Source organism: Sphingomonas sp. BK235, from assembly GCF_004345855.1.
In the GTDB taxonomy this organism is placed as follows: Bacteria; Pseudomonadota; Alphaproteobacteria; order Sphingomonadales; family Sphingomonadaceae; genus Sphingomonas.
The window spans coordinates 1-57,671 of the sequence record NZ_SLXN01000010.1 but is presented as its reverse complement, the minus strand read 5'-3'; the positions used below and the strand labels follow the sequence as shown (position 1 = coordinate 57,671).

The window sequence follows — 57,671 nt, the reverse complement described above, 5'->3', positions numbered from 1 at the left end:
CGTCGTCGAACTTGTACGCGAAGTCGCCCTTGATCTGATATTCCGAGCCGACGCTGTGCTCGATATGGTCCATCGCCGCGCGCCAGAACTGGAAGTCGCGGTTCTGAAAATAGTCGGAGTCGCTCGCCGCCGCCATCGTCGGATTGGGGCTGGCCCAATTGGCCGCGAGCGTCAGCGGCTTGTGCGGGATCACCACCGGGATCTTGCCGGTGAGGTCGAGCTCCGAGTCGGCGAAGGTCGAGCCGAACACGCTCAGGTCGGTGACGTCGTGCTTGGCGTAGGTATAGTCCGCGTCGAGGTTGATCGACCAACGGTCGTCGGGGTTGATCTTCAGGTTGAAACCCGCGTCCTTGACCAGGTTCTCGTCGTACACTTGGCGGCGCGACAACGACTGCTGCATGCCGCCCGACGGGACGGTGGTGGTCGCCGATCCGCTCGAGGCGGTGCGCCAGCCGTTGCCCGGCAGCGTGATGAAGCCGCTCTGGAACAGCCCGCTGTCGTCGTAGACGAAGTTCGGATACGGCCCGCCGCCGGGATTGTAGCCGTTGCCGCGCTGGTTCGCGCCGAACTGGAACTGGCCCGCGCCGTTGAGCTGGCACTCCGCGCGCGTGGTGCTGTTGCCCGCGCCGTTGAGCGGACCGTTGCCGTTCTGCTGACAGCCGGCCGGATAGGTGTTGTACTCGGAAAGATCGGGCGCGGTCTCGAACGTGTGCTCGCCCCAGGCGCTGCTGGAGTGGGTGCGCAGGAACTGCGCGGTGAAGGTGGTGCGCTCGTCGGTGCTCTGCCACTGCACCGCCAGCGCCTGGCCGTCGCGCTTGCGATCGTAATCCTGGCTGCGGAACTGGCCGCCGATCGGCGCATAGGTCAGCGCGGTCGGATCGGCATAGCCGTCCGCGCCTGCGGTGCCCTGCGCGCCGCAGACATTGGCCGGGTTGGGGAAGGACGCGCCGCCGACGCCGTTGACGGTACCGGGCAGCAGCGTGAAGCCGTCGGTGGTGCCGGGCAGCTGATTGCGGCACGTCACCGTGGTGTTGGTGCCGGTGCCGGTGGCGGCCTGGACGCCGTCGCGCGTCTGGAAATTGGTGACCTGGATGCCGTCGGCGCGGCTCTTCAGCCGCGAGTAAGAGGCGTTGGCCAGGATGCCGAAGCGACCGATCGGCGTCTCCCAGGTGTTCGACACCAGCAGCGAGCCCGTCGGCGCCCATTTCTTGGCAAAGTCGCCGTAATTGGCCTCGATCCCGCCGCCGATATGGAAGCCCTTGTTGTCGAACGGCTTGCGCGTGTTGAGGTTGACCGTGCCGGCGAGCCCGCCCTCGATCAGGTCGGCGGTGGCGTTCTTGTACACCTCGACCGAGCCGAGCAGCTCGGACGGCACGTCGGCGAAGTTGATCGCCTGCCCGCCGATACCGGCCGAGAAGGTGTCGCGCCCGTTGAATTCGGAGCGGACGAAATTGAGCCCGCGAACGTTCACACCCGAGCCCTCGACCGAGAAATGGTCCGGGTCGTTGTTACCGGCGAAGCGATTGATCGACACGCCCGGCACGCGCTGCAGCGCCTCGGTGACCGAGCGGTCGGGCAGCGCGCCGATGTCCTGCGCGGTGATCGCGTCCACGACGGTGTCGGAGTTGCGCTTGATGTTCTGCGCGTTGGCGAGGCTCTGCCGGATGCCGGTGACGACGATGTCGTCCGCACCCGCCGCGTCGGTGGCCGGTGTGTCGCCGCTGCTCTGGGCCGCGGGATCGGATCCCGGCGTGTTCGGCGAGGTCGCCGCGCCAGCGGTGTTCTGCCCCGTCGCGGGACCGGTCTGCGCGAAGGCGGGCGCGGCCAGCGCGACGACGCACATCGCGGTCATCGAGACCCCGGCCAGAACGCCACCGCTACGAAGTCGGGTATGGCCGCCACGGGCAGGCCGGTCCTCGATGATCATCACACCCCCTCCTAATAATCATATCAAGATGTCTCTCCGCGGCGGGCGCGTGGCATCTTCCATCAATCGGTACGACCGCACCGGCCGCACCGCAATCGAAATGTCGGCGCTATCATTTTTCATGTCGGCCTGTGGCTTTCCGGCATTCCCGTGACGGCCGCTTGCGCTATGACTCGGTCGATCGCGACGCCGTCTCGGACGCTCGCGGCGCGGAGTGGAGGCCGATGGAGCGATCGGAGCGGCAGCGCGTGGTGGTGGTCGGCGGGGGAACGTCCGGCTGGATGACCGCGGCCGCGCTCGCCAAGCTGCTGCCGGCGCGCTGCACGGTCGATCTGGTCGAATCGGAGGCGATCGGGATCATCGGCGTCGGCGAGGCGACGCTGCCGCACATCCGTGCCTTCAACGAGCGGCTGGGCGTCGCCGAGGCCGAGTTCATGGCGGCGACCCGCGCCACCTTCAAACTGGGGATCGAGTTCCGCGACTGGGCGCGGATCGGCGACAGCTACATTCACCCGTTCGGCACCTTCGGCCGCGGCACCGGCGAGGTGCAGTTCCATCATTATTACACCCGGCTGCTGCACGCGGGCGTGGCATTGCCGCCGATCGAAGCCTTCTCGATGGCCTGCTCGCTCGCCCGCGCGAACCGGTTCGGCGCGCCCTCGGTCGACCCCCGCCAGATCGCCTCCACCTTCGGCTACGCCTATCAGTTCGACGCGGTGGCCTTCGCGCCCTATCTGCGCCGGCTCGCGGAGGGCCTCGGCGCACGTCGCACCGAGGGCCGCATCGTCGACGTCGCACGCGACCCGCTCAGCGGCGACGTCACCGCGGTGGTGCTGGAGGACGGCCGCCGCGTCGAGGGTGACCTGTTCGTCGACTGCTCGGGCTTCGTCGCGCTACTGATCGGCAAGACGATGGGTGAGCCGTTCGACGATTGGTCGCGCTGGCTTCCCGCCGACCGCGCGGTGGCGCTGCCGTGCCGCACCGCCACCGCGGTGACGCCTTACACCAGCGCGATCGCCATGCCCTCGGGGTGGCGCTGGCGCATCCCGCTCCAGCACCGCACCGGCAACGGCTATGTCTTCGCCAGCGACTTCCTCGACGAGGGTGCCGCCGCCGACGCTTTGGTGGCCGCGGTGGAGGGCACGCCGCTCGCCGAGCCGCGCGTGCTGCGCTTCAAGGCGGGACGGCGCGCGCGCAGCTGGGTCAACAATGTCGTCGCGATCGGGCTCGCCTCGGGCTTCCTCGAGCCGCTCGAGTCGACCAGCCTGTATCTCGTCCAGCAGGCGATCACCGCGCTGGTCGAGCTGTTCCCGGAACGCCGGATCGCCGCGGCCGACCGCGACGAGTTCAACCGCCTCGTCAACATGGAATATGATCGCGTCCGCGACTTCCTGATCCTGCACTATCACGCGACCCAGCGCGACGACTCGCCCTTCTGGGCCTACGTCCGCAATATGGAGATCCCGGCCAGCCTCGCCGAGAAGATGGCACTGTTCCGCCGCCGCGGTCGCGTGGTGAAGTATCGCGAGGGCGCCTTCCTCGATGCCAGCTGGGTGTCGGTGTATCTCGGCCAGCGCGTCCTGCCCGACGGTCACGACCCGCGCGCCGACGGGCCGCCCCTCGACAGCCTTGCCGCAGGCATGGAGCGGCTGCGCGGCGAGATCGCGACGGCGATCGGCGGGATGGCGGATCACCGCGACTTCCTCGCGGGTTACTGCCCGATGCCGGCGGCGGCGTGACGATGCTGGACGACCCGATCCGCAGCGTCGCGGTGGTGGGCGGTGGCATCGTCGGCTGGTCCGCGGCGCTGGCGCTGCGGCGGCGCGTGCCGGGACTGACGGTGACGATCCTCGCCAGCCCCCCCGCCCCCGACGCGCTCGCCGATCGTATGCCGCAGACCTTGCCCTCGACGATCGGCTTCCACGACGACCTCGGCCTGCGCGAGGAGGATGCGGTGGTGCGCGCGGGAGGCACGTGGCGGCTCGGCACGCTGTTCGAGGGCTGGGTCGAGGGCCTGCCGCCCTATGTTCATGCGTACGGCAGCTACGGTCGCCCGTTCGGCACCGCTTCCTTCCACCAGCACTGGGTCCGCGCCGCGCGCGCCGGCGCCGCCGCGCCGTTCGACTCGCACGCCCCGGCCGCGGCGCTGGCGCGCGCGGGCCGGGTGGGGACGGGCGCGACCGATCCGCTGCTCGGCGACGTCCAGCCCGGGCTGGTGCTCGACGTCGAGGACTATCGCGCCATGCTCGCCGCCTTCGCGCGCCATCTCGGCGTGGGCGTGCGCGAGGGATCGGTCGCCGCGGTCCGGCTGCGCGGCGACGACGGCTTCGTCGAGCGGCTCGTGCTCGACGACGGCGCGTCGCTCGAGGCCGATCTCTACGTCGACGCCAGCGGGCCGGGCGCCATCGTCCGCGGTGCGATCGATCAAGAGCGCGAGGACTGGTCGGCGTGGCTACGGTGCGACCGGCTCGTCACCGGCGAGGGCACGCCCGCGCCGCTCTCGCCGCTCGACCGTGTCACCGCGACGGACGGCGGCTGGCGCTGGCGCAGCGCGGCGCCGGGGCGGACGCTGCACGGCCTATGCTACGCCGGAGCCGCGCTGAGCGACGCGGCGGCCGGCAAGGCGCTCGCCGCGGCGGGCGCCACCACCATCGCCGCCCCGGTATCGTTCCGCCAGGGCACGCGGCCGGCGCCCTGGGCGCGCAACTGCGTCGCGGTGGGGGACGCCGCGACGGTGATCGAGCCGCTCGACTTCACCAACCTCCACCTCGCGCAGAGCGCGATCGACCGGATCGTCGCGATGCTGCCCGGCCGCGCCTGCCACCCGCTCGAGCTCGCCGACTATAACCGCCAGACGAGCGCCGAGGTGGCGCGCGTGCGCGACTTCGTGCTGTGCCACTATGCCACGGCGCGGCGGCCCGGCGCCTTCTGGCAGCCGCCGGCGGCGCTGCCGGAGAGCCTCGAGCGCACGCTGCGGCTGTTCGCCGAGCGCGGTCGCCTTTCCTTCTTCGAGGAGGAGACGTTCGCGCGCGACGACTGGCTCGCGCTGCTGCTCGGCCAGGGCGTCCTGCCGCGCCGCGTCGACCCGCTGATCGACGTCACCGCCGCGGCCGACAGCGACCGCGCGATGGCGGCCTATCGCGCCGCGATCGCGCAGGCGGTGGCGCGCTGCCCCACCGCCGACGATTATCTCGCCACCGCACGGGGACGGCTCGCCCGATGAACGAACATACCATCCGCCACGTCGTCATCCTGGGCGGGGGCACCGCGGGCTGGATGGCCGCCGCGGCGCTGTCGCGCTTCCTCAACAACGGCGTGACGCGGATCACTTTGGTCGAATCGGAGGAGATCGGCACCGTCGGCGTCGGCGAGGCGACGATCCCGCCGCTGCTCACCTTCAACCGCATGCTCGGCATCGACGAGCAGGACTTCATCCGCGCCACCGGCGGCACCTTCAAGCTGGGCATCGAGTTCGTCGACTGGGGCGGGCTGGGCGAACGCTACTTCCACCCGTTCGGCGCGCACGGCCACGATCTCGGCGGGGTCCACTTCCACCAGCTCTACCTGCGCGAGCGCCAGCGCCGGGTGATGCACGACATCTCGGCCTGGTCGATGAGCGCGGTCGCGGCGCAGGCGGGCAAGTTCGCCCCGCCCTCGCCCAGCGCACAGTCGGCGGTGAAGGAGTTGCTCTACGCCTATCACTTCGACGCCGCCCGCTACGCCGACTTCCTGCGCGGCTATGCCGAGCGCAACGGCGTGCGCCGGGTCGAGGGCAAGGTGACCGCGGTCGCGCAGCGCCCCGAGGACGGCTACGTCACCGCGCTGCGGCTGGAGGACGGCCAGGTCATCGCGGGCGAGCTGTTCGTCGACTGTTCGGGCTTTCGCGGGCTGCTGATCGAGGAGACGCTCGCCACCGGCTACGAGGACTGGCGCCGCTGGCTGCCGTGCGACCGCGCGGTGGCGGTGCCCAGCGCGCTCGCCGGCGACCCCGACCCCTATACCCGCGCCACCGCGCGCGGCGCCGGCTGGCAATGGCGCATCCCGCTGCAGGAGCGGATGGGCAACGGCCTGGTCTATTGCAGCGACTATCAGTCGCGCGAGTCGGCGGAGCGCGAGCTGCTCCACCACCTCGAAGGCGCGCCGCTCGCCCAACCGCGCCACCTCGCCTTCACCACCGGACGGCGCGTCTTGGCGTGGAACCGCAACGTGGTCGCGCTGGGGCTCGCCTCGGGCTTCGTCGAGCCGCTCGAGTCGACCTCGATCCACCTTGTCCAGTCGGGCATCGCCAAGCTGATCGCGCTGTTCCCCGACCGTCGCTTCGCCGCGGTCGAGCGCGACGAATATAACGCGCAGATGCACGAGCTGTACGAGGACGTGCGCGACTTCGTCATCCTGCACTACAAGGCGACACGGCGCGACGACACGCCCTTCTGGGAACGCTGCCGCACGATGGACGTGCCCGCGAGCCTCCAGCGCAAGATCGACCTGTTCCGCGCCAAGGGCCGCGTCTTCCGCGAGGGGCGCGAGCTGTTCGCCACGACGAGCTGGGTCGCGGTCTGCCTCGGCCAGCATATCGTGCCCGACGAGCACGAGCCCGCCGCCGACGCGCTCGACGAGGAGCGCGTCGCCGAGGCGATCGAGCAGATGCGGCGCGATTATCTCGCCGTGGCGGACAAGCTGCCGCGGCACGGCGATTTCCTTCGCCATATCGGCGCCGCCACGGCACCGGCCGCCGCGCCCCCGCCCGCCGCGCCGGATCCGGGGCCGACCTTCTCCTTCGCCTCCGAGACGCCGTTCAACTTCTCGGCCGACCCGCTGTGAGGGCGGACTCGATCCGCCGCGTCGTGATCGTCGGGGGCGGCACCGCGGGATGGATGGCGGCCGCCGCGATCGCGCGCGTGCTCGGCGAGATCCCCGGCCTGTCGATCGAGCTGGTCGAGTCCGAGGCGATCGGCACCGTCGGCGTCGGCGAGGCGACGATCCCGCAGATCGTGCTGTTCAACAAGATGCTCGGCATCGACGAGGCCGAGTTCCTGCGCGAGACCCGCGCCACCTACAAGCTGGGGATCGAGTTCGTCGACTGGCTCCGGCCCGGCCATCGCTACGTCCACCCCTTCGGCTTCTACGGGCTCGACATGAAGGGGATCGAGTTCCACCACTTCTGGCTCAAGGGCCGCGCGCTGGGCGACGACACCCCGCTCGACGCTTACTCGCTCGCGGTGGTGGCGGGTTTGCAGGGCCGCTTCGCGCACCCGCGTCCCGACCAGCCCGGCTCGCCGCTGTCCAAGCTGGGCTATGCCTTCCAGTTCGACGCCGGCCTGTACGCGCGCTTCCTGCGCCGACTGGCGGAGGCGAACGGCGCGCGCCGCACCGAGGGGCGGATCGTCGCGGTCGAGCGCGACGGCGAGAGCGGCCATGTCGCCGCGGTGGTACTCGAATCGGGCGCGCGGGTCGAGGGCGACCTGTTCCTCGACTGTTCGGGGTTCCGCGGGCTGCTGATCGAGGAGACGCTGGGCACCGGCTTCGAGGATTGGCGCCACTGGTTGCCGTGCGACCGCGCGGTCGCGGTTCCCTGCGCCAACGGCGGCGACCGCCAGCCGCTGACCCGCTCCACCGCGCGCGCGGCGGGCTGGCAGTGGCGTATCCCGCTCCAGCACCGCATCGGCAACGGCTATGTCTACGCCTCGCAGCACCTCTCCGACGATGAGGCGGCGGCGACCTTGCTCGCCAACCTCGACGGCGCGCCGCTGGGCGATCCGCGCCCGCTCCGCTTCACCGCCGGGCACCGCCGCCGCGCCTGGGTCGGCAACACGGTCGCGCTCGGCCTCGCCGGCGGGTTCCTCGAGCCGCTCGAGTCGACCAGCATCCACCTCGTCCAGTCCGCCATCGCGCGGCTGCTCACCTATTGGCCGACGCGCCGCTTCGACCAGCGCGAGATCGATCGCTTCAACGCCGCCCACGTCGCCGACTATCGCGACATCCGCGACTTCCTCGTGCTCCACTACAAGGCGACCGAGCGGCGCGACTCACCCTTCTGGGACTATTGCCGCACGCTCGAGCCGCCGCCCGGGCTCGCCGACAAGCTCGCGATCTTCGCCGCCAACGGCCGCATTTTCCGCGAGGGCGACGAACTGTTCACCGAGACGAGCTGGCTCTCGGTGATGGTGGGCCAGGGTATCGCCGCCGGCGGCTATCACCCCGCCGCTGACCTGCTGAGCGATGCCGAGACGCTGGCGCGGCTCGATCATATCCGCCGCGTCGTGGCGGAGACGGCGGCGCTGCTGCCGCGGCAGGATGATCACCTGCGCGGGCTCGGCTGCGAGCTGGTCGGGCTGGCGGCGTGACCGCGCCGCTGCCCGAGCTGACCGGCGTCGACCGGCGCCGCTTCGAGGCGGAAGTGCGCCCCGCCGCGCGCCCGGTGGTGCTGCGCGGCATCGCGCGCGACTGGCCGGCGGTGGTCGCCGCGGGCGAGTCCGCCGAGGCGGGCGTGGGCTATCTCAAGCGCTTCAGCCGGCCTGCGCCGGTGCCCGCGATCCTCGGCGAGCCCGGGATCGCGGGGCGCTTCTTCTACACGCCCGATCTCAAGGCGCTCAACTTCGTGCGCGGGCAGACCCCGCTCGATCCCTTCCTCGATCGCCTGCTGCGCGACCGCGCCCACGCCGAACCCTATGCGATGGCGATCCAGTCGGTGCCGCTGCCCGAGCTGCTCCCCGGCTTCGCCGAGGCCAATCGCTGCGCGCTCGTGCCCGACGGCGTCGTCCCGCGCATGTGGCTGGGCAACGCGATCCGCGTCGCCACGCACTATGACCTGATGGAGAATGTCGGCGTGGTGGTGCTGGGGCGGCGGCGCTTCACCCTGTTCCCGCCCGAGCAGATCGCCAACCTCTACATGGGGCCGCTCGAGCTGACTCCCGCGGGCACGCCGGTGAGCCTGGTCGACCCCGACGCACCCGACCTCGAGCGTTTCCCGCGCTTCGCCGACGCCCTGCGGACGGCGCAGAGCGCCACGCTGGAACCGGGCGACGGCATCTACATCCCGTTCCACTGGTGGCACGCGGTGGAGTCGCTCGATCCGGTCAACGCCTTCGTCAATTACTGGTGGAACCCGGCGCCGGTCGGGCTGGGCAACCCCTATGACGTGCTGCTGCACGCGCTGGTGGCGATCGCCGCGCTGCCGGCGGACCAGCGCGCGGCCTATCGCGCGGTGTTCGACCATCTCGTCTTCCGCCCCGATGGCGCGCCGGCGGCGCACCTGCCGGACGACGTCAAGGGCGTGCTCGGCCCACTCGACCCCGGCACTGCCGCGCGCATCCGCGCGACCTTGGTGGACAGCCTGGGACGATAGTCTCCTCACGGATCCTCCCCGTGCCGGGAAGGATCCTCACGCCCGCCCGCCGAGCAGCCGGATCAGAAAGCCGCGCAGCCGCTCGGTCCTTGCCGCACTTCCCGGGCCGAGGATGCCGCGCGCGGCGGGCGGCAGGTGCGCCGCGGCCTGGTCCGCGTCGGGCGAGAAGACATAATGGTCGAACCAGCCGCGCCACGCCGCTTTCTGCGCGGGCGGCAGGTCGCGCACGCTCATCAACGCGTGGATCAGCGCGCCGAAAGGCGAGGCGGTCGCTTCCTGCTCCCACCAGTAATTGACGAGGACGTTGAGCGGATCGAGCGCGCGCACGTGATGCCACCAGATCGCCGGGATGAAGAGCGCGTCCCCTGGCCCGAGCTCGGCGACCAGGGCGTGGCGTCTCGCCTCGGCGAAGCGCGGGTAGCGCGCCAGATCGGGCGAGTCCGGGTCGACCATGCTCGACGGCGGTCCGGCCATCGTGTGATCGAGCGGGCCGACGTACAGGTTCGCGATCTGATCGGGCGGGAAGAGCGTGAACCGCCGCCGGCCGTGCACCACGCAGGCGATGTTGTTCGACTGGTCGTAGTGGGTCGCGACCTGGGTGGCATTGCCGATCCACAGCCGCGCGGGCGCGTCGCCCGTCGGCAAGCCGAGCGCATTCTCCTCCTGCCAGCCGGGCAGATGGTCGGGCGCGGTGGCCGCATTGGCGTAGAGCGCGTGGGGCGCCGCTATCCCCTCCTCCGCGAACCGGACCAGCTCGCCGAGCAGCTGCCCCAGCGCCACGGTCTGGCGCGTGAAATTGAAGCCGCTCAGCGTCTCATCGTAGAAGAAGCGGCCCTCGATCGCGGGCGCGCCGATCATCACGTCCAGCGGCCGCCCGCCGCCGAAGCGCGCGAGATAGGACGCCATCGCACGATCTCCCTGCGCGCCGGCACGTACCGCGGCCCAATGGCTCACCTGCCCGCGCAGCACGATCGGGGCATAGCCTGCCGCGATCTCGCGCGCGAACGTGGCGGCGTCGACCGCCGGCGACTCGGTGACGAAGCTGATCGGAGCGGCGACGCTGGCCATGTTCGCGCACTACCTCCGAAACACGCAAAAGACGAATCGATGTGGCGCAGGTTTGCCCTTGGACCAGCTTCTCGCAGCAAGGTGAGGAACGCGAGTACCTTGTCGTTCTGGAGGCTCTTCCTTAGAGTGGCGCGAACGCACCCTCCTTCAATACCGCCCGCGCTCGTCCGAAAGGTGCAGCCTTTTGACAGACTTATCAGTGAAGCCGGCAGTGCGTCATCGATGAAGCCGTCACCAGAGTCATGTTGACGAAGTCGGTCGCAACGCCTTCCGGGCACGCGCAAAGGACTCTCGGCATGAGCGGACGACAACGCAGGTCAGCGTTCGTGGCGGTTCAGTGCTGATGACCTCCACCCACAACGGCATGTGGCAACAATTGTCGGACCTACAGCCTAACCAAGCACCAAGCTCAAGTTTTCTGCCACTTTTAACTTGGCCTTAACGACTGCCGCTACGGCCCTGATCGCGGCGGCATCGGCCGTTGCTGCGTGAAAATAAGCGGACGCGGCGCCTGTCCGCTAAAGGCGAGGACCATTCCCGGTCATCCAGGCCAACCTGACGCCCTCTCGATGTCGGACGCTTGTTTATCCCGCCGCTCTGACCATCCAAGAGCGGCTGGCAGATCGGGAAAGTCGGCTTTGAACGCAAGGATCGAGATGCAATCCGCGTGCTCCCGGCGCTATATGGCAGCGCATAGGAGAAAGCGCTGATGTCCTTTCGTGTTCTGGGCCTTGATCCCGACCAGTTCAGCCACCTCTACGGTCTATCGGACGCCGACCTCACTGCTGCCGGAGCAACGCGATATGTCGTTGACGCGATGCCGGGCTACCCCGACCGCGTCGAAGTTCGCGATCTCGACGTGGGTGAGCGGGCAATCCTTCTCAACTACGAACATCAGCCAGCGAGTACGCCTTATCGCTCCCGCCATGCGATCTTCGTTCGCGAAGGTGCCAGCCGAGCGTTGGATGTCGCGGATGTCGTACCGAAGGCGATGCGCATGCGCACCATCTCGCTCAGGGCCTTCAGCGATGATGGCGAGATGGTCGACGCCGACCTCGTCGACGGCGACGCACTCGTACCCCTAATCGAGCAATTCTTCAGCAATCCCGCGGTTGCCTATCTGCACGCACATTACGCGAAGCGCGGATGCTACGCCGCGCGGATCGTCCGCGCCTAGCGTCTCGCGCGTTGAGGCTTTCCGCCTCTGAAGGCGAGACCCATCACCGGTCACTCTGACGCCCCTCCGCGCTTCCCAACTCCGGCCGCTCGTTCATCACGCCGCTCGAGCCCTTCGGGCGTTCCGCGCAGCTGTCGGGCTGGCCTGATTTGACAGGTTAGCGGACGCGTAAGGTCTTCTCGGGAACGACTTGAGACACTTTAAGGATAGGTCCGCTTGTATAGTGGCAGTAACCGAGAACCATCATCGCGTTCGGCCATTCAGTCTCGCACTGACCGACTACGCCGATTATCGTGTGGCGTTTGGCGCGTTTCGGAGCGTGCTCAAGAACCTCATCTCGAGCATAGATGCCGATGCGATGACCTTCGAGCGAGCGAGTCGAGTTTGATCCTCTCGCATTGCCGTGAGATGCCCTACCAAAAAGGGCGCGGCTCACCCAGAAGCCCTCTACTGCGATACAGGCGCCGGTCAGCTTATCATTCTCCGCCAGCACGGCATCGAAAGACACGCTTTGCGCGCTTTCTCGGTTGCACTTCGCTGGATCAGACCACGCTCCAAGTACCACATCGTCGAAGCCAGGAGCGTCTGCGACAGATTGCGCGGAAGCGGCCGTTCCGAGAACCGCAGCGGTCATTACCATGAGAAGATGAGCGAGCATGGCTCAACGTAGCATGCGCCTGAGCGCCCGCTAGTGGGCGCTTATGGAGTGGCCGCTTCTGGCGGGGCCGAGTCAGCGAAAGAGATCAAGCACACCAACGCTGTTCATAAAGTGAAGTGCGACCGGAAGTAAGAAAAAGGCGGAAGCTATCTTCAAAACTACGCTCGGGCGCCTGGTCTTTCCTAAGCGATAAGCAACCGCAAGAGCACCTAGGCCATACAAAATTGGCAAAGCCGCTAATGCACGACTGCTGGATGACTCGGCCCGGTACACGCCCACCGCTATGATCAGGCTTAAAATGGCCGAGAAGCATAACAAAAGGCGCGTGAGGCTTGTTCTATCAAGCCACTTATCAAATTTATCCTCTGCGGATACTGGCTTCGCAATCCAACCCATAGCTGGAATATGGCTTGGTGGACGTGAGGTCACAACGTTCGAGTTTGGGCGCTAGCTGCCGCTCGTATCCGCCTCGTTGCCGACAAAACCGAAGCGCAGATCCGTCATCGCCTTCATGCCGCTGAGGACACAGTCGACGCGCCGCTGCTGCTCCACGCTGGCTTCACCTGGTTGAACCAACGGCCGTATCGCCACCGCCCGGGCGGTCTCGGCAACAAGGCCGATCACGCCCCGCGCCTCACATCTTGCGAGAAGCTCGTCGAGCCGCTGCTGTGTGGCCGCGCGATCGCTGGCCGTGGCGGCGAGGAGCATGAGTGACGCGATGCTCATCGTAAGACGGTAGCTCGGCTAGTTGCCGTGGCAAAGTCCGTTTCTGGGGCAAGAAACAGACGTGCGCGTTCGCATTTCAAACGCGCCCGCTCCTCCCCTCGTGGCGAGGACACATTTCACGATAGTCAGGCGCCGTCCCTCGACTTTCCCGTTTCGGTCAGTCGTTCAGTAACCCAACTCGTCCGGACTTCGAGTTCGGCGCCCTCATGCTGATGGCGGACCTCTCCTGATCGGTGTGCCGGTGTGAGCCAGCCCCGGTAATGAACGATAAGCCCGACCAGTGGCAGTTCGATCGGCACATCGAAGCTGAACCTGCCCTGCGCGTCCTCTGTCTCGCGCGCGGCGGAGCGGGGCGCGAGCGCCAAGGGCAAACCGACGCCCAGACACGACCAACCACTCATGGCCATGCGGAGCCCAACCCCTTCGCGGATCAGCGCGAAGTGAAAGCGCAGTGGGCCGAACCGCTCGACCAGCTCCTCGCCGCACTGGGTCATCCGGCTGCGGAAGCGCCGTCCGTTGAAGTCGCGTGTCCAGAGCTCCTCCCCGTCCCGCTCGGAGAAGGAGACGTGCAACGGGTGCTCGCCCGCGGGCGGAAAGCCGATGACGGCGGCGATCAGCCCCGCGAGCGGGTTGCCGCCACGCGTTACCGTCGCGTGACCGGACGCGCCTCCGTCGCGCAATACCGCGTGCAGCTCGCGAACGGCAGGCGAGAGCCGGTCGAACTCGGCACCCATCAAGCGCCGATAGAGCGGGTCGGGCTGGGCGATCTCGCGGGTCTCATGCCGTACCGCCAACCGCGCGAACTCGGGCGCGAACTCGGCCAGCGACAGCTCCTCGCCCGCGTCGCGAGCACCGGGGCGGCAGGCGCCCTTCAGAATGCGCTCGGCCAGGATCACGGCCGCGAGCGTCGGGATCTCCGGCCCATCCCCCTTGTCGGCGATCAGCGTCCAGCGCCGCTCCACCCGACGACCCGCCGTGACGCCGAACGCGCGCACCACCATGCCGGAGCGATCACCGCCGAGCCTCGCGGTGAGGTGCTGTAGCGGCAGCAGCCATCGCGCCAGCGGCCGAAGCGATCCCCCAAACCAGCGAACGGGCCAGCTCGCCAGCCATAGCGCGAGGTTCTGGAAGCCGAGCTCGGTGCCGGCGCGGAACACGACCATGGGCTGACCCGCCAGGCGCGCGGGCAGCAGGACCAGATCAGGGACATCGGCGAGCCCAGTCCAGCGTCTGTCGAGGGAGGTACCGTCAGCAAGCTCGAACCCCTCGGGGCGCATGTCCTGCCAGCCATGGCCGATACCCGAACGGCCGCCTCGCCACAGCGGGACCGGCTGTCCCACCGACGACAGGATCGCCGTCGCGACCGATGGTCCGGCCGCCGCCTGATTCGACGCGCTGATCGCGGCTTCGACGGCGCTGACGCGCTCCATGCCGTCGACCAGATGGCGCGCGACGGCGCCGGAAAGGGCGGGCACGCTCGAGGCGCCCGAGATGATCGGGACGTCCGCTCGGACCGCGTCGATACCGGTGACAAAGGCGCGGTCGTCCGCCAAGTCGAGATACGGTATGCCCAGCGCCGCGCAGGCGATCGGCACACGATAGTCGCTGCCCTGGAACGGCCCCGCGGCATCGATGACCAGGTTCGGTCGCTCGGCCGCGAACAGCGCGGTCAGATCGCCGTTGCGATCGGCGGCCAGCGGGCGGCAGCCGGGAACGCCATCGCAGAACCGCCTCGCTTCGGATAAGCGGCGCCCAGCCACGACGACCTCGTGCCCGGCACCGGCGAGCCGACGCGAGAGCCGGCCGCCGAAGCCGCCATAGCCGCCAAGCACCAATATCCCGCTCACAACACCCGGTCACGGTCCGCTGGGGACGGGAGCCAACATGTCTGCCGACGTCCGAACAGGCGGTAGCGGTTTCGCGCCACCAGCCGATAAGGCGGATCGCGCAGTGCCTTGGGCACCAGCCGCAAGAGACCGGCCGCCCGCCAGGGCCAGCCCAGGCCGGCATAGATCGCCAGCACCGCGTCGGAGTCGCGCAGCACCCGGTCGCCGTCGACGACCAGGATGGTGTCGGGGTCGGCGGGATCGACGCCATGCCGCTCAAACAGCGCGCGGCCTACCTCGCCCTGCATCGAAGCCAGCATGAAGCGGCGCTGCCGATCGTGGCGCAGCACGAACTGCGCGTTGGCGCTGCACAACACGCACATGGCATCAAACAGGATGATCGCCGGCCGCCGGTCCACGCGCAGCAGCAAGCCGATCACGGGCGAGTTGTCCAGCCGGACCGCGACCGCGCGCTCGATGGACCCAGGATGAGGCGTCTCGGACCCGCTGGCCCCTCGCAACTCCCGTCGCTCGTTCATCGGCGCGGAACGCGTCAAGGGTAACGCTAAGTTCTTGATTTGAATCCTAGCTAGGAGAGGAGAAATCATTGCACGACGCCGATTGATCGATAGGGTGCGTGCATGTTTGGAAACGCTCATTTGGATCGGGTGCGGGAAACCTTTTCCGATCAGTTCTCGCGTGATGGGCACGACTTTATATACCGCAGGTCACAGAAGGGTCCGGCCATTCGCGTCAGCAAGTTGGAACGGGACGAGTTCCTGGCGGCGTTCAACAGGCGCATCCGCATCGCGATGTGGTCCACGATGTCGTCGACAATAATCTTCACACTGCTGCTTGTGTGGCTGGTTCCGGATACAGCAGGTCCCGACGCGCAGAGGGCAACATGGGTCGGGGTCGCGGCAATTGTCTCGTTATTTACGGGATTATTCTACCGGGCGTGGAGCGCCCCATCACGCGAGCTAGAGCGCAGAAATCCGGAAGGTCCGCCTTTAAGCAAAAAGGAAGCGCGCGAACTCACCTATGCCAAAATGACCTACGGGCAACTTGCGCTAGCGGCCCTTGTGGGCGCGGGTTTCGTCCTGAAAATGTCGATGAGGGAGGATGTCCTTCATGGATCAGGGTTATTTTGGGTACCGTTCGGAGGTGCGTTGATGCTCCTCTCCGTAGTTCAGGCCGTTCGGAAGTGGCGCTTTAATCACCATTGAGCACCTGCGTCCGGCAAGTCAGCTGACTGACGCATTCGGCCAAATTCGTTCAAAAGCGATGACCCGAGAGCGGTCACTCAAGCCCTCCCGTCTGCCTCCCACCTTCGGCCACTCATTCATAGCCGTGCTTGAGCCCTCAGGGCGTGCCGAGGAGTGATCGATTCGGCTTGCCTTAAGGGTGATAGCTATCAAGGCATGCACGCGCTGGTCGTCACTCGCCATAACTCTTCTGGCGAGAAGCAGAGGCCGAACGATCAGGCAATTCGCTGAATCTGGCGCCTTCGCCTTCGACAGGCGCGACTTGGATGCGACCGTATCAGGGGCGAGTTCGTCGACCTTCTGGTCCGGCTTGCGCCGCGGGCCGTCGAACTAACTTCAGGCCGCGTGCGCCGGTCGGCGTAGGAATTGGTAGCCGATCCAGACCTGGACCTCGGTTACGTTCTCGAAGCTGACCTCCGGATGAGCCAGCTCCTCGCGCGGGAACGCAATCGCATAGTCGCCCCCCGCACCTCGCCCCCAGAAGGCCAGCTGAGCAGGTTTGGTGTCCGCGAAGTCCGTGTCCAGATCGATCGCGGTTTCCAGCGGAGCCGACCGTCCCAAGCTCGTCGTCGTGCGCGGCTGCAGCACCGCGACGTGGGCGGGCTGATCGGACGCGACCGTCTGCTCGTAGCGCGACCCGTGCGTGATATCGCAGGAGATGACGTCGTTGCGGAGCGAGGCGCCGATGAACGCCACCGCGATGTTGCGGGCCTTCGTCTCCACCCGGTCGTCGGGGAAGTCCGAAGTTTCTACTCGGAACGCGAAGCGACGATCTTCCTTCAGAGCGGCTATCGAGGCGGCGTCGGTGAACGAGAGCCGCAGCACGTCCCTGCCGCGGTTCGGATCGGAGATGAAGTCGAGGTACCGTCGCTCCATTTCGATCGGCTCCATCAGCTTGCTCCAAGACCGGACCATGCGATCCGCAAGCTCGGCCCCGGACATCTGACCCTCAAGGTAACGGACCGCCACGTCGGGTCCCAGCGAGCCTGCGTCCAGCAGCACGCTCCGGGTCTCGTCGCGAAGCGTGATGATCTCGGCCGCGCGCTGGGCCTTGAAGGCCAACGTAAGCAGGACGTCCATCTTCGCGCCGGCGATCTGGACCGCGGTGTAGGCCAGAGAACGCACGGCGGCCTCCCTGCGATCGACGCTGTCGCGCAACGACGCCGCGGTGCCCGCCAGAGCAGTAGCCTGATCTCGCTGCACAGTGACCGCCTCGACGCGCTGCTGGGTGATGCCAGCCCTGCGCTGCGCGAGGAGAAGTTCATGCGCTGCCTCCGCGCCCTCCTTGACCAGCGCCACCTGTTTGGCGTTGTCCGGAGTTGAGACCGCCGATATCTTTCGAATGACGTCTACGAGGTTCACGACCGCCTGACCGGCCTTCACGATCTCGCCAATCTCCTTGCCCACCTCCTTGCCGGCCTTGGTCACCGCTTCCAGATCCGGCTTCTCGCCGGCGAACAGCGCCTGTCCGATTGGCTCGGCATTGTCGATCACGGTCTTCGTTAGGGCGATCATCGAAGGCACTAGGCCGACCAGACTCGTTCCTGCGGTCGGAATGGCGGCAACAACGCTCACGACCGCCCCAGCGATGCCCGCCAGCGTACCCCAGATCGATCCACCGGCCGTCTGCAGCTCTATGCGCTGGCGCTCGAGCTCCTCCATGGCCGCCTTGATCTCCGCCGTGGCGCGGTCGGCCTGCTGCTGACGGTACTCTACCTCCTTGGTCGCATCCGCGGCCTCGCTCGTCGCGATGCCCAGCTCCCGCGAGGCGTTGGTCGCTGCCGCCTCGGCGGCACGAGCCTGCTCGTCGGCAAAGCCGCCGAAGATCGACACCGCCTCGCCCATCAGAGCGGCGTCCGTGCTGATCGAGACGAAATGCAGGTCGAGGGCGGCGAAGCTAGTGAAGGCGCGCTGATACTCCTCGAAAAGCGGTATCAGGTCGTAGTCGCGAGACATGCCTAACACGTTCAGACCCCCGACCTTGCGCCGGTTGCGGTCGGCAGCGGCCGCAGCCTCGGGAGCGCCGGCGAGCTGGTCGAGCAGCCGCGCACCTTCGACGTTGTCGGGTTGGAACTCGAGGCAGGCGAGAAGTTCGCTAGCGGCAAGGACGCCTTTGCCCGTGTCGGCGCCAGGCTGGAATTGACGGTAGAACTGACGTCCCATCTCCAGGCGGAAGGGCGCCCAGAAGTTCGCGTAAACGTCGTAGACGTTGAGCACGGAGCGCATGCCCTCAACGAAGTCGGCGTGCGACAGCAGCGTCGACGTTGCGTTCGGCCCGGCGCCGTCCACGCCAGCCTTGCCAAAGCCCGAGTCCTCGGGAAGCTCGATCGGCACCTCGGGTTGAGGCGTATTGACGCCGTCCATACCGGCGTTGCCGGGAGAGCCTCCGGGCCCTCCCGCTCCGCCGCCGGCCGCGAGGCTCAGCCCGATCGGCTCCTCGAGGCCGAAGTAGCTCACCTGTCCGCCAGCGCCGCCAGCCCCGCCGTCGCCGCCCCGTCCGCCGCCCCCTCCAGCCGACCCGAGTTGGCTGGCGTTCTCCGGATCGGACGGGCTGATGTACCCGTTCACGCCTCGACCGCCGTTCCCGCCGGGGCCACCCGCCGCTCCCCTGCCACCGGCGACGGTGACGCTGAGGTTGTTCGAACGCCGGCAGTAGAGCGTGACAGCGCCACCTGCCCCCCCGGGCTGGCCGGCTCCGCCCTTCTTCCCGGGACTACCCGCCTTCGGCCGCCACGGGCGTCCCGGCAAAGGTGGTTCCGCGGCGGGGCCGTCGTCCCCCCTAGCGCCCACAGCCGTACCGTTCTCTCCTGAGGCATCGAGGATGCCGCCGGTCCCGTCGAACTCGTCGGCCATGACCACGAGCGTACGCCCGCCTGCCTTTATCCTCGCCTGACCACTCGCGAAGGTGATGCGACGGGCGAGAAGATAAACGGGTCGATCGACCGGCTGCGACAGGATGAACTCCTGCATGCCGGCGTCCAAAACGATCTCGTCGCGGATGTATGGATTTTGCGGCATCGGCACCCCCACCCAGTCTCGAACGCTTTCGGGAATAGCATAAAGCTGCCGTCATCATCGTTGAAGCCGATGCTGAAGACGAGCGTGGAGATTTCCAACTACGCGACATCCAACACGTTTTCAGCAAACAGCGGGAGCGCTAGACCGAACACGTTCCTCTAACAGCGACGGTCCGAAGCCAACATGTTGTCCGCTGCCGAATGACCGTCCGTTTCGACTCGAGCCGAATCTCGTCGGCGCCAGAGCAACGCTCAATCCCTTCGAAGGTGCTGTCAGTCTAACGCGAACCCGTCTCTACACGATGCACTTCGGGCTCCGTAGGCGACGGATCAGCTGGCGAGCGCCTGCCACTCGACCAGCGCGGCCGAGCGGCGCTGCTTGTAGCTCTGGCGACCAACGAGGTGGCGTTCGGGTTGAAGTGGTTGTGGACGTTGGCGTGGACCGAGGCGAACTTCTGTAGCGTTCGCATCTGCCGGAACCGCAGCATCGCCCGTTCTCGTCGCCTGAACAGCAGGTCCTCCACGTTCCGCGGCGACAGCGGAAAGCGCCCGTACACCAGCACCACCAGCCGGATCACCTCGGGCGACGAGTTGAATTAGCGGAACGGACTGGCGGGCCTGCGCGGCCGGGGCTTGCCCCTCCCTACCTCGATCACCTGCGCAGGGGCACTAGCGTTGACAAAGCCGCTCTCCGAGATGGTCGTAAGTGGCTTCTTACCGCTTATACGTCCGATGACGTATCACGTTCGCCGCGCTTTCCTCTCACAATCGCAGGAGCTTGATGTCGCGAGGGCGAGATGGACGGGGTTCGAGTCGGCAAGAGGGTGATCGGTGCGCAGTCGCCCGTGACGGTGGGGTGGGAGAACATTCCCAAGGTCGAGGGCGGGCCGCTTCGCCGCTCCTTCTTCACCTGGTTTCAGCCGACGATGCTGTTCGCGCTGATCGCCTTTTGGTATTACGCTCCTAACTCGATCGCCAAGGCGTCCACCGCGGTCGCTATCGGGATCGGGTTCAAGATCCTGCTACTTGGGCTCGAATGGCTCGCCCCGCGGCACGAGAGTTGGCGGCTGACGTGGAAGGAGCTGTCCGTCGACCTCTTCTACGTCAGCCTCGGCTACACCGTGCTGGGGCTGATCGAAGGTTTTATCGGCAGCGACGCGGTGATCGAGGCGGTGCAGACCTCGTTCGACTGGCACAAGCTCGCTTGGTTCATCGGCCTTCCCCTGCTGCTACAGGCCTTTATCATCTCATTCGTTTTTGACTTCGGTCAATATTGGATGCATCGCGGCATGCACAATTGGTACCCTTTGTGGGTGACGCACGCGCCACATCACTATATCACGCAGCTCAACGTCAACAAAGGTTCGGTCGGCAACCCGGTCGAGCTCTTTCTCATCGGCCTGGGGATCGGCGGCCTGTTTGACTTCCTCCCGCGTGCCGCGCTGCTCGCCGGCAGCCTGGGTCTCGCGGTCGGCACGTACCAGCATATCAACGTGCGCTTCAACTCGCCGCGCTGGTGGCGTTTCCTCTTCAACACCACGGAGCATCACAGCGTCCACCACTCGCGCGACTTCGAGGCGAGCCGCAGCAACTATGCCAGCACCTGGGTGGTCATCGACCGGATGTTCGGCACCTGCGTCGACGGCGAGGCCGAGCTGCTCGGCATGGAGGGTGGTCGCCCGATGTCGATCCGCGAGACCATGGTCTATCCGTTCGCGGAGGGCTGGCGGACGCTGAAGGAGCGGCTCGGGCGGCGTTCGGTGATGCCGGCGGAATGACGCCGCCACCGCGATTGCGATAAGAGGAACAGCGATGAACCACCGCCTGGTACAATGGATCTGGCACGTGAAGGGAAGCCTGGCGCTGCCCCCCGGGCAGACAGGCGACGAGGTCTTCGCCCGCCTCGACCCGCTGTTCCGCGAGACGGGCACGACGCGACAGCACGACGGCAGCCGGCTCCGCTTCCGCAAGCGCGACCAGGCCGCACAGGACCGCATGGCGGTGTTCGACGGCGGCGAGCTGCGGGTCGAGCGCGGTGCCGACGCGTCGGTGCTGCGCTACCATCTGACCAGCCGGGCGCTGCTGTTCTGCTTCCTCGCGCCGCTGTTGTTCCTCGCCGTCGCGCGGCTCACGGTGATCGTCGGCGAGTATAACAAGCCCACCCCGGCCGAGATCGCGGCCAAGGAGAAGCGGGAAGAAGCGAAGGCGGCGCTGCCGATGAGCCCAATCGACACCTTCCTCGGCGCGCCCGCGCCCGAGAAACCGAAGAAGAAGGATCCGAAGAGCAAGGACGACGACGACAAGCCCCGGCCGACGGCGGCCTATATCTTCGCCGGCATCTTCTCGGTGCTCTACCTGGTCGGCCGGATCGGACAGGCGCGCCTCGTCAGGCGGCTGTTCACGACGCGGCTGTCCGCGCTCTAGGGTCTGCGCCACCGCGATTGGACTGGCCGCCTGCTCCAGCGACGGCGGAACCGCTACAAAACCAACGCGTCATCGCGGGTCCATGGTTATCCGTACGGTCGGGCCGGTGTCGCACAGGTATCACGAACGCGGCGCCGGAGGCGACCAACGTCAGCGCCTGCCGCTCTGCGCCCCCCGCGTGCGCGGGCATACGGTTCCGCTCGGATAAGACAGTCGCTCGCGCGCGCCGGGCGCAGACCTCGCTCGCCGCGACCGCGTTGCGCCTAAGTCGCTCGCCCGTAAGATAAAGCCGCGGACGAACGGGAGCAGGATGTTGGTGGATCGTGGAGCGGGGCTGGACAAGCATTTCGCCAGCCGTGTCGATTGGAATCTGCTGCGCACCTTCGTCGAGATCGTCCGTGCCGGCGGCATCGGTGCCGCGGCACGCAAGCTGCACAAGCAGCAGCCCAGCATCAGCGCGGCGCTGAAGCGACTGGAGGAGCAGGTCGGCGTCCAGCTGCTCGAGCGTTCGCCCACGGGGATCAAGACCACCGCGGCGGGCAGCGCGCTGCTTGGCCTGTGCGAGGAGATGCTGGAGACCGCGCGCATGGTGCCGCACCAGGTCGCGCAGGCGACGCGGCGGGTCGAGGGCGCGGTGCGGATCCAGTTGATCTCGGCGGTCACCTCGCCCGAGTTCGACGAGTCGATCGCGAGCTTCCATCGTCGCAACCCGCACATCCACATCGAGCTGCGCGTGTCGCCGTGGCGCGCGGTGCTCGACGCGCTCGAGCAGGGCGAGGCCGAGATCGGCGTCGGCTATGACAGCAACGTGCGCGGCGGCCTGCTCTACGAGCCGCTCTTCGTTGAGCGCCAGCAGCTCTATTGCGCGCGCAGCCATCCGCTGTTCGGCCACCGCGTCGAGCGGCTCGGCGAGCTCAAGGACGAGGGCTTCGTGCTCACGGGCGAGGACGAGCTCGACACCGTCACGCGGCTGCGCCGCCGCTACCGGCTCGGCGCGCGCGCGACCGGTCGCGCCGAGGACATCAACGAGGCCAAGCGCCTGATCACGCTGGGCGTGGGCATCGGCTTCCTGCCAGTGATGGCGGCGCGGCAGGCAGTCGAGCAGCGCCAGCTCTGGCCGCTGCTCCATCCCGACATGGAGCCGTTCTACGACATCTTCCTGCTCGCCCGCGCCGAGGGAACGCGCGACACCCCGACCCAGCTGTTCCTCGACGAGGTGCTGCGGCGCCGTCGCGCGCAACACAGGTCATAGATGAGATTGATGGCTTTCATCACCATTTTCGATCTTCATCAATGAGCAGACGGCCGGCAACGTGCACCTGACCATGCCGCCGCGGGATCGCCGCCGCTCCCTTGTTCTACGGGATCGGCGGACGGGCGACAGCGGCGAGGCGATGATGGGGGTTCCTGGATGGCAGCACGACGATGGTTCAGCGGCGCAGCGGCGGTCGCGCTCTCCCTCGCGCTGACCGGCTGCGGTAGCGGGCCGGCAGGGTCGGGCGGTGAGACCGCGGGGGTGGCGAAAAAGGACTTCACCGTCGGCTGGTCGATCTACACTGGCTGGATGCCGTGGCCCTACGCGCAACAGGCCGGCATCGTGAAGAAATGGGCCGACAAATACGGCATTTCTATTCGCCTGGTGCAGGTCAACGACTATGTCGAGTCGGTGAATCAATATGCCGCGGGCAAGCTCGACGGCGTGGTCTCGACCACGATGGACGCGCTGACCATCCCCGCCGCCGGCGGCCGCGATACCACCGTACTGCTGATCGGTGATTATTCGGACGGCAACGACGGCGTCGTACTGAAGAACGCGCGCTCGATGGCCGACATCAAGGGCCGCTCGGTCAAGCTGGTCGAACTGTCGGTGTCGCACTTCCTGCTCGCGCGCGGGCTGGAGTTGAGCGGGATGAAGCTGTCGGACGTGAAGACGGTGAACACCGGCGACGCCGACATCGTCGGCGCCTTCGCCTCACCCAGCGTCGACGCGGTCGCCACCTGGAACCCGCAGCTCGCCACGATCCGCACTGCCAAGGGCGCCACCGAGGTGTTCGACAGCTCGAAGATCCCGAACGAGATCCTCGACACGCTCAACGTCAGCACCGAGACGCTGCGCGCCAACCCGAACCTGGGCAAGGCACTGGCCGGCATCTGGTACGAGACGATGGCGATCATGACGCGCGACGACGCGGCGGGCCGCGCCGCGCGCGCCGCGATGGCCAAGGCCGCCGGGACCACGCCGCAGAGCTTCGACGATCAGCTCAAGACGACGCACCTCTACGCGCGCGCGCAGGACGCCGCGGCCTATGCCGCCGACCCCGACCTCGTCACCGTGACCGACCGCGTGCGCCAGTTCAGCTTCGCGCACGGATTGTTCGGTCCGAGCGCGAAGTCCGTGGACGCGATCGGCATCAGCTTCGCCGGCGGCAAGTCGCTGGGTGATCCGAAGAACGTGAAGCTGCGGTTCGATCCCAGCTACATGAAGATGGCGGCGGACGGGAAGCTGTAGCCGCGCAGCCGGACGACCGAGCGACGGACGCCGGACCGAAGGGTCGCGGCGATCGAGGAACCATGCCCGCGATCGACGTGGGTGACGACGGGAACGAGATGGGCGAGCGACGCGACCTTAGCGACGGATCAGGCAACGGGCGGCGGACCACCGCGCCCATGGCGGGTCGCGCGTGACACGTCTGGTCGACCTGCGCCCGCGACGCGGCGCGCGGCTGCTGCTCGGCGCGGTGCCGATCGTGGCGCTGCTGCTCGTCTACCTCGTCGCCTCGCAGGCCCGCCACGCCGCCAACCCGGCGGACAAGCTGCTGCCCACCTTCTCCGCGATGGCGGAGGCGATCCACGGCTTCAGCACCGACCGCGATCCCGCCAGCGACCGCATCGTCATCGTCGCCGACACGCTGGCGAGCCTGTATCGGCTCGGCCTCGGTCTCGCCATCGCCACGGGCAGCGCGCTGGTGCTGGGGCTGCTGCTCGGCGTCGTGCCGCTCGCCCGCGCGCTGCTCGGCCCGGTGATCGCGATCATCGCGGTGATCCCGCCGGTGGCGGTGCTGCCGATCCTGTTCATCGTGCTCGGGCTCGATGAGGCGTCCAAGATCGCGCTGATCGCGATCGGCGTCGCGCCCTTCATGACGCGCGACCTCACCGGCTTCGTCACCGGGCTGCCGGCCGAGCAGATCGCCAAGGCGCAGACGCTCGGTGCCAACAGCTGGCAGCTCGCGCTGCGCGTGGCGCTGCCGCAGCTGATGCCGCGGCTGATCGAGGCGCTGCGGCTGTCGCTCGGGCCCGCCTGGGTATTCCTGATCGCGGCCGAGGCGGTCGCCGCCGATGTCGGGCTCGGCTACCGCATCTTCCTGGTCCGGCGCTACTTCGCGATGGACATCATCCTCCCCTATGTCGCCTGGATCTCGCTGCTCGCGATCGCCGCGGACGCGCTGCTGCTGCTGGTGAGCCGCCGCGCCTTCCCCTGGGCGCACAGGGGTGGCCGGTGAGCGCGCTGGTCGAGCTCCGCAACGTCTGGGTCGAATATGGCGAGAAGATCGTGCTCGAGCGCGTCTCGCTCCAGCTCGACCAGGGCGGCTTCGTCGCGGTCGTCGGCCCGTCGGGCGCGGGCAAGAGCACCTTCCTCCGACTGATCCTCGGCCAGGAAGCGCCGACGCGCGGGCAGGTGCTGCTCGGCGGCACCGCGATGCGCGCCGAGTGCGGGCCGGACCGCGGCGTCGTGTTCCAGCGCTACTCGGTGTTCCCGCACCTCACCGCGCTGCAGAACGTGCTGTTCGGGATCGAGTGCGCCGGCGCGCCGCTGACCGCGCGGCTGTTCGGCGCGCGCCGCCGAGAAGCGCGCGACACTGCCGCCGCGATGCTCGCCGCGGTCGGGCTCGAGCACAGCCTGCACGTCTATCCCGCGCAGATGTCGGGCGGCATGCAGCAGCGGCTGGCGATCGCGCAGGCGTTGGTCAAGCACCCGCGCGTGCTGCTGCTCGACGAGCCGTTCGGCGCGCTCGATCCCGGCATCCGGCTCGACATGCACGCGCTGATCACGCGGCTGTGGCAGGAGCACGGGCTGACCATCCTGATGGTCACGCACGACATCGGCGAGGCGTTCAAGCTCGGCACGCGCGTGCTCGCCTTCGACAAGCGCCGCCACGACCCGCACGCGCCGCACCGCTACGGCGCCACCGTCACCTACGACCTGTCGCTCGACCGCAAGACCCTGCCGCCGCCGGCGCTGGTCGAGGCGCTCGGCGGCGACGACCTTCCGCAGAGAGACCTCGCATGACGACTAATACCGCCGATCCCGCCGGCGCCCGCGACCACGCCCGCGCCATGGCGGGCACCCGCGTCGAGGCCATGCCGACACTCCCCGCCGCCGCCGCCGACGCGCCCGAGGGCGTGGTGTGGGAGGAGACGATCGCGTCGGGCGGCTATGCGGCGCGGCGGCTGGCGCGCGGCACGCGGCTGCGGCTGGTCGACGTCGCGGGCGACGCCTGCGCCGCGATGCTGCTGTTCAACGCCGACATGCCGACCGAGCGGCTCAACGTCGCCGACACGCTCAAGGTGCAGTGGAACGGCTATCTCGGCGCGGGGCGGCTGCTGCTCTCCGACCTCGGCCGCGTGATGATGACGATCCTGGAGGACGACGCCGGCACGCACGACGCCTTCTGCGGCGCCTCCACCGCGGCCTCGAACGCGCGCGCCTATGGCGACGGCGCCAATTACGGCCCCCACCCCAACGCGCGCGACCGCTTCCTGCTCGCGGTCGCCAAGCACGGGCTGGGGCGCAAGGACGTCCACCCCTGCGTCACCTGGTTCAAGGGCGTCCGCGTCGCCGAGGACGGCACCACCGAGCCGCAGGTCGGGCCGTTCGCGCCCGGGCGCACGCTGCTGCTGCGCGCCGAGATGGAGCTGATCGTCGTGCTCGCCAACTGCCCGCACGTGCTCGACCCGCGCGCCGACTATACCGTCACGCCGCTGCGCGCGACCGCGTGGCGCGGCGCGCCCGCCGCCGCGGACGACCCGATGCGCCACGCCACGCCCGAGGGCGAGCGCGCCTTTCTCAACACCGACGACCTCTACGCGCGCTGAAGGGAGCGACATGAGCCTTGACCTTCCCCGCCCCGGCACGCTCCGCCACGACGAGGTGGTGCCCGCGCGCGCGCCGTGGATGCACCGAGTCGACGCCGGCGAGACGCTGCGCATCATCGATCTCGAGGGCAACCAGGCGGTCGACTTCCTGATGTACGCCGCCGACGACGACGCCGAGCGCTACAGCGCGCAGGACACGATCGCGGCGCAGCGCAACATCTTCCTGCGCGAGGGCGCGGTGCTGCTGTCCAACGAGGCGCGCGCGATGATGACGATCACCGCCACCAGCGTCGCCTATCACGACACGATCGGCGGCGCCTGCTCGTGCGAGTCGAACACCCTGCGCTACGGCCACCACACCAAGGCGCAGCACAGCTGCGTCGACAATTTCCTCGACGCCAACACTCGCGCCGGCCGCGGCAAGCGCGACATGGTGTCGAACATCAACTTCTTCATGAACGTGCCGGTTGAGGCCGACGGGACGCTCGGGATCGTCGACGGCATCTCCGCGCCGGGGCTCACGGTGGAGCTGCGCGCCGAGATGGACGTGATCGTCGTCGTCTCCAACTGCCCGCAGATCAACAATCCCTGCAACGGCTTCAATCCCACGCCCGTACGCATGCAGGTGATCGGCTGATGTTCACCAAGGTCCTGATCGCCAACCGCGGCGCGATCGCCTGTCGCATCATTCGGACGCTCAAGCAGATGGGCGTCGGCTCGGTCGCGGTGTTCAGCGACGCCGACGCAGGCTCGGCGCATGTCGCGCAGGCCGACGAGGCGGTCCGCATCGGCCCCGCGCCCGCGGCCGAGAGCTATCTCGACGTTGCCGCCATCCTCGCCGCGGCGGAGGCGACCGGGGCGGAGGCGATCCACCCCGGCTACGGCTTCCTCTCGGAGAACACCGCCTTCGCCGAGGCCTGCGCGGCGCGCGGGATCGTCTTCATCGGCCCGACGCCCGACAATATCCGCGCCTTCGGGCTCAAGCACACCGCGCGCGACCTCGCCGCCGCGCAGGGCGTGCCGCTCGCCCCCGGCACCGACCTGCTGCGCGACGAGGCGGCGGCGATCGCGGCGGCGGAGCGGATCGGCTATCCGGTGATCCTCAAGGCGACCGCGGGGGGCGGCGGCATCGGCATGAAGGTCTGCGCCGATGCCGCCGACGTGCGCGACGGCTTCGCCACCGTGGCGCGGCTCGGCGCGGGCAATTTCGGCGACGGCGGCGTCTTCCTCGAACGCTATGTCGCGCGCGCGCGACACATCGAGGTGCAGGTGTTCGGCGACGGCGCGGGCCATGTCGTCGCGCTCGGCGAGCGCGACTGCTCGCTCCAGCGGCGCAACCAGAAGGTGGTCGAGGAGACTCCCGCCCCGCTGCTCCCGCCCGCGACGCGGCAGGCGCTGATCGACGCCGCGGTGCGGCTCACGGCGGCCGCGTCCTACCGCTCGGCCGGCACGGTCGAGTTCCTCTACGACGCCGAGCGCGACGACTTCTTCTTCCTCGAGGTCAACACCCGGCTCCAGGTCGAGCACGGCGTCACCGAGCAGGTGACCGGCGTCGATCTGGTCGAGTGGATGGTGCGCGGCGCGGCGGGCGACTTCGGCTTTCTGGGCGGGTTCGTCGCGGCGCCGCGGGGCGCCTCGATCCAGGTGCGCCTCTATGCCGAGGACCCGGCACAGGACTACCGCCCCAGTTCGGGCCGGCTCGTCGGCGTCACCTTCCCGGAGGGGCCGCGCGTCGACACCTGGGTCGCGGCGGGGACCGAGGTGTCGGCCTGGTACGACCCGATGCTGGCCAAGCTGATCGTCACCGCGCCGACGCGCGACGCCGCGGTCGCCGCGATCCAGGACGCGCTCGACCGCACCAGCATCGCCGGGATCGAGACCAACCTCGACTGGCTGCGCAATGTGGTGCGTTCCGACGTCTTCACCGGCGGCGCGGTGTCAACGCGCGCGCTCGCCGACATCGCCTATACGCCGCGGACGATCCGCGTGCTCGCGGGCGGCGCCTCGACCACGGTGCAGGACTATCCCGGCCGGCTGCACCTTTGGCACGTCGGCGTGCCGCCCTCGGGGCCGATGGACTCGCTCGCCTTTCGGCTCGGCAACCGGCTGGTCGGCAATGCCGAGGATGCGGCCGGGCTGGAGATCACCGCGGCCGGGCCGACCTTGCTGTTCAACGCGGCGGCGCGGATCTGCCTGACCGGCGCCGACTTCGGCGCGACGCTCGATGGCGTGCCGCTCGGCTGCTACGCGCCCGTCGACGTCGCCGCGGGTCAGACGCTCAAGATCGGCCGCGTCACCGGCGCGGGGATGCGCGGCTACATCCTCGTCGCGGGCGGGCTCGACGTGCCGCTGTATCTCGGCAGCCGTAGCGCCTTCACGCTGGGGGAGTTCGGCGGCCACGCCGGCCGCGCGGTGATGACCGGCGACACGCTCCACCTGTCGCGCACCCCGGCCGATCTGCCGGACGCGGGCGCGCTTGCCCCCGCCGACCGCCCCGCGATCACGCGCGACTGGACGCTGCGCGTGCTCTACGGCCCGCACGGCGCACCGGATTTCTTCACGCCCGGCGACATCGCGATGCTGCGCGAGACGGCGTGGAAGGTGCATTACAACTCCAACCGCACCGGCGTCCGCCTGCTCGGCCCCAAGCCCGAATGGGCGCGCCAGGACGGCGGCGAGGCGGGGCTCCACCCGTCGAATATCCACGACAACGCCTATGCGATCGGCGCGGTGGACTTCACCGGCGACATGCCGATCATCCTCGGGCCGGACGGGCCGTCGCTCGGCGGGTTCGTCTGCCCCTTCGTCGTCGCGCAGGCGGACCTGTGGAAGGTCGGCCAGCTCGCCCCCGGCGACAGCGTGCGCTTCGCACCGATCGACGAGGCCAGCGCCGCCGCCGCCGAGCGCGCGCAGGACGCGCTGGTCGCCACGCTCGCCGGCGCGGCGAGTGAGCCTGCCCCCCTAGGCGCGCTCGGCTCGCCGGTGCTGCACCGGATCACGGCGGAGGGCGTGCGCCCGGCGGTGACCTATCGCCAGCAGGGCGACCGCAACCTCCTGGTCGAGTACGGCCCGATCACGCTCGACCTCGAGCTGCGTCTGCGCGTCCATGCGTTGATGCTCGAGGTCGAGCGCGTCGGCCTGCCCGGCATCATCGACGTGACGCCGGGGATCCGCTCGCTCCAGCTCCACTATGACAGCCGGCTTCTGTCGCAGGCGGCGCTGCTCGACGCCTTGGTCGCGGCCGAGGAGCGGCTGGGCGGGCTCGACGATTTCGAGATCCCCTCGCGCGTCGTCCACCTGCCGCTGTCGTGGCAGGACCCGGCGATCTACCAGACGATCGACAAATATATGGAGTCGGTGCGCGACGACGCGCCCTGGTGCCCCGACAACATCGAGTTCATCCGCCGCGTCAACGGGCTGGGCAGCATCGACGAGGTCAAGCGGATCGTCTTCGATGCCGACTATCTCGTGATGGGGCTGGGCGACGTCTATCTCGGCGCGCCGGTGGCGACCCCGATCGACCCGCGCCACCGCCTCGTCACCACCAAATACAATCCGGCGCGGACCTGGACCCCGCCCAACGTGGTCGGGATCGGCGGCGCGTACATGTGCATCTACGGCATGGAGGGACCGGGGGGCTATCAGCTGTTCGGCCGCACCATCCAGGTGTGGAACGCGTGGCGGCAGACCGACGCCTTCCGCGACGGCAAGCCCTGGCTGCTGCGCTTCTTCGACCGGGTCCGCTTCTTCCCGGTCAGCCACGACGAGCTGACCGAGTGGCGGCGCGACTTCCCGCTGGGCCGGCGCGCGATCCGGATCGAGGAGGAGGTGTTCCGCCTCGCCGACTATCGCGCCTTCCTCGCCGAGAACGCCGACACGATCGACGCCTTTCAGGCGCGGCGCCAGGCCGCCTTCGACGCGGAGCGCGCCGCCTGGGAGCGCGACGGCGAGTTCGATCGCGTCGCCGCGCTGACCGAGGAGGCGGACTCTGCCGCGAGCGACGCCGAGATCGTGCTGCCCGACGGCTGCGAGATGGTAGAGGCGCCGTTCGGCGGCAGCCTGTGGAAGCTGCTCGTCGCCGACGGCGCGCGCGTGAGCGCGGGCGACACGATCGCGATCATCGAGGCGATGAAGATGGAATCGGCGGTGATCAGCCCGGTCAGCGGGGTCGTGCGCGGCATCTACGTGCAGGAGAAACAGGCGCTCTCGCCCGGCCGCGCGATGCTGGCGGTGGAGGTGGCATGAGCGACCTGCGCTTCGAGGTCGGCCCCATCGCCGCCGCGGTCAACGCCAGCGCGACCAGCGCGGTCGCGGTCGCGCGCGACGCACTGGCGCGGATCGCCGCTTATGCCGAGGTGCAGCCCGCGGTCTGGATCACGCGGCTGGGCGAGGAGGCGGTGCTGCGCGCCGCCGCCGCGGTCGACGCGCGCGTGGCGGCGGGCGAGACGCTGCCGCTCGCGGGCGTGCCCTTCGCGATCAAGGACAATATCGACCTCGCCGGCGTGCCGACCACCGCCGCCTGCCCCGACTTCGCCTATACGCCCGGTGCGTCCGCGGAAGTCGTCGAGCGCCTGATCGCCGCGGGGGCGGTGCCGCTGGGCAAGGCCAACCTCGACCAGTTCGCCACTGGGCTCAACGGCACGCGCAGCCCCTATGGCGCGCCCGCCTGCGTGTTCAACCGCGCCTATGTCAGCGGCGGGTCGAGCTCGGGCTCGGCGGTGGCGGTCGCGGCGGGGCTGGTCGCCTTCGCGCTCGGCACCGACACCGCGGGGTCGGGTCGCGTCCCCGCCGCCTTCAACGGGCTGGTCGGATTGAAGCCGACCAAGGGGCGGTGGAGCACGACGGGGCTGGTGCCCGCCTGCCGCACACTCGACTGTATCACCGTGCTCACCCACACGATCGCGGACGCGCGGATCGTCGACGCGGTGGTCGCCGGCTTCGATCCGGTCGACCCGTATTCGCGCAGCGGCGAGGAGCGCGCGCTCGCGCCGCGCCGCGTCGGCGTGCCGCGGCGCGACCAGCGGCTCTTCCTCGGCGACGCCGCGGCGGAGCGGCTGTACGAGCGCGCGCTGGCGACGCTCGCCGCGCGGGGGGCCGAGCTGGTCGAGCTCGACATGACCCCGCTGCGCGAGGCGGCGCTGCTGCTCTACGGCGGTCCATGGGTGGCCGAGCGGGTCGCCGCGGCGCTGCCGCTGCTCGACGAGCGCCCCGCGGCGTTCGACCCGACCGTCCGCGCCATCCTCGACGAGGGGCGCGCGACCAGCGGCGTGGACGTGTTCCGCGGCCAGTACCGCCTCGCCGAGCTGCAGCGCGCGGCGGACGAGATGTGGCAGCGCGTCGACCTGCTCGCGCTGCCCACCGCGCCGACGATCTATCGCATCGCCGAGATGCGCGCGGCGCCGGTCGCGCTCAACAGCAACCTCGGGCTCTACACCAATTTCGTGAACCTGCTCGACATGGCCGCGCTGGCGGTGCCGGCGGGCTGGCGCGACAATGGCACCGGCTTCGGCGTCACGCTGATCGCGCCGGCGTGGAGCGACACGGGCCTGCTCGACGCCGGGCAGGCCTATCTCGACGCCGCCGCGCTCCCCCCTCCCCCTCCCCTCCACATCGAGGATCGCATGGACACAGTGAAACTCGCCGTCGTCGGCGCCCATCTCGAGGGCATGCCGCTGCACTGGCAACTCACCTCGCGCGACGCGCGGCTGGTCGCCGCCACCACCACCGCGCCCAGCTACCGGCTGTACGCGATCGCGAACAGCACCCCGCCCAAGCCCGCGCTGATCCACGCCGCCGACGGCGCCGCGATCGCGGTCGAGGTGTATGAGCTCGACGTCGCCGCGTTCGGCAGCTTCGTGGTCGAGGTGCCCGCGCCGCTCGCGATCGGCTCGGTGACGCTCGCGGACGGGTCGGTCGTCAAGGGCTTCGTCGCCGAGCCGCGCGCGATCGAGGGCGCGCGCGACATCACCGCGCTGGGCGGCTGGCGCGCGTACATCGACGGTCTCTCCCGCCCGGCCGGGGCGTGACCGCCGCGGCCGACCCCTTCGACGGCGCGCCGCTCGGCGCCGAGCCCGCCGCGCACGCGCGCGCGCTGGCCGAGCTGCGGCGCGCGCGGGAGTCGGCCGAGGCGGCCAACGAGGCCAAGACGCGCTACCTCGTCGCGGTCAGCCACGAGATCCGCTCGCCGCTCAACGTCATCTACGGCTATGCCCAGCTGCTCGAGCGCGACGAGAGCCTCTCGGGCGCGGAGGCGGGCACGATCATCCGCCGCTCGGCCGAGCATGTCACCAACCTGGTCGAGGGGCTGCTCGAGATCTCGCGGATCGAGAGCGGCGTGCTGACGATCCGGCAGGACCTCGTCGACCTGCGCGCCTTGCTCCAGCACGTCGTCGACATGTTCCGCATGCAGGCGAGCGCCAAGGGGCTGACGCTGACGCTCGACGTGCGCGACCGGCTGCCCGAGCAGGTCAAGGCGGACGAGAAGAGGCTGCGGCAGATCCTCATCAACCTCGTCTCCAACGCGATCAAATACACGCCCGCGGGTCAGGTCACGCTGGCGGTGGGATACCGCAGCCAGGTCGCCGACATCGCGGTGATCGACACCGGCATCGGCATCCCGCCCGAGGACCTCGAGCGCGTGTTCGAGCCGTTCGACCGCGGCAGCCTCGCGGCGGCGCAGCGCCAGCCCGGCATCGGGCTGGGCCTCGCCATCACCCGCGTGCTCGCCCGCGTGCTGGGCGGCGACGTCGCGGTGACCAGCACGCCGGGGGCCGGCAGCACGTTCCGCTTCCGCGCCATGCTGCCATCGCCCGCAACGCCGGCGCGCGCGAGCGGGCGGCGCGGGCGGATCATCGGCTATGAGGGGCCGCGTCGCACCGTGCTGGTGATCGACGACGACCCCGCGCAGCGCCACATCCTGCGCGCGCTGCTCGGCGGGCTCGGCTTCGTCGTCCACGCCGCCGCGGACGGGACGGACGGCATCGCGCGCGCCGCCGAGGTCGCCCCCGACATCGTCCTGCTCGACATCCAGATGCCAGGGCTCAACGGCTGGCAGGTCGCCGAGCGGCTGCGCGCGGCGCACGGCGCGGCGCTGCGCATCGTCATGGTCTCGGCCGACGCGCACGCCTTCCGCGCCGGCGGGGACGGGCGCAGCAGCCACGACGCCTTCGTCACCAAGCCGGTCGAGCTGGACAGGCTCGTCGCGCTGGTCGGCACGCAGCTTGGCCTTTGCTGGGAGGAGGCCGAGCCGGTCACGCCCGCCGCTCCGCCCGCCCCCGCCCCGCCCGGGGCCGGCCTCCCACCCGAGGCCGCACCGCTGCTCGCCTGCGTGCGCGAATTCGCCGAGGTCGGGCATGTGCGCGGCGTCGAGCGCGCGATCGAGGATCTCGCGGGTGCGATCCCCGCCGCCGGTGCGCTGGCGGCGGTGCTGCGGCGGCAGCTCGGCGACTTCGACCTGCGCGCGCTGCTCGGTACCCTCGACGATGCGACGCGCTGACCCGACCGACCCGCCGCGACCTGTCGTCCTGGTGGTGGACGACACGCCCGAGGCGCTGCGTTTTCTCACCGGCACGCTGGAGGACGCGGGCATGAGCGTGCTGATCGCGATCGACGGGCGCGCCGCGCTCGATCTGCTCAAGCGGGTCACGCCCGACCTGATCCTGATGGACGCGGTGATGCCGCAGCCCGACGGCTTCGAGACGACGCGGCAGATCAAGGCCAATCCCGCCTTCCAGCACCTGCCGATCATCTTCATGACCGGTCTGACCGAGACCGAGCATGTCGTGCGCGCGCTCGACGCCGGCGGCATCGACTTCGTCAGCAAGCCGATCGAGCTCGACGAGCTGCTCGCGCGTATCCGCGTCCATCTCGCCACGGCGCGAGTCGCGCATGGCAGCCAGCTTGCGCTCGACACCAGCGGGCGGCCCGCGCTGGCAGTCGATCGCGCGGGCGAGCCGCAGTGGCTGACCCCCGTGGCGGGCGCGATGCTCGAGCGGCTGTTCCCCGGCTGGTCGGCGGCGTCGGGCACCCTGCCCGCGCCCTTCGCCGCCGCGCTGCGCCAGCTCCAGGCGAGCGCCCCGGCGCCGGGCGCGCGGATCAGCGTGTCCGCGGGCGAGCGCACGCTGGAGGCCGGGCTGCTGCGCTGCACGCCCGCGGCGCAGTGGGTGTTCCGCCTGTCCGAGCGCCACGAGGGCGAGGAGAAGACGATCCTCGCCGCGCAGCACGGCCTGACCTCGCGCGAGGCCGAGGTGCTGCTGTGGATCAGCCGCGGCAAGCCCAACCGCGAGGTCAGCGAGATCCTCCAGATCAGCCCGCGCACGGTGAACAAGCATCTCGAGCAGATCTTCGAGAAGATGGGGGTGGAGAATCGCGCGTCGGCGACCGCGATCGCGGTCACCACACTGACACGATAGACCGACGATGGCCCGACCGCCCGATGCTACCGCCACCGCGATCCGCGGCGCCCTGGCGCGCGGCGAGATCGCGGCGGCGCTCGCCGCGGCCGACCGCTGGCGCCACGCCGCGCCCGACGCCGCCGAGGCCTTCTTTCTCGCCGGTCTGGCGACCGCGATGCTCGGCAAGGTGAGCGGCGGTATCGCGCTGATCGAGCAGGCGGCCGCGCGCGATGGCCGCGGCGAGTATCACGCCCAGCTCGCGCGGCTGTACACGCTGGTGCGGCGTGACGATGCCGCCGCGCACGCGCTCGCCAAGGCCGAGACTGCGCGGCCGCCGGATGCGCTGGGGCGCGACACGATGGGCTGCGTCTACGCGCGGCTGGGCGACCATGCCGCCTCGCTGCCGCACTTCGCCGCGGCGGTCCGGCTCGAGCCGACGAATGCCGCCTTCCGCTACAATCTCGCCGCCGCGCTGAGCTTCGTCGGGCGACAGGCAGAGGCCGAGGACGCGCTGGAGGCGCTGATCGCGCGCGCGCCGGGGGATGCGCGCGCGCATCACCTGCTCGCCGGACTGCGGCGGCAGACCCCCGAGCGCCACCACGTCGACCGCCTCACCGCCGCGCACGCCGCCGCCACCGCGCCGCGCGACCGGCTGCTGCTCGGCTACGCGCTGGCCAAGGAGCTGGACGACCTCGCCGACCCGCACGCCGCCTTCGCGATGCTGGCACAGGCCAACGCCGAGCATCGCGCCACGCTGCCCTATCGCTTCGCCGACGACGAAGCGGTCTTCGATGCGATCGAGGCGTGCTGGGCGGCTCCCGCCGCGCGAGCGACATCCGACCCGCCCGGCGCGGCGCCGATCTTCGTCGTCGGCATGCCGCGCACCGGCACCACTTTGGTCGATCGCATCCTGTCCTCGCACCCCGACGTGGAGAGCGCCGGGGAGCTGCAGGCACTGCCGCTCGCGGTCAAGACGGCCGCGGGTACGCGCGGCCGGCGAGTGCTCGACCCCGATACGATCCGCGCCGCGGCGCACGCCGACGCCGGCGCGATCGGTCGCGACTATCTCGCCCGCTCCGCGCCGCACGTGCCGGGCCGCCGACCCCGGTTCGTCGACAAATTTCCCGGCAACTTCCTCTACCTCGGTCTGATCGCGCGCGCGCTGCCGGAGGCGGCGATCGTGTGCCTGCGCCGCGACCCGCTCGACACCGTGCTCGCCAACTTCCGCAACCTGTTCGCGATCGGCTCGCGCTACTACGACTATAGCTACGACCTGCTCGACACCGCCGCTTACTACCAGCGCTTCGACCGGCTGATGGCGATCTGGCGCGCCGCGCTGCCGGGGCGCGTACTCGAGCTCGGCTACGAGGCGCTGGTCGACGATCAGGCGGGACAGACGCGCGGGCTGCTCGACCATTGTGGGCTGAGCTGGTCCGACGCCTGCCTCGACTTCCAGGCGAACGCCGCGCCGGTGGCCACGCCCAGCGCCGCGCAGGTGCGCCGCCCGCTGTACCGCGACGCGGTCGGGCGCTGGCGCCGTCATGCCGATGCGCTGGAACCGGCGCGCGCCTTCCTCCGCCAACACGGCATCCCGGTCGACTGACGCATCGGCTACGTCATTCGCCCACCTGCGAGTTACGCGGGGCTTGTTCTAGCCTCCCTAACATGACGCTGATGCGCTCGGGCAGGTGACGATGAAGCAGGCGATGATGAGCTACGTGCAGCCGGTGATGGTCGTGGCCGTGCTGCTGTTCTGGGCGCTCGCACCGGCGGCATGGACGGGGAGCGCCTGGTCGATCGTGATCGCGACTCTGTCGACCACCGCGGTGATCCAGGCGCTCGAATGGGTCAACGAGCGACACGCCAGCTGGCGGCTCACCTGGCGCGAGTTCCTCACCGACGTCTTCTACGTGACGCTGAGCTACACCGTGATCGCCTGGGCGTCGAAGACGCTCGCCGACGAGCCGCTGACCGCGCTGAAGCACGGGCTCGGGATCACGACGCTATGGGCGATGCATCTGCCGTTCGTGGCGCAGGTGGCGCTGGCAGTGTTCCTGGTCGAGTTCGGGCAATATTGGATGCACCGCTTGATGCACAATCAGGCGTTCTTCTGGTCGACCCACGCGCCGCACCATCACCTCACCCAGCTCAACGCGATGAAGGGCGCGGTCGGCAACCCGATCGAGCTGTTCCTGATCAGCCTCAGCGTGCTGGCGCTGTTCGACCTGCCGCAGCCGGCGATGTTCTGCGCGCTCAACGTGCTGGCGGTGGTCTCCACCTTCGCGCACGCCAACACGCGGTTCGACCCGCCGCGCTGGTACGCCTTCGTCTTCACCACCATCCGCCACCACAGCCTGCACCACTCGACCGGCTATGCGGAGACGCGGTGCAACTATGGCAACTCGCTGATCCTGCTGGATCGGATCTTCGGCACCTTCGGCGAGGGCGAGGCCGAGATCGTCGGGCAGGACGAGCGCCGGCGGCTCTCGATCGGCGAGCAGTTCCTCTTCCCCGCGCGCCCGCTGATCGCGCGCTATACGACGCGCGACGAACGGCGTGAGCGCGACGGCGCGGGGGCCGCCGCTTGACGTCGCGAGCGGCGGCGCACGCGGCGACGATGGGATTGTTCGCGCTGCTGGCGGGCGCGGCGCCTGCGCCGGGCCGGACGGCGACCCCGCGCGAGCAGGTGATCCAGGTCCCCGGCTTCGCGGACTTCCTCGCGGTCGACGGCGGCTCGGTCTGGGCGACGAACAGGGGCCGCGTGGAGCGCTGGTCGCGGCGCGGCAAGCTGGCCGAGGTGGCAATGGCGCGGCCCTGCGGCGCGATGGCGATCGCCGACGGGTCGCTCTGGGTGGCGGACTGCGCCGCGCTCAGCGTCAACCGGATCGACCTGCGCACCGCCACGATCACCGCCACCATCCCGACCGGGATCGCCAATCCCAAGGGTGAGCTCAACGTCGTCGCGGGCGACGGCTCGATCTGGGTGGCGAGCGACGCCGCGGGGGCGGTCGCGCGGATCGATCCCGCCACCGACCGCGTGGCCGCGTCGATCGCGGTCGATCCCGGCACCTTCTACCTGTCGTTCGGCATGGGCGCGCTCTGGGCGGTCAGCGCGGCCGGGCAGAGCCTGCAGAAGATCGATCCGCCCAGCAACAGCGTCGTCCACCGCACCGCGTTGGGGCGCGAACCCGGCTTCCTGGTCGCGGGCGAGGGCGCCGTGTGGGTACAGGAGCAGGGCGACGGCACCGTCGCGCGGATCGATCCGGCGAGCGGCGACGTGACGGGGCGGGTCAAGGTCGACTCGACGCTCCAGTACGGCGACATCGACGCGGGCGGCGGCAAGATCTGGCTGCGCACCACCGCCGGGCAGACCTTCGTCGTGATCGACCCGGTCTCGCTCGCGATCACCGCGCGCGTCGGCCAGGCGGCGGGCAGCGGCGCGCTGCGCTACACGCGCGCCGGGCTGTGGACCAGCGCGCACGACGCGCACACCCTGTCGTGGTGGGAGAAGCCCGGCCGGATCGGGGACTAAGGCGCGCGCGGCGCGACGGGGTAGACGATGAAGTCGGCGTGCCGGTCGATCTCGAGCGACAGCGCGGCCGTCACCGCGCGGTCGAGCTCGGCGATAGCGGCGGGCGGCAGCGCGAGCCCGTGCTCGTCCGGATGGGCGGGCGCGTGCATCGCATAGTCCTCGCCGGGCGTGCGTGTCATCTCGACGTGCGCGCCGAGCAGCGCGCGGACGGGGTGCTGCCGCGCGAACCGCGCGAGCCGGTCGGCGCTGGCGCGGAACACCGCGGTCTGGTCGCGCGGCACGTAGAGCCGGCCAGGGTAGAGCATGTCGCCGGAGAAGAGCAGCCGTGTCCGCTCGTCATAGACCATGATGTGCGCGGGCTCGTGCCCCGGCGTCGGCACGATGCGCAGCACGCGCCCACCGAGATCGTAGCGGCCGACCTGCTCGGGCCAGTCGCGGAGGCCGAAGAAGGCCGCGACCGCGCCGGGCGACAGCCCGACCAGCCGGGTGTCGGGCCGGTCGGCGAACTCGGCGTCACCGGCGTGATGGTCACCGTGGCCGTGCGAGTGCGCGACGATCAGCCGCACCGGCCGGTCCGCGTGCGCGCCGCGCCACGTGGCGATCAGCCGATCGACGGTGGGCCGCACGCGCAGCCCGCCAGCCCCGGTGTCGATCAGCAGCGCGCGGTCGCGCCCGAACAGCAGGTAGAGGAAGGGTGCCTCGAAATTCGTCCGCACCGACTGGCGGATGACGTATGTGTCGGGATCGATGCGCTGGACCTGCGTCTCCGGCTCGTCGGCGGTGCCGTCGATCCAGGGGACGAAGCGCGGCGCCGCCGCCGGCGCCGCGCCGAGCAGGAGGCAAGCGACGAGCACGCGTGCGATCGAGCGCGGTCGCGTCAGCGACCGGCGCCCGGTCCGAGAGGGGAGGGAAAGGGACATGAGCCGGAACGTGCCGCCCCGACTCGCTCGTCACCATACGCCGTTTGACGAGGCGGTGCGGGCGATCGGCCGGCGATCGACCGCGTCCACCGGTCAGCGCATCGCGAGCTGGGTCGCGGCGCCGCTGTCACGCGCCGCGGTCGCCGCGGCGACCCGGCCGCGCATGTCGCTGAGCACGTCGGCGCGGCACTCTCGCGCCTGCGCGGCGAGCGCGAGATGGACGCTGCTCATCCCCTGCCCGCAGACGGTGTCGGCGACCCGGTCCATGCGGATGGCGAGACGCTGCTGCCCCTCGACGCTGGTGAGATCGATGCCGCGCAGGTTGAGCACGCTGCTCTCGGCCGAGAGCGGGTCGGCGCCAGGCGCGGCGAGCGCGGGCGTGGCCATCAGGATTGCGGCACATGCGGCCAGACCGATCTTCATCCTCAATCTCCTGCATCGCTGCCCATCGCTCTCCGGCGATCGGGTCGCAGCCATGTAGGATCGCGCCCGCGCGGGCACAAGCACGGGGCGGAGGACGTAGCGTCCCGGGCGGGGTCAGCGCGCGCGAACGATCAGCGACGCCAGCTCCACGTGCGCGCCGAGCGCGCCCGGCGGCACCGCCACCGCCACGGTGCGCTCCGCCCCGTCGGCGCGATCGACCAGCGTGACCCGCACCGCATAGCCGCGGGTGAGCCGCCAGGCCCGCGCCTCCGCGAGCGGCACCGTCGCCTGCCACGAACGCTCACCGGTGACGGGCAGGTCGCGGCCGTCTACCCGCACCGCGATCGCCACTCCGGCGCGCTGGCCGGAGAGTCGCAGGCAGGTCTCGGCGCCGCAATGGACCAGCCGCGCACTGGCCGGACGCTCGGCTGCCGCTGGCACCCCGGCCGCGAGCATCGCGCAGGCGGTGATCGCGAGAGGGACGGTGCGAGCCATGCGACGGGCATAGACCCGCGCGCGGCGCGTCCGACATGCGCCAATTGACGTAGGCGCCAGGGCCGGCACGGCCGTTTACGTCAAACACCCCATATCGGTTTGCCGCCGCTGCCAACAATCTCGCACCGCAGCGATCGGCCCCGCGCGAGGCGCCGACGCCGACCGTTTCGTCGCGGAGGGGCGACGCGTTCAACGTACCGATTGGGGGCTTTGATGGCAGGACGTTTCTCCCGCGCAGGGTTGCTGTGCGCGACCGCGCTGATGAGCGTGGCCGGTGGACCGGCACTGGCGCAGGAGGCCGCGACGGGCGCGGCACCGACCACCGCCGAACCGGACGACACCGCGGCAGCGGTCGACGGGAACGAGATCGTCGTCACCGGCAGCCGGCGTCGTACCACGCTGCAAGACGCGCCGATCAACATCAGCGCGGTCTCCGCCGAGACGATCGCGTCGCAGCGGCTCGACGACATCCGCTCGCTCGCCTCGTTCACGCCCGGCGTCACCGTCGCGGACACCGGCCCGGGCTCGACCGGCGGGATCATCCTGCGCGGCATTTCCTCGGGCGACACCAGCGTCGGCGGCGCCGACAGCGGCAACGCGGTGGGGGTCTATCTCGGCGAGGTGCCGCTCTACCTCGACTTCAAGCTGATCGACATCAACCGGGTCGAGGTGCTGCAGGGGCCGCAGGGCACGCTCTACGGCCTCGGCACGCTGGCCGGTGCGGTGCGCTACCTCCCCAATCGGCCCGAGACCGATCGCCTCAGCCTCGACGTCCACGGCCGCGGCTATGCGCAATCCTATTCCGACGACTTCGGGGCAGTCGGCGACGTCGCGCTCAACGTGCCGATCGTGCGCGACCACATCGCCTTCCGCACCGCGACGGGCTATTATTCCAACGCCGGCTTCATCGACTACAATTACCTGCTGCAACAGCCCGGCGTCTCCGACCCGCAGCCCGGCCGCGCCACGGAGACGTCCACCGGATCGCTCAACACGGGCAATTACGGCAGCAACTTCAAGCGCAAGGAGGATGTGAACTATGAGCACACCTTCACCACGCGCAACCAGCTGCTGCTGGAGTATAACCCCAACATCAAGGCGTACCTCACCTACGCGCACCAGAATACCAGGACCGGCGGGCGCCAGGCCAATGCCGCCGGCGTGCTCGACACGGGCCGCTACGAGGGACCGTGGCGCTACCTCGAGCCGGTCGAGCGGAACGCCGACCTGTTCGCGGCGGAGTTCGACATCAATCTCGGCGGGATCGCGCAACTCGTCAGCACGACGGCCTATACCAAGCAGCACATCACCTCGGTAGACGACAATACCGACCTGCTGCTCGACCTCGACTATGGCTACGAGGCCTTCCCGCAATTCTCCTCCTATGCCGACAACGAGCAGCATTATAAGCAGTTCAACCAGGAGGTCCGGCTCGTCTCGACGCACGGCGGCCCGTTCAACTGGGTGATCGGCGGCTTCTACAACCGGCTCAAGTTCGACAGCAACCGGCAGGAATACACGCCCGGTTTCGCCGAATATTTCGACATCCCGCGCCCGGACAACCTGGAATATATCTCGCAAGTCAACAGCAGGACGGTGGAGAAGGCCGCCTATGGCGAGGGCACGCTCCACCTTACTCAGGCGTGGCAGGTGACCGGGGGGCTGCGCTACTTCAAATATGACGCGGAGGTCAGCGGCGGGTCCGACCTCCCGCTGCTGAGCGGCGGGCTCGCGCGCATGCCCTACCCCTCGTTCACGATCGACCCGAGCCGAATCCGCACCGGCGACACCTCCAAGGACGGGCTCGTCTGGAAGGCCAACACCTCTTACAAGTTCGGCGAGGGATTGCTCGCCTATTTCACCTATTCCACCGGCTATCGCGTCGGCGGCGTCAACCGCGTCGTCCCCTGTATCCAGCCGCTGCCCGCAGGGCAGAACCTGTGCGCGCTGCCCAACGAACTGGTCTACGGCCCCGACCGCACCCGCAACAAGGAGATCGGCCTTCGCGCCAGCCTCTTCGACCGGCGCCTCCAGCTCACCGTCGATGGCTATGAGATCAACTGGAGCGGGGTCCAGGTGCCGAGCCAGACCGTCAACGGTGCGATCGGCATCACGGTGAACGGCGCCGACGCGGTCTCGCGCGGCTTCGACGTGCAGGCCACGTTGCGCCCGCTCCCCGCGCTGACCGTGATCGGCACCTATTCCTACGTCGACGCACACCTCACGCAGGACGTCACCGGGCTCGTGGTCAGCCAGGGGGTGCGCTACGACGCCTTCGAGGGGGATCGCCTGCCCGGCTCGGCCAAAAACGCGGGCAGCGCGCAGGTCATCTACAGCCACGCGCTCGACCAGGACCGCAAGATCGAGGCGATCTGGGCAACGGTCTACCGCGGCGAGATCTACTCGCGTGTCGGGCTGCGCGGCAACGGCGAGGCGATCCCCGGCTACGTGACCCACAGCGCCTCGCTCAACTATGTCAGCAAGCAGTTCGAGATCGGCCTGTTCGCCGACAATCTCACCAACAAATATGCCGTGACCGCGATCAGCAACGACATATCGTCGTTCAACCAGGTCCGCACCGACGTGGTGGAGCGCTACTACGCGCGCGGGGTGCTGACCCCGCGTCGCGTCGGGATCGACTTCCGCTTCCATTACTGATCGCGGCGCGGTGCCTCTCTTCCGGCGGCCGAGCGCGGCCGCCGGGCGCTTGTCCCTCTCCAGCAGGAACTACCCATGGCCTCTCTGATCGTGACCACCCGCGACGGCGCAACGCGCCCGCTCCCCGCCGACGCCGGCCTGTCGGTGATGGAGGTGATCCGCGACAACGGCATCGACGAGCTGTTGGCGGCGTGCGGCGGCTCGCTCTCCTGCGCGACCTGTCACGTCATCGTCGATCCCGAGCAGGCGCTCACGTTGCTCCCGCCCAGCGACGCCGAGCGCGAGCTGCTCGACGGGCTCGACCAGGTCGCGCCGACCTCGCGGCTAGGTTGCCAGATCGCGTTCGACGAACGGCTCGACGGCTTGCGCGTCACGATCGCGCCGGAGTCGTGAGCGGGGGGGCGGTGAGCGACTACGACGTCGTGATCGTGGGCGCCGGCCAGGCCGGCGCTCAGGCGGCGATCGCGCTGCGCCAGCTCCGCTACCAGGGCCCGGTCGCGCTGATCGGGGACGAGGACGAGCTGCCCTACGAGCGGCCGCCGCTGACCAAGGCGTATCTCGCCGGCGAGAAGAGCTTCGAGCGCCTGCTGATCCGGTCCGCCGCCTTCTGGCAGGAGAAGGCCATCGACCTCCGCCCCGGCTGCCGGATCGTCGCGGTCGACCCGGCGGCGCGCCGGGTTATCGCGGCGGACGGCACCAGCATCGGCTATCGTCGTCTCGTGTGGGCGACCGGCGGGGCGGCACGCCGACTCGACTGCCCCGGCGCCACCCTCGCTCGCGTGCATGCGTTGCGCTCGCGCGCGGACGCCGACCGCCTGGCGCAGGAACTCCCCGCGGCGCAGCGGGCCGTCGTGATCGGGGGCGGGTACATCGGCCTGGAGGCGGCGTCGGTGCTGGTGGGCGCCGGCAAACAGGTGACCGTGATCGAGGCGCAGCAGCAGGTCCTCGCGCGTATGTCGGGGACGATGCTGGCGCGCTTTCTCGAGGCCGAGCATCGGTCGCGCGGCGTGAGCCTGCGGCTTGGCACCACCGTCGACTGCATCGAGGGCCGCGACGGCGCCGCCCACGGGGTGCGCCTCACCTCTGGCGAGTTCGTCGCGGCCGACCTGGTGATCGTCGGGGTCGGTATTGTCCCGGCGGTGGATCCGCTCCTCGCCGCCGGTGCGCGCGGCGGCAACGGCGTGGAGGTCGATGCCGTATGCCGGACCAGCCTGCCCGACATCTATGCTATCGGTGACTGCGCCGCGCACACGAACGCCTTTGCCGACGGCGCGCGAATCCGCTTGGAGTCGGTGCAGAATGCCAACGACATGGCCGGCACGGTCGCGCGCTCGATTGCCGGGGTCGCACATCCCTATTACGCTGTGCCGTGGTTCTGGTCGAACCAATATGATCTGCGGCTGCAAACGGTGGGGCTCGCCGCAGGGCATGATCTCGCGGTCTTACGCGGAGCGATCGACGCTCGATCCTTCTCGATCATTTACCTTCGCCAAGGCCGGGTCGTCGCGCTCGATTGCGTCAACGCGACCAAAGACTATGTTCAGGGACGAAAGCTGATCGAGTCGGGCGCCACGGTACGATCCGACTTGATCGCCGACTCGGCTGTTGCCCTGACGGAGTCCCCTCAAGGTGAAGGTGGACCTTCGACGCGCTCGTTCATCTGACTGACGTATTTTCGTGATTAACTTGCCAAGGTCGGCGGGGCACTCCCCTCTCCCAAGAGTGTGATGACATCAGGTCGACCTGTACCCGGCATCGGCGAGATAGTCGCACCACCTCCTGCTAGCGACGGTTGACCCTGCGCTGCCGCGGCTGTTGGGCGACTTCATCGATGCGCTGGCGCCTTACGGCGTCTACGCTGACCAGACACTCGTGCTGCGAGCGCAAGGGAACGGCGCTCGATGAAGCGGCCGATCCGCCCTGTTGGGTGTGCCGCGATCAGCGTTGTGCCCGACCCCAGGAAGGGGTCGAGCACGATGTCACCGCGGTTGCTCACGTCGCAGAGGGCATCCTCCACCATCGCCACCGGCTTGGGCGTGGCGTGCAGCTTCAGTGCCTTGGCCGCCGATGTGCCGCGCCGGTTCGCGCCGGGGTAGTTCCACACGTTACAGCGATCACGGCCATGACGGCCAAGCGCGACATTGTTGGTGGCGACCGTCGCACCGTTGCAGAAGACGAGGATGAGCTCGTGCGTGGAGCGGTACAGCCCACCCATGCCGCCGCTGCCTTTGTTCCACACGCAGGTGTTGGCATGCGTGAGCCCGGCAGCCGCTGCCGCGGCGCTCAGCAGGCCGCGCACCGCTGCCTCGTCGAGGTGCGTCACCTCCACCACCGGGATCATCGAGATGCCCAACTCGCGCGCTGCCTCGACGACGATGTGACCGTTGATGACCGCGCCCGCCGCATCGATCAGCACGGGCGCGACGATGCCGTACTGGCGAACCGACTGAGTCACGCGCCGCAGCTGCGCCGGCGTGGTCCTCCGCGCGCGCCGCTTGGCCACCTTAATATGCTCGATGGAGCGCAGCTTGAGCGAGGTCGCGTTCTTGGCCGCAGCACCCTCGCCAACAGTCGCGACCTGGTCGCGCGCCGCCGCGCAATGCTCGCGCCGTCCACGCGACGATAGCAGCAGCTTGCGCTTAAAGTGCTCTTGCTCGATCCGCCCTTGCACGCCCATCACAAACCTCCCACGTCAGAACTCGAACCCCGCCCCTCACGCGTCAGAGCGAATGCTCTTCCGCACGCGAAGCAACGAAACGGCCCCTTCTTTGGGAGATGTGACGATGCTAATATCGCCTATCGAGTGGCTCTGGCCTATAATGACACGGCAACCTCGATAAGGCTAAAATGTGCCTTGCTGAACGCAGACACAAGGGAAAGATTTACGACGCTCTTGCCTTTCAACTTAAGCCGATTGTTGACCGAATGTGACGTTATTAGCCGCCTGTTACGCTTCATCTCGGGCAGCCGGACGCACCTGCTCTCACCATCAAAAAGGCGCAGTTGTCTGCAACATTCATCGATGGCGGGCGGCTCTCGCGAACTGGCCGAGGGAGCGAAGCTACTTAAACAGGCTGAACTGAGAGGAGGCGGGCCGAGCTGAGGGGAACCGTACTGGTCAGCCTCACTCCGGAGAATGTCGGCGCGAATCACCATGCCAGGCCCGTAGCGCCCCTCTCCGCGCTACCGAGAAGTGCGCGTCGCCCCGCAGAAGTGCGCCGTTTCGGAGAGGAGGATAGAAGAAGTCGAGGAAGCCTCAGACTGGGTGGCGGAGACGGAGTCTTTAGAACCATAATGACCGCTCACGATCGCACGTGACCGACAAGGGTCACTTATCCTTGAGTTTCTGCAGGCTTTCGATCACGCCTTCGCCTACACGCTGCGCCCATGACCGCAAATGATCGTTGATGACCACGCCAAAAGTGGGCATCAAAGTGGGCAATAATGGGCACAAAGGCGTGTCCGGCGACCAAGCCCCGAGGAGTGCCATGGCCCGCGCGATCAACAAGCTGAACGTCAAGCAAGTCGCTAGCCTGAAAGAGGGTCGACATTCGGACGGCGGCGGCCTGTACCTGCGCGTGACATCGAGGGGCGCGCGCAGTTGGGTGTTTATGACCGCCGAGCGCGGCAAGCGGGTTGAGATTGGCTTAGGTGGGGCGCAGTCGGTATCGCTGGCGACAGCGAGGCGCCTCGCCGGTGAAATGCGGGAAGCTGTCGCTACCGGCCAGAACCCCCGAACGGTCATCGCGCCTATCGAGGAACCACAGCCGAAGCGTGCACCCACGTTTGGCGAGTTTGCCGACGACTACATCACCAGTGTTGAAACCGGCTGGCGAAACCCGGTGCATCGGCAACAATGGCGCAACAGCCTGCGCGATCATGCAGCATCGCTCAACGACAAGCCGGTGGATGAGATCGACACCGATAATATTCTCGCGGTGCTCCGCCCGATCTGGACGGATAAAGCCGAGACAGCAAAACGGGTACGCGGTCGCATCGAGAAAATTCTCGACGCTGCAAAGGCGCGTGGCCACCGACCACGGGACGCATTCAACCCCGCGATGCTGCGGGGGCACCTTGCACTACTGCTGCCCAAGCAAGACCGACTGCAACGCGGCCATCACGCCGCACTTCCGTTCAAAGAGGCACCCGCCTTCTTCGCCAAACTGCAACAGCGTGAAGCGGTGGCGGCACGCTGCCTCGAGTTCGTTATCCTCACTGCCGCGCGTAGCGGGGAAGCACTCGGTGCATCATGGGGCGAGATCGACCTTGAGGAGCGACTATGGACGGTACCGGCAGCCCGGATGAAGGCAAAGGCCGAACATGTCGTCCCATTGTCCGACGGGGCGGTAGATCTACTCCGTCGGATCGCTCCAGCCACGGTCACGCCCGACACACCAATCTTTGCCGTCAACGGCGCAACGCGCAGCAACATGGCCATGTCGATGCTGCTGAGGCGAATGGGCTATGGCCATATCACCACCCACGGCTTTCGGTCGACATTTCGCGACTGGGCCGGAGACAAAACCGACTTTCCACGAGAGATTATCGAACAGGCTCTCGCCCACACAATTCAGAACAAAGCTGAGAGAGCATATCGACGCGGAAAAGCCGTTGAACGCCGAAGCGAACTGATGGAAGCTTGGTCAGACTACATCTGCTAAGAGGTTGAAGCCGGTGAACACCCCCAAGAAATTCCACAAGTATCGAGCCTTGTCTCCACGCAAAGCGATAGCTGAGTATGCGGCCATAAACGGCGGCCCGGTCCTTACTCGGCAAATCATAGCCATGGGCTTGAGGGAGGGCACAATCCGCGCGCGGGCTTCACACATCTGGACGACAAATGAGGCAAGCCTCGCGAAAGCTTGGAAAAACGAACCAGACAAGGAAACGTTCGTCAAGCCCAAGGTTTTTTTGATGGAGCACGACGTACCCCGGAAGGAGTGGCTAAAATCCTCTTCCTGGCTTGACGATATCATGAGCTGGGATTTTCAGCGAGGCAAATTTCATATCACGATATCATCCGATCCAATTAAACGTTTGCTGATGAAAGATGTTCGGCTACATAGCGGTGATGTTAAGAAGGTGCTGATGACGGGAGTTAAGGACTTAACAAAGGAGCCACTTTCTAAGATTCAACAACTTCATTCCTACCGGCGGCTATGGCACGACATTGTTCGCATGACGTTAAATGGTCGAGATCCTAAAAGCACCGAACTTGGCACCTTCACTAGTGCGGATCGCGTCCTTAATGAAGTCAACAACTCCTTGAATTATGAGCAGAGTGTTATCACCGATCATTCCGTCTCCGCAGACGAGATTGGCGCAGCATTAGCAGCGAGACACCCATATAATCTTTCGGAAAAGACTGCGAAGGACGAAATCGATCTGTTGCGAGATGCCTTGCACCTGAAACGTAAGTACAATCTTTCACGCAAGCGATAAGCCGACGGCCTCACCGCGGGACGTCGTGCAATTCCCCCCCCAATCAGCCCTGGTATATTCGACCGCGAATGTGGCTAGATGAATGCCCTTGCTCGGACCATCCGGGCAAGGAGGAGAAAATGCACAAAACCCTGTTTTCTGTGGTGGACGCGTCCAAGACGCTGGGCATCGGTAAGACCAGCCTCTACGCGCTCATCAATCGCGGCGATGTGAAGACCGTCCGCCTGGGTCGTCGTCGCTTGGTACTCGCATCGAGCATCGACGCCCTCATCGAACGCTCCACTGCTGAGATGGAGGGCTGAGATGAAGCGCGCACCTTCCATCAAGACCGACAGCAAGCGTGGCGCCAGCGTCGGCGCAGATCGAGCTGCGGGCAAAGTTGATCGCGTATCCATTGCGTTGGCCGCGACTCCGCGGGCCGTGGACCTGCGGCTCAATCTTAAGAGCTGCGAAGCGCCGATCATGACGATGCCGACTGCGGCCTCGCGACGGTCGACCCGCGATGTCGGGCTGGAGTTGAAGACCCGGATTTTGAACCTTCACGAAGACACGCCGCTTCGCGATGTTGGCTTGATCTGGACGCCTTGCCGGGACTGCGACTCGCTCGCTGGCGCGCTACGCCTCGATATGTCCAAAGCGCTCAAGCATTCGCCGCAGTTGAAGCGTCACTGGAGCCACTCGATCAACCGTGTCGTTGTGGCGACGGCTCCGGTAAGCTCGGACATGTCATCGTTTGGCTTGACGGCCTATGTCATGACGCTCGTCTTTTCGACCGATGCGGTGAGCGCTCGGCGCTTCACTCATCGTACTAGCGATCCGATCTCTCCCAATGCGCATCTACGGCCGGTGCCCGAACCGCATTGGCTGGACGCCCCGACGCCCGAGAGCATTGGTGCGTTCATCGACGCGTTCATGCACGCGCCGACCGTTTTGCGGCGAGACTTTGAAGCGAGCTGGCGCGTCCATAACAAGCGCCAGTGGCGCGCGACGCGCGAGCAGCGGGCCGTAGCGCTCTTCCAGATCGACGCGCAAATTCCCATCACCAAGACGTTTTTCGGCGCGGGTCATGGCGAGGTCATTTTGCGCCAGGCTTTGGCAAAGCCGATTGTCGAAGCACGCATGGCAAAGAAGGCGGAAAACAGCCTCGATCGCGCGGATGTGGTCCATCTTTTCTGTTTGCACGCGCTTGAGACCGACGGCGCGCCGCCACCGCTCGTGAAGCTGTAAACCCCTTTGCGCCGTCCCCTTTCTGGACGGCGCACCATCCAGAAAACGAAAAATCCACGAAGCCACGAACACAAAGTGCGTGGCTTTTCGCGTCATACTCAAGGCACAGCAGCTATGACTTACACGCAGTGTATAGCCCCCACCCCTCCGCACACCATCAACCTACCCCGCCAGCACCCTGAACTCGCTTATCTGGCCCTCCCCCTTTTTCCGGGGCTGTCCCGATGACGCGCCGACGCCCCCATGATGATCAGGGCTTTAACCCAGCGCTGCGCACCCAAAATTTCGGGTTGAGCATCACGCGTCTGCCGCTCGTCAGTGACGACACCGGCTACGACCCGATAGAGTGGATGCATCCTGATAGCCGGATGGCACGCTCAATCAGCGAATTTTCAGCGTTGCTCACCCCCATCATCAACAACGCCGACATCTCGCCTGCAGAGCGCCGTGCATTGCGTATTGGTTTGAGCCTGGGCACTGACCGACGGCTGCCGGAGACCCCCTCTCTAGCAAATTTAAAAATCCGAAAACGCGCGTACGAAATTTTGTTCGAAGCGGTAAAGCCGCTGTGGCGTCCGCCGGGCACGCGTCGCCGCTGGTTTTTCGTCACCCTCATCAGCGATGTCGGCAACAGTCTTGAATATCAAACAGTCATCGAGCTCGCGCGTTGCCGCCGCGATTATGCCAAGGTACTCGGCCGCACCGGGTTGCAAGCCGTCGGCCTGCTCGAGCTCCAGGCAGTCTCCAATTACCCCGGCGGCGGCCACGGTCGCATGCTTGAGTTACACGCTCACGCAATCGGCTACACCGATGATCCCCGCTTCAAGCCCCAGGCCACTGCCCGCCTTCTTCGAGATCGCACTATCCTGACGAGCTGGCTTGGTGCGCCCACCGTCACCATCAAGCCCGTCAACTCGCTGGCACGTTTGCGTGGTCAGTGCGCCTACCTCTTCAAAGCGCCAGTGAAGTGCGGCCGACTGATGAAAGATGGTTTTGAGCCGAGCGGGTACAAGCGCTTCCGCGGGTCCATCAATCGCCCATCGCTCGCGTTGCGCTTGGCAGAGGTGCTGTGCGACATCGAATTTTCTCGAGCAGTGTTTTGCACCGGGTTGGGTGGGAAGGCTTTGAAGCGAGATCTGCTGCAGCGATTGCGGGCTTGGCAAGCACGAAGCCCCAATGCTCCTGATGCCAATCTGCGGAGGATAATTCAAAAGATTTGGGCCGGCGGCCGGACCTCAAGTCTACGACACCCCGTCGACGTACGACGAGGCGTGGCAGCGGCCATGGATCCTCGGTGGGCACACGCCATCAGCGAATCTCGGGTTAAGCTCGTAGATCAGGGCTAGCTAAGAGCCTGCTGGCACCTACTTCGCAGGCGGGAAAAAAGGCGATATGGTTTGATCCCGGATGCGAGCCGATCGGCGCTGAACCTTAAAATTTCGCATGCCGAGATTGACAGGCTTCAAAGCCACGATGGCCGTTTGATGGCAGTCGTGATGGTGGATCTTGCCGCCAGCTGATTAGCGAGTTTCATGCCGTGATACCTGAGCAACTTGTCAGCCTCTCTCAGCCGATCGGAACCAACCGCACCATTCGCGCGGAAATGTTGCAGGGCCACGGTGGCCGCATTGAAAATGCAGTCTGGGGCCGCTGGATGGAGGCAGCTGCGCATCTCACCAATCGATGGTGGCGCGACCTCGAGGACGATCCTTTCGCCTACAATGAGACCGCTAGTGTCAGCCATCTCTGCTCGGCCGCCACGGCCAGCGGACTGCTTGGCTTGGCTGAGTATGCGTCTGTGAAAAAATGGAGCGGTAATCGCCGCTACGCCGCTGGCGGCAGGTGCGATCTCTGGCTGTCGGGCTCGAGCCGATCATGGGCAATCGAATTCAAGCAATTATGTTGCGATCGCTACAATTTAGGTGCTCTCGCCGCGGCAATGGATGCCGCTCGAGCATGCGCACGATGTGTGCGGGAGAGCGAGGCTGATCTTCGAGTCGCTGGCCTCGTAGCTTCGATGTGGTGGCAGGATCCAGCTGCGTTGCAAACGGCACGTTCTACGATGCGCACATTCGCGCGGGATCGCGACTATGCCTGGAGGATTGGGGCTGAGGGAGTTGAAGAGCCTGAGACCTACGTGTTCTTTGATATCGTCCGCCAATAGCCGAAAGACCCAAAAGCGTTGGGGTGGACGCCCCCTGACGGCATCGATGTGCCAGAAGTGGAGGTGTTGAAACACCACTGCAGGAGGCGTCCGTGAGTGAGGTAGCACAGTCGGCATCGTTCTGGCGAAGTCAATTTTTCAGGTGCACGGTGCGGATGCGAGCGGCGGGGTCGTCTTCCGCAAGAAGCTACGACGGGATCAGGTACTGCCCTTTTTCTCGACCTTGCCGCGGTGCGTCGTCGCGATGGAGGCGTGCGCGAGTTCGCATTACTGGGCGCGTGAGCTCGCCGCGGTTGGGCACGACACCAGGCTGATCCCGCCGGCGTACGTGAAGCCGTTCGTCAAGCGGCAGAAGAACGACATGGCCGACGCGGAGGCGATCTGCGAGGCCGCGCAGCGACCGACGATGCGGTTTGTTCAAGGTAAGAGCGCTGAAGCACAGGCTTCGGCGGTCGTGTTCCGAACGCGCGACCTGCTCGTGCGCCAGCGAACCCAGCTGATCAATGCCCTGCGCGGGCACCTCAACGAGTTCGGCTACATCGTTCGGCAGGGTGTCGGGCACGTCGGCAAGCTCGTCGATATCGTCGCCGATCCGGCTTCCGATCTGCCGACCGAGGCGCGGCCAGTACTGGCCGTCATCGCGCAGGGCTTACAGGCGCTACAGGAGCAGATCGCCCTTCTCGACCGTGAGATCGTTAGCCGGGCAAAGGCGGACGCGGTCGCGAAGCGGCTGATGACGATCCCCGGTGTCGGCCCCGTGACAGCGACCGCGCTGGTGGCGCTGGCGCCGGCCGCCAGCACCTTTCGTCGTGGGCGCGACTTCGCCGCCTGGCTCGGTCTCGTTCCTCGACAGCATTCGAGCGGCGGCAAGGAACGGCTTGGGCGCACGACCAGGATGGGCGAGCGCAGCTTGCGGCGCCTGCTGATCCTCGGGGCAAGCTCGGCAACGAAGGTCGCGGCGCGCGAGCCCGATAAGGCCAGCGCGTGGTTGGCAGGCATGCTCGCGCGCAAGCCGCGCATGCTGGTCACCGTCGCGTTCGCAAACAAGATGGCACGGATCGTCTGGGCGCTGATGGCGCACGGCGGCACCTACAGAGCTCCGGCCGCGGCGTAACCGCCAAGGCCTGACGCGTCAGGGACGCAGGGAAGGTCAGCAGAGAGGAATGGCGCAACGGTCAGACGACGGGGTCGAGATAACCAGTGCGATGTCCAAGCGCCTCGAGCGCGCGAAAACGGTTTGGACCTGATCCGCGACCTCCATTCAGGCCAGCAGCCGTGAAGACGGCTGCATCAACAGGATGGACACACGGAAGCACCTGAAGCCGCGCGCTAAAATCTCTGCAACACCCTTGCATCCAGAGGGGCATCCGCAAACGGACGGGCCGCTTGCCACCCTCGGCCGGCGTTCTAGCCCCCTCACCTGCCCGCTGAACGAACGACCGGCTTTCTCGGCCATACGCCCGAAAGCAGCCATTTCGCTATCCACCCGCTGCAGCCCCTGCTCCTTGGTACCGAGACCCATTATCCGCCACTCAAGCCATCGGGGCGGCTGCCCAATAGCGGACATTCGTTCACGCCTCCGTGTCAGCCATGTTTGAGCCGTCATCGAGTCATTGCGGCTTGGTCTCCGATCGCGGCGGCAATCCGCTCAAGCCCCGTCGTCGCGCTCGGCGCGCACCTCGCCGTCGCCGTGCGAGGCCATGTTGACGTCCATCGGACGGCTGAGCACAGCAAGCCGGGCACGGTCGGAGACATCGTTGAGCAGCAGGAGTGCCGGCCCATGAGGCGTCGCACCGACGCGGCCGCCGGTAAAGCCGCAGCCGGCCGACGCGAGATCCGGCACCGCTACCCTGCTCTGATGCGGAGTGACGCCCAGCTTACGAGCTGCGGCTTCTCACCGAGACCTATCTCGGCCGGGCGCTGCGCATCGAAAGCGTAGACGCGCTAGCTATGCCCTGGCTCTCGAGCTAGGCGCTACGATCTCGGGGACCATACCTCCAGCAAGCGCTCGCTATTTCCAGCGTCCTCGCGACCGCCCGCAGTCTTGAAAGCGGCTGCGCGTGCGTCGCGAGCTTTGATCTCTGCCTCGACATGACCGCACAATGTCGAGCTCTTTCGCCCCCGCATCGTAGCCTGCCCACCGTCGCTCGTCGCGAAACCGACCTCTCCTACGAAGAAGGAAGCCAGTCGGGCTCAAACCGTGGTGTTCGCGGCCTTATGGGCGCGATAGCTTGCAGCTGAGGGAGATCGAGAATCCGGAGAAAGTGCCCCTTCTGCTCGATCAGACCCTCCTCCCTCAAAACGCGCAAAGTTCGGTTGACGTGCACCGCGGTGATCCCGGTCAGGTCGCCAATCACTTCCTGCGTCAACGGCAGCTCAAAGGCGTTGTTCGAAACGACGCCTAGCGGCGTCAAACGCGTGTATAGGTCTAGGAGCACTCGAGCGAGCTGCTCTCTCGCCGATGCTCTTCCGGTTACTGCGAGCATGTCCATCAAGGAAAGGCGCTCCATCTGCACGGCGAATGTGAACAGCATCGCGAGGCGTGGCCGGCGGTAGTACAGCTCACGCAGGCGTTCGAAAGGCACGAACGAGGTAACCGCACTGGTGATTGTTGTTAATGTGTCGGCGGCTTGGTCAAGAGCCATGCTCGGGGTTCCCAGCATGTCTCCCGGCAGGTGCACCTTCTGAATGAGACGCGCGCCGCTGCGCATGACGATCGACGAATGGATCCAGCCGCCCACGTGTAGGTAGAAGCCGCGAACGGCATCACCTTCACGTTGTATCGTTTCTCCAGCCTTCCAGCTGACCTCTCGGTCGCCTAATGTTACCAAAGCCGTTTCATCTTCGGCACTAAGATTTGCCAGTGCGTGGTAGCGAAACGTTGGATACATAGCCCGCCCTTCTTTACGTCGCTACGGCTTCTTCATCGACCTTCGTTGCGCATTACCGCCGTAACAAGCTACAGGCTGCAAGGATCTCTGACAACGCCCTGATCTGGATCAGCCATCTGTCATTCGCGCGTAAACGGCATCTCAAGGACATGCGCTTAGAAGGGCACAGCAAGGATTGAAGAAGGATAGGAAGATGGCGCTACGTTTTTTCCATCTTCGCGGCGTCGAGGAGGTCCTCGACCATTCTGGCCTCGAACTCGAGGGAGTCGAAATCGTCCGCTCCACTGCGCTTCGCGCGGCGCGCGATGTCATGAGTGGTGACGTCCGCGAGGGTAAGCTGGACCTGCGCATGAGGATCGACGTGGAGTCGCAGGATGGCGCGGTGATCTATTCGCTGCCGTTTGCTCAAGCGATCAGCCTCTTCGCCAACAGCGAGGCTGCCTAACGGTGGCTGCGGTATAGCGCCTCATGGCGATGGCGGGTTCGACCGGGTCATCCGTGCCGCGCCTGAGCGAGTTGTGCCCTCAGCCGTTCGACTGCGAATGAAGTTCTGCCCCTTCGCGGCTTCCCGCTCGCGCCACACGTTTGAAGCGATCGCGGCACCCACTACAATCGTTCCCGCTGCGAGCGCCAACCTGGTGACAAAGCGCCCGCGATTGTGCCGCCAAGCCGCGCCGACGCCCATCTCCGCCGGCACGTTGGGCAGTGTGCCACGCGACAGGTCCTCGACAACGCCTTCGACCACGTCGACCCGGTCGGCGCCGAGCAGGATCAGCCAATGCAGCCAATTCGGCTCGCTCCAGAGGAACGCGAGGCGCCTCATCGAGCGGCTCTCCCCGCGAGGCGGCACCGAAGTGCCGACCACCGCCGGCTGACGGACGTGCTCGATCGACTGCAGGATCTCCGTGATGCGGTGAGCGAACGATGCGGTCACCGCAGCCCTCGGCGCTTCAGCTCCCCCTCAAGCACCGCCAGAGCACGGGGATGGTCACTGCCGTCCGCATCTTCACAAGCTGAAAGCAGATCGTGGTCATGCTTGGGGACGAGGGCAGCGCCCCCATCGGGCGCGTCAACGAGAACATAGGCGAACGGCAGAGACTGAGTATACCGCCGGTCGCCGATCATGCACTCGTCGGCGCCATTTCTCACGCGCACGATCAAACCACTTTCCGGACCACCATATGCAACGAAGTGCCGCGGCCTCCTAACTCTACTCCGTCTGACACCTGAACGCACGACTTCCCCCTTGGTTCTCCTGCTTGGTCGGGAGCGGTTTGGTGCGGTGCACGTCGTCACACCGTAGCGCCGAAGGTTGAACCCAGCCCCCGAGCGCTTGTGCTACTGATGACGGGGGCTCGCCAAGGCCTGCTGGGTCACAGCAACCGCCGCGTACGCGTCCGCAAGCTCGAGGATGCGCGCGCGCGCTGCCGGGTCAGCGGTGTGTTCGGCGCGGGCCCTCTGAACTGCCTCGCGCTCTCGATAGTGCTGAATGTCGTTCTGGTCGCCCATGGCGATGCTCCCAGGTTGAAGCGGGAGCTTTCCAGTTGCCCTCGGTCGCCAATGTGCTCAGGCTTGGATCGACGATAGCTAAAGTTAACCTATTTGGTGGTCTGCCGATATAAAGTCGATCAGGCCGTACTGGCACCAAAAGGCTGCGCGGTCGCAGCCCAAAACACTGATCGCTAAACGCGTCGAGAGCTAGCGGGCGGACCACTTACGCAGCTATTTGGAGTCAATCAAAAGGTTGTTTCGCTTTTCCAACCTCGTCGCGCCTGTAAGAACAATCGACGCCGGCGTGCGCTAGCCTAGAACAGATTATCTCGAACCACCGGCGCACCGAAAGCCGCAGTGTGCATGCGCGCAATGCGTCATGTTTGATGATCTCCATCGTGGTGAGCTTAATAGAGATCAACAAGGGAAATTCGTGGTGCCGGGCGCGTTAACTCGGCTGTATGATATGAATTGCCTGAGCGCCTTGGTCCTTAACCAAGTGGCTTAGACCTTAATTGGAGGACTCGCGATCCTGCCGAACTGGATGCCGCCGATGGCGCCGCCCGAGGTAACCTCGGTTTTTGGTCCCACAAGCGAGAGCTCTGCAAGCCGGCTCGGCATCGTGGCGGCGTGCTGCGCGTTGACGTCTCTGCTAATCGGCGTCGTCGTCATGCTCGGCTGGGCGCTGGGAGAGACAGCGCTTACTCAGTTCTTCACCTCTCGCAGCGCGATGCAGCCCGCCACAGCGGCCAGCGCCATTCTCCTGGGCGCGAGCATCCTGAGCGCTAGCGCTCGACGCGCCGGGCTTGCCGCAGTAATTGCGCTGCTCGCCGCCTTCATAGCCGCGCAGTCGTTGGCGGAGCACCTCCTAGGGCTCGATTTCGGCACCGATCTGCTGTTGTTTCCGCACGCGGTCGGCGCCCAACCCGTCAATTACACTTTCCCCGGCCGCATGGCCGAACCGACCGCTACGTCGTTCTTGCTCGTCGCGGTGGCAGTGCTGCTCGCCTCTGGCAGGGGACGTCGCGCGAGCCTTATGCTCACGGGTTGCGCCACTGCGGTGCTGATACTGGTGACGATAGCGCTGCTGAGTCATCTTTACGCGGTGGCGCCGCTTGCCGGCATTCTGAGCTTCACTCAGGTCGCCGTTCCCACAGCGATGGCGCTAGGCGCGAGCGCCATCGGCACATTGGCGTTGCGGCCGAGCGCCGGATGGCTCGGCCTGCTCGTCGGCAGCAGCGTCGCGGCAACCGCCGCGCGCTGGCTAGTACCCACGGTAGCGGTCGTGCCCGCAGGTGTCGGTTGGCTCGCCTCCCGCGGCTCAGACGTGGGCCTCTATCCAGTCGACTTTCGACTGGCACTTACGACGGCCCTGACGGTGATCCTGCTGGTTGCGCTGGCCCTTTGAGGTGGCCCCCTAATTGACCTGACAGGGCCTCGCTCTTGGATAAGAGTGAGGCATATGACTGAGCTTACGACCAGGCGTTACAACGACGGTGAGGTCC

General features: G+C 67.6%; 49 protein-coding genes (1 of these 49 running past the window's edge). 34 read left to right on the top strand and 15 right to left on the bottom strand.

Annotation, left to right across the window (positions count from 1 at the left end; translation table 11 throughout):
- A protein-coding gene (locus tag EV292_RS19440; protein WP_243693871.1) for a TonB-dependent receptor crosses the window boundary here: on the bottom strand, positions 1 to 1,927 show its 5' portion. It extends 1,610 nt beyond the left edge of the window; only the first 1,927 of its 3,537 coding nucleotides appear in the window; its start codon is at positions 1,925 to 1,927; its stop codon lies off the left edge, out of view.
- Positions 1,928 to 2,151: 224 nt separating this feature from the next.
- Between EV292_RS19440 and EV292_RS19435 the strand changes: the two genes are divergently transcribed.
- The 5 genes from EV292_RS19435 to EV292_RS19415 are packed head-to-tail and all read left to right on the top strand — an operon-like array spanning position 2,152 to position 9,272.
- Positions 2,152 to 3,666 carry a tryptophan halogenase family protein gene (locus EV292_RS19435; RefSeq protein WP_132910923.1) on the top strand — a complete coding sequence of 505 codons (1,515 nt, stop codon included), beginning with the start codon at positions 2,152 to 2,154 and terminating at the stop codon, positions 3,664 to 3,666.
- Between the two features lie 2 nt (positions 3,667 to 3,668).
- Positions 3,669 to 5,150, top strand: a complete 1,482-nt coding sequence (locus EV292_RS19430; protein WP_132910922.1) for a tryptophan 7-halogenase — start codon at positions 3,669 to 3,671, stop codon at positions 5,148 to 5,150.
- The gene (locus tag EV292_RS19425) at positions 5,147 to 6,748 is read left to right on the top strand and encodes a tryptophan halogenase family protein (protein ID WP_132910921.1); all 1,602 of its coding nucleotides are present in this window, start codon (positions 5,147 to 5,149) and stop codon (positions 6,746 to 6,748) included. Before EV292_RS19430 ends, EV292_RS19425 begins: the two co-directional genes overlap by 4 nt.
- Positions 6,745 to 8,271, top strand: a complete 1,527-nt coding sequence (locus EV292_RS19420) for a tryptophan halogenase family protein (protein ID WP_132910920.1) — start codon at positions 6,745 to 6,747, stop codon at positions 8,269 to 8,271. Before EV292_RS19425 ends, EV292_RS19420 begins: the two co-directional genes overlap by 4 nt.
- Positions 8,268 to 9,272 (top strand): cupin-like domain-containing protein, encoded by a 1,005-nt coding sequence (locus EV292_RS19415; RefSeq protein ID WP_243693870.1) that lies wholly within the window; start codon positions 8,268 to 8,270, stop codon positions 9,270 to 9,272. Before EV292_RS19420 ends, EV292_RS19415 begins: the two co-directional genes overlap by 4 nt.
- 36 nt (positions 9,273 to 9,308) lie before the next feature.
- On the opposite strand, the gene EV292_RS19410 is transcribed toward EV292_RS19415, so the two are convergent.
- The gene (locus EV292_RS19410; RefSeq protein ID WP_132910919.1) at positions 9,309 to 10,340 is read right to left on the bottom strand and encodes a cupin-like domain-containing protein; all 1,032 of its coding nucleotides are present in this window, start codon (positions 10,338 to 10,340) and stop codon (positions 9,309 to 9,311) included.
- A 709-nt stretch (positions 10,341 to 11,049) separates the two neighbouring features.
- On the opposite strand from EV292_RS19410, the gene EV292_RS19405 reads away from it, so the two are divergent.
- Positions 11,050 to 11,517, top strand: a complete 468-nt coding sequence (locus EV292_RS19405; RefSeq protein WP_132910918.1) for a DUF1203 domain-containing protein — start codon at positions 11,050 to 11,052, stop codon at positions 11,515 to 11,517.
- A gap of 157 nt (positions 11,518 to 11,674) precedes the next feature.
- Here EV292_RS19405 and EV292_RS19400 read toward each other — a convergent pair whose 3' ends face one another.
- The 4 genes from EV292_RS19400 to EV292_RS19380 all read right to left on the bottom strand — a co-directional run bounded on the left by EV292_RS19400 (position 11,675) and on the right by EV292_RS19380 (position 15,167).
- On the bottom strand, positions 11,675 to 12,025 hold the full coding sequence (locus EV292_RS19400) for a hypothetical protein (RefSeq protein ID WP_165927193.1): 351 nt from the start codon (positions 12,023 to 12,025) through the stop codon (positions 11,675 to 11,677).
- Positions 12,026 to 12,622: 597 nt separating this feature from the next.
- Positions 12,623 to 12,883, bottom strand: coding sequence for a hypothetical protein (locus EV292_RS19390; protein WP_165927192.1), 261 nt, complete (start codon positions 12,881 to 12,883; stop codon positions 12,623 to 12,625).
- Between the two features lie 143 nt (positions 12,884 to 13,026).
- Positions 13,027 to 14,733, bottom strand: coding sequence for an SDR family oxidoreductase (locus EV292_RS19385; RefSeq protein ID WP_207913489.1), 1,707 nt, complete (start codon positions 14,731 to 14,733; stop codon positions 13,027 to 13,029).
- 11 nt (positions 14,734 to 14,744) lie between these two features.
- A complete protein-coding gene (locus EV292_RS19380; protein WP_243693869.1) occupies positions 14,745 to 15,167 on the bottom strand; it encodes a thiol-disulfide oxidoreductase DCC family protein in 423 nt (140 codons plus the stop codon).
- Between the two features lie 201 nt (positions 15,168 to 15,368).
- Here EV292_RS19380 and EV292_RS19375 point away from each other — a divergent pair, with 201 nt between their 5' ends.
- Positions 15,369 to 15,953, top strand: a complete 585-nt coding sequence (locus EV292_RS19375; protein WP_132910913.1) for a hypothetical protein — start codon at positions 15,369 to 15,371, stop codon at positions 15,951 to 15,953.
- A 375-nt stretch (positions 15,954 to 16,328) separates the two neighbouring features.
- Here EV292_RS19375 and EV292_RS23395 read toward each other — a convergent pair whose 3' ends face one another.
- Positions 16,329 to 19,010 (bottom strand): hypothetical protein, encoded by a 2,682-nt coding sequence (locus tag EV292_RS23395; RefSeq protein ID WP_165927190.1) that lies wholly within the window; start codon positions 19,008 to 19,010, stop codon positions 16,329 to 16,331.
- 796 nt (positions 19,011 to 19,806) lie between these two features.
- Here EV292_RS23395 and EV292_RS19360 point away from each other — a divergent pair.
- The 15 genes from EV292_RS19360 (at position 19,807) to EV292_RS19290 (ending at position 38,452) form a co-directional block, all read left to right on the top strand.
- Positions 19,807 to 20,787 (top strand): sterol desaturase family protein, encoded by a 981-nt coding sequence (locus EV292_RS19360; RefSeq protein WP_132910911.1) that lies wholly within the window; start codon positions 19,807 to 19,809, stop codon positions 20,785 to 20,787.
- A 34-nt stretch (positions 20,788 to 20,821) separates the two neighbouring features.
- The gene (locus EV292_RS19355; RefSeq protein ID WP_132910910.1) at positions 20,822 to 21,433 is read left to right on the top strand and encodes a hypothetical protein; all 612 of its coding nucleotides are present in this window, start codon (positions 20,822 to 20,824) and stop codon (positions 21,431 to 21,433) included.
- Between the two features lie 310 nt (positions 21,434 to 21,743).
- The gene (locus EV292_RS19350; RefSeq protein WP_132910909.1) at positions 21,744 to 22,685 is read left to right on the top strand and encodes a LysR family transcriptional regulator; all 942 of its coding nucleotides are present in this window, start codon (positions 21,744 to 21,746) and stop codon (positions 22,683 to 22,685) included.
- Positions 22,686 to 22,844: 159 nt separating this feature from the next.
- Entirely contained in the window at positions 22,845 to 23,942 is a 1,098-nt protein-coding gene (locus EV292_RS19345; RefSeq protein WP_132910908.1) for a putative urea ABC transporter substrate-binding protein, read from the top strand.
- Between the two features lie 172 nt (positions 23,943 to 24,114).
- A complete protein-coding gene (locus EV292_RS19340; protein ID WP_132910907.1) occupies positions 24,115 to 24,933 on the top strand; it encodes an ABC transporter permease subunit in 819 nt (272 codons plus the stop codon).
- On the top strand, positions 24,930 to 25,721 hold the full coding sequence (locus EV292_RS19335; RefSeq protein WP_132910906.1) for an ABC transporter ATP-binding protein: 792 nt from the start codon (positions 24,930 to 24,932) through the stop codon (positions 25,719 to 25,721). Before EV292_RS19340 ends, EV292_RS19335 begins: the two co-directional genes overlap by 4 nt.
- Entirely contained in the window at positions 25,718 to 26,527 is an 810-nt protein-coding gene (locus EV292_RS19330) for an urea amidolyase associated protein UAAP1 (RefSeq protein WP_132910905.1), read from the top strand. Before EV292_RS19335 ends, EV292_RS19330 begins: the two co-directional genes overlap by 4 nt.
- Positions 26,528 to 26,537: 10 nt before the next feature.
- On the top strand, positions 26,538 to 27,164 hold the full coding sequence (locus EV292_RS19325) for an urea amidolyase associated protein UAAP2 (RefSeq protein WP_132910904.1): 627 nt from the start codon (positions 26,538 to 26,540) through the stop codon (positions 27,162 to 27,164).
- Positions 27,164 to 30,772 carry an urea carboxylase gene (gene uca / locus EV292_RS19320; protein WP_132910903.1) on the top strand — a complete coding sequence of 1,203 codons (3,609 nt, stop codon included), beginning with the start codon at positions 27,164 to 27,166 and terminating at the stop codon, positions 30,770 to 30,772. Before EV292_RS19325 ends, uca begins: the two co-directional genes overlap by 1 nt.
- A complete protein-coding gene (gene atzF, locus EV292_RS19315) occupies positions 30,769 to 32,553 on the top strand; it encodes an allophanate hydrolase (RefSeq protein ID WP_132910902.1) in 1,785 nt (594 codons plus the stop codon). Before uca ends, atzF begins: the two co-directional genes overlap by 4 nt.
- Positions 32,550 to 34,022, top strand: coding sequence for a hybrid sensor histidine kinase/response regulator (locus EV292_RS19310; RefSeq protein ID WP_243693868.1), 1,473 nt, complete (start codon positions 32,550 to 32,552; stop codon positions 34,020 to 34,022). The genes atzF and EV292_RS19310 overlap by 4 nt, the downstream gene beginning before the upstream one ends.
- A complete protein-coding gene (locus EV292_RS19305) occupies positions 34,009 to 34,938 on the top strand; it encodes a DNA-binding response regulator (RefSeq protein ID WP_132910900.1) in 930 nt (309 codons plus the stop codon). The genes EV292_RS19310 and EV292_RS19305 overlap by 14 nt, the downstream gene beginning before the upstream one ends.
- A gap of 7 nt (positions 34,939 to 34,945) precedes the next feature.
- Positions 34,946 to 36,523, top strand: a complete 1,578-nt coding sequence (locus EV292_RS19300; RefSeq protein ID WP_132910899.1) for a sulfotransferase — start codon at positions 34,946 to 34,948, stop codon at positions 36,521 to 36,523.
- Positions 36,524 to 36,614: 91 nt separating this feature from the next.
- Positions 36,615 to 37,508, top strand: coding sequence for a sterol desaturase family protein (locus EV292_RS19295; protein WP_132910898.1), 894 nt, complete (start codon positions 36,615 to 36,617; stop codon positions 37,506 to 37,508).
- A gap of 29 nt (positions 37,509 to 37,537) precedes the next feature.
- Complete coding sequence (locus EV292_RS19290; RefSeq protein ID WP_132910963.1) at positions 37,538 to 38,452, top strand: YncE family protein; 915 nt, start codon at positions 37,538 to 37,540, stop codon at positions 38,450 to 38,452.
- Here EV292_RS19290 and EV292_RS19285 read toward each other — a convergent pair.
- From EV292_RS19285 to EV292_RS19275, 3 genes are all read right to left on the bottom strand, one after another.
- On the bottom strand, positions 38,449 to 39,306 hold the full coding sequence (locus EV292_RS19285; RefSeq protein WP_243693867.1) for an MBL fold metallo-hydrolase: 858 nt from the start codon (positions 39,304 to 39,306) through the stop codon (positions 38,449 to 38,451). The genes EV292_RS19290 and EV292_RS19285 overlap by 4 nt on opposite strands.
- Positions 39,307 to 39,465: 159 nt before the next feature.
- Positions 39,466 to 39,795, bottom strand: a complete 330-nt coding sequence (locus EV292_RS19280) for a UrcA family protein (RefSeq protein ID WP_207913488.1) — start codon at positions 39,793 to 39,795, stop codon at positions 39,466 to 39,468.
- Between the two features lie 114 nt (positions 39,796 to 39,909).
- On the bottom strand, positions 39,910 to 40,290 hold the full coding sequence (locus EV292_RS19275; protein WP_132910895.1) for a hypothetical protein: 381 nt from the start codon (positions 40,288 to 40,290) through the stop codon (positions 39,910 to 39,912).
- A 213-nt stretch (positions 40,291 to 40,503) separates the two neighbouring features.
- Between EV292_RS19275 and EV292_RS19270 the strand changes: the two genes are divergently transcribed.
- From EV292_RS19270 to EV292_RS19260, 3 genes are all read left to right on the top strand, one after another.
- A complete protein-coding gene (locus tag EV292_RS19270) occupies positions 40,504 to 42,948 on the top strand; it encodes a TonB-dependent receptor (RefSeq protein WP_132910894.1) in 2,445 nt (814 codons plus the stop codon).
- 75 nt (positions 42,949 to 43,023) lie between these two features.
- The gene (locus EV292_RS19265; protein ID WP_132910893.1) at positions 43,024 to 43,341 is read left to right on the top strand and encodes a 2Fe-2S iron-sulfur cluster-binding protein; all 318 of its coding nucleotides are present in this window, start codon (positions 43,024 to 43,026) and stop codon (positions 43,339 to 43,341) included.
- Between the two features lie 11 nt (positions 43,342 to 43,352).
- On the top strand, positions 43,353 to 44,612 hold the full coding sequence (locus EV292_RS19260) for an FAD-dependent oxidoreductase (protein WP_132910892.1): 1,260 nt from the start codon (positions 43,353 to 43,355) through the stop codon (positions 44,610 to 44,612).
- Positions 44,613 to 44,773: 161 nt separating this feature from the next.
- Here the strand turns inward: EV292_RS19260 and EV292_RS19255 are convergent, their stop codons facing one another.
- A complete protein-coding gene (locus tag EV292_RS19255; protein ID WP_132910891.1) occupies positions 44,774 to 45,625 on the bottom strand; it encodes a DNA modification methylase in 852 nt (283 codons plus the stop codon).
- A 730-nt stretch (positions 45,626 to 46,355) separates the two neighbouring features.
- Between EV292_RS19255 and EV292_RS19250 the strand changes: the two genes are divergently transcribed.
- The 7 genes from EV292_RS19250 (at position 46,356) to EV292_RS19220 (ending at position 52,898) form a co-directional block, all read left to right on the top strand.
- Positions 46,356 to 47,612, top strand: coding sequence for a site-specific integrase (locus tag EV292_RS19250; RefSeq protein WP_243693866.1), 1,257 nt, complete (start codon positions 46,356 to 46,358; stop codon positions 47,610 to 47,612).
- 13 nt (positions 47,613 to 47,625) lie between these two features.
- Entirely contained in the window at positions 47,626 to 48,393 is a 768-nt protein-coding gene (locus EV292_RS19245) for a hypothetical protein (RefSeq protein ID WP_132910889.1), read from the top strand.
- Positions 48,394 to 48,512: 119 nt separating this feature from the next.
- Positions 48,513 to 48,695 carry a helix-turn-helix domain-containing protein gene (locus EV292_RS19240; protein WP_132910888.1) on the top strand — a complete coding sequence of 61 codons (183 nt, stop codon included), beginning with the start codon at positions 48,513 to 48,515 and terminating at the stop codon, positions 48,693 to 48,695.
- Between the two features lies 1 nt (position 48,696).
- Positions 48,697 to 49,620, top strand: coding sequence for a hypothetical protein (locus EV292_RS19235; protein WP_132910887.1), 924 nt, complete (start codon positions 48,697 to 48,699; stop codon positions 49,618 to 49,620).
- Between the two features lie 224 nt (positions 49,621 to 49,844).
- Positions 49,845 to 50,966 (top strand): hypothetical protein, encoded by a 1,122-nt coding sequence (locus tag EV292_RS19230; protein ID WP_132910886.1) that lies wholly within the window; start codon positions 49,845 to 49,847, stop codon positions 50,964 to 50,966.
- A gap of 191 nt (positions 50,967 to 51,157) precedes the next feature.
- Entirely contained in the window at positions 51,158 to 51,784 is a 627-nt protein-coding gene (locus EV292_RS19225) for a hypothetical protein (RefSeq protein WP_132910885.1), read from the top strand.
- Positions 51,785 to 51,899: 115 nt separating this feature from the next.
- A complete protein-coding gene (locus EV292_RS19220; RefSeq protein WP_132910884.1) occupies positions 51,900 to 52,898 on the top strand; it encodes an IS110 family transposase in 999 nt (332 codons plus the stop codon).
- Positions 52,899 to 53,432: 534 nt separating this feature from the next.
- On the opposite strand, the gene EV292_RS19215 is transcribed toward EV292_RS19220, so the two are convergent.
- A complete protein-coding gene (locus EV292_RS19215; protein ID WP_132910883.1) occupies positions 53,433 to 53,627 on the bottom strand; it encodes a hypothetical protein in 195 nt (64 codons plus the stop codon).
- A gap of 325 nt (positions 53,628 to 53,952) precedes the next feature.
- Positions 53,953 to 54,675 (bottom strand): Crp/Fnr family transcriptional regulator, encoded by a 723-nt coding sequence (locus tag EV292_RS19210; protein ID WP_132910882.1) that lies wholly within the window; start codon positions 54,673 to 54,675, stop codon positions 53,953 to 53,955.
- Positions 54,676 to 54,868: 193 nt separating this feature from the next.
- On the opposite strand from EV292_RS19210, the gene EV292_RS19205 reads away from it, so the two are divergent.
- Positions 54,869 to 55,120, top strand: a complete 252-nt coding sequence (locus tag EV292_RS19205) for a hypothetical protein (RefSeq protein WP_132910881.1) — start codon at positions 54,869 to 54,871, stop codon at positions 55,118 to 55,120.
- 21 nt (positions 55,121 to 55,141) lie between these two features.
- Here EV292_RS19205 and EV292_RS19200 read toward each other — a convergent pair whose 3' ends face one another.
- Together EV292_RS19200 and EV292_RS22785 are read right to left on the bottom strand one after the other, a co-directional pair.
- A complete protein-coding gene (locus EV292_RS19200; protein WP_132910880.1) occupies positions 55,142 to 55,609 on the bottom strand; it encodes a hypothetical protein in 468 nt (155 codons plus the stop codon).
- Between the two features lie 404 nt (positions 55,610 to 56,013).
- Positions 56,014 to 56,184, bottom strand: coding sequence for a hypothetical protein (locus tag EV292_RS22785; RefSeq protein WP_165927191.1), 171 nt, complete (start codon positions 56,182 to 56,184; stop codon positions 56,014 to 56,016).
- A gap of 535 nt (positions 56,185 to 56,719) precedes the next feature.
- On the opposite strand from EV292_RS22785, the gene EV292_RS19195 reads away from it, so the two are divergent.
- Entirely contained in the window at positions 56,720 to 57,574 is an 855-nt protein-coding gene (locus EV292_RS19195; RefSeq protein ID WP_132910879.1) for a hypothetical protein, read from the top strand.
- Positions 57,575 to 57,671 lie beyond the last annotated feature (97 nt).

What these genes read in the sequence shown, in the direction of transcription:
- EV292_RS19230 (WP_132910886.1), top strand. Translation starts at nt 49,845, where the DNA reads ATGACGCGCCGACGCCCCCATGATGATCAGGGCTTTAACCCAGCGCTG.
- EV292_RS19405 (WP_132910918.1), top strand. Translation starts at nt 11,050, where the DNA reads ATGTCCTTTCGTGTTCTGGGCCTTGATCCCGACCAGTTCAGCCACCTC.
- uca (WP_132910903.1), top strand. Translation starts at nt 27,164, where the DNA reads ATGTTCACCAAGGTCCTGATCGCCAACCGCGGCGCGATCGCCTGTCGC.
- EV292_RS19295 (WP_132910898.1), top strand. Translation starts at nt 36,615, where the DNA reads ATGAAGCAGGCGATGATGAGCTACGTGCAGCCGGTGATGGTCGTGGCC.
- EV292_RS19300 (WP_132910899.1), top strand. Translation starts at nt 34,946, where the DNA reads ATGGCCCGACCGCCCGATGCTACCGCCACCGCGATCCGCGGCGCCCTG.
- EV292_RS19360 (WP_132910911.1), top strand. Translation starts at nt 19,807, where the DNA reads ATGGACGGGGTTCGAGTCGGCAAGAGGGTGATCGGTGCGCAGTCGCCC.
- EV292_RS19435 (WP_132910923.1), top strand. Translation starts at nt 2,152, where the DNA reads ATGGAGCGATCGGAGCGGCAGCGCGTGGTGGTGGTCGGCGGGGGAACG.
- EV292_RS19280 (WP_207913488.1), bottom strand. Translation starts at nt 39,795, where the DNA reads ATGAAGATCGGTCTGGCCGCATGTGCCGCAATCCTGATGGCCACGCCC.
- EV292_RS19195 (WP_132910879.1), top strand. Translation starts at nt 56,720, where the DNA reads ATGGCGCCGCCCGAGGTAACCTCGGTTTTTGGTCCCACAAGCGAGAGC.
- EV292_RS19345 (WP_132910908.1), top strand. Translation starts at nt 22,845, where the DNA reads ATGGCAGCACGACGATGGTTCAGCGGCGCAGCGGCGGTCGCGCTCTCC.
- EV292_RS19255 (WP_132910891.1), bottom strand. Translation starts at nt 45,625, where the DNA reads ATGGGCGTGCAAGGGCGGATCGAGCAAGAGCACTTTAAGCGCAAGCTG.
- EV292_RS19355 (WP_132910910.1), top strand. Translation starts at nt 20,822, where the DNA reads ATGAACCACCGCCTGGTACAATGGATCTGGCACGTGAAGGGAAGCCTG.
- atzF (WP_132910902.1), top strand. Translation starts at nt 30,769, where the DNA reads ATGAGCGACCTGCGCTTCGAGGTCGGCCCCATCGCCGCCGCGGTCAAC.
- EV292_RS19305 (WP_132910900.1), top strand. Translation starts at nt 34,009, where the DNA reads ATGCGACGCGCTGACCCGACCGACCCGCCGCGACCTGTCGTCCTGGTG.
- EV292_RS19235 (WP_132910887.1), top strand. Translation starts at nt 48,697, where the DNA reads ATGAAGCGCGCACCTTCCATCAAGACCGACAGCAAGCGTGGCGCCAGC.
- EV292_RS22785 (WP_165927191.1), bottom strand. Translation starts at nt 56,184, where the DNA reads ATGGGCGACCAGAACGACATTCAGCACTATCGAGAGCGCGAGGCAGTT.
- EV292_RS19275 (WP_132910895.1), bottom strand. Translation starts at nt 40,290, where the DNA reads ATGGCTCGCACCGTCCCTCTCGCGATCACCGCCTGCGCGATGCTCGCG.
- EV292_RS19240 (WP_132910888.1), top strand. Translation starts at nt 48,513, where the DNA reads ATGCACAAAACCCTGTTTTCTGTGGTGGACGCGTCCAAGACGCTGGGC.
- EV292_RS23395 (WP_165927190.1), bottom strand. Translation starts at nt 19,010, where the DNA reads ATGCCGCAAAATCCATACATCCGCGACGAGATCGTTTTGGACGCCGGC.
- EV292_RS19210 (WP_132910882.1), bottom strand. Translation starts at nt 54,675, where the DNA reads ATGTATCCAACGTTTCGCTACCACGCACTGGCAAATCTTAGTGCCGAA.
- EV292_RS19330 (WP_132910905.1), top strand. Translation starts at nt 25,718, where the DNA reads ATGACGACTAATACCGCCGATCCCGCCGGCGCCCGCGACCACGCCCGC.
- EV292_RS19375 (WP_132910913.1), top strand. Translation starts at nt 15,369, where the DNA reads ATGTTTGGAAACGCTCATTTGGATCGGGTGCGGGAAACCTTTTCCGAT.
- EV292_RS19250 (WP_243693866.1), top strand. Translation starts at nt 46,356, where the DNA reads ATGACCACGCCAAAAGTGGGCATCAAAGTGGGCAATAATGGGCACAAA.
- EV292_RS19430 (WP_132910922.1), top strand. Translation starts at nt 3,669, where the DNA reads ATGCTGGACGACCCGATCCGCAGCGTCGCGGTGGTGGGCGGTGGCATC.
- EV292_RS19265 (WP_132910893.1), top strand. Translation starts at nt 43,024, where the DNA reads ATGGCCTCTCTGATCGTGACCACCCGCGACGGCGCAACGCGCCCGCTC.
- EV292_RS19290 (WP_132910963.1), top strand. Translation starts at nt 37,538, where the DNA reads ATGGGATTGTTCGCGCTGCTGGCGGGCGCGGCGCCTGCGCCGGGCCGG.
- EV292_RS19350 (WP_132910909.1), top strand. Translation starts at nt 21,744, where the DNA reads ATGTTGGTGGATCGTGGAGCGGGGCTGGACAAGCATTTCGCCAGCCGT.
- EV292_RS19410 (WP_132910919.1), bottom strand. Translation starts at nt 10,340, where the DNA reads ATGGCCAGCGTCGCCGCTCCGATCAGCTTCGTCACCGAGTCGCCGGCG.
- EV292_RS19425 (WP_132910921.1), top strand. Translation starts at nt 5,147, where the DNA reads ATGAACGAACATACCATCCGCCACGTCGTCATCCTGGGCGGGGGCACC.
- EV292_RS19390 (WP_165927192.1), bottom strand. Translation starts at nt 12,883, where the DNA reads ATGCTCCTCGCCGCCACGGCCAGCGATCGCGCGGCCACACAGCAGCGG.
- EV292_RS19325 (WP_132910904.1), top strand. Translation starts at nt 26,538, where the DNA reads ATGAGCCTTGACCTTCCCCGCCCCGGCACGCTCCGCCACGACGAGGTG.
- EV292_RS19270 (WP_132910894.1), top strand. Translation starts at nt 40,504, where the DNA reads ATGGCAGGACGTTTCTCCCGCGCAGGGTTGCTGTGCGCGACCGCGCTG.
- EV292_RS19205 (WP_132910881.1), top strand. Translation starts at nt 54,869, where the DNA reads ATGGCGCTACGTTTTTTCCATCTTCGCGGCGTCGAGGAGGTCCTCGAC.